Raw genomic sequence first — 57,671 nt, 5'->3', positions numbered from 1 at the left:
TACACTCCCTCCGTATAAAGCAGCTACAGTTATACTCGGAAACACTTCTTGTAATCTCGGCGCTAATTCCAGTACAACGTCCGTCCTTGGCGTTGCGATACAAACTCTTTCTCCTTTTTGAAGCGCCTCTTCTATACCGTAAAATAACATTTCTGTTTTTCCAGCCCCGCACACAGCCCAAATAAAAAAAGATTTTTTCTGCTTAATCGCTTCTATAACTCCTTGCGCCGCCAACTCCTGACCAGTAGATAAAGTCCCTTTCCAATGTAACCGTTTTTTATGACACTCTCCTGTTCTTTCAGCAATCCCGCGAACAAGTACAGTACATTCACTAACTCTCCCCATCGTGATACACTTCCGGCAATACGCGCATGCTTTACCGCACCTTTTACATAAAAATGATGCAAATAGCCGCTGCTCTATATTTCCGCAGCGCTGACATATATATTTAGAAGCCTTCTTCGTTATACCTTGTACACATACAACCTCTCCCTTCTTTTTCAAATCACTTAATTCTCTCCGTAAATCTGAAGAGAGTTCTTCTAATAGCAACTGTTTTCCAACAAGCATTAGCACTCACCTCCAGCATTACTATAAACCTTTCTTATAATCTCGTAAAAACGCAAAAAAGCCGATAACCTACTTATAAAATAGTAAGCTATCGACTTTATACACATGTTTTATTCGATTATAAATCCTAGAATCTACCGTATCCTAAGAAATGTTTTTGGTTGTAGCTACTGCTTAAGCTAGAGTAAGCAATCCCTTTGTCACCAGCATGAATCATTTGGCCATTGCCAACGTAAATACCAATGTGAGATGGACCATTTTTATAAGTATTTTGGAAGAATACTAAGTCCCCTGGCTGTGGGCTACTTACTTTAGAAACTGAATTCCAGTAACCATTAACATCTTGACGACCTACACCGAATACGTAAGAAATGAATCCACTACAGTCAAAACCACCGTTTGATGGAGATGCACTTCCCCAAACATATGGTAAGCCTAAGTATTGTTGCGCTTTACCAATTACGCCAGGAGCTGGAGCTGGGCCTGGTGTCGGTTCTGGTTTTTTATCTTCTTTTTTAGGTGCTTCTTTTTTAGGCTCTTCCTTTTTAGGTTCTTCTTTTTGAGCTTGTCCACCGTTGTTTGCTGGTGCAGCTGGTGCAGCTTGCTCTACTGGTGCTTGTGCTTTTTGAGCTTGCGCATCTTTAGCAGCTTGCTCTGCTTGTTTTTGAGCAGCAGCTTCTTGTGCAGCTTTTGCTTGTGCTTCTTCTTCTGCAATGCGTTGTAATTGTAATGCTTGTTTTTCAAGCTCTTTCAATTGACTTTCCGTACTTGTCATTGAAGTTACAACTGTATCCATTTTACCGCTTAAATCGTTTACTGCTGCTGCTTTTTTCGCTTTTTCAGCGTCAAGTTCTTTTTTAGCAGTTTCAATTTGAGCTTGTGCTTCTTTTAATTCTTTTTGCTTTGTTTTTACCGTTTCAACATCTTTTTTCACGTTCGCTTGATCTTCTTGTTGTGTTTTCATGATATCTTCGTCAGACTCAAGAATTTTAGAAACAGAAGTTAAACGATCAACTAAATCTGCAACGTTTTTAGAGTTTACAAGAACTTCTGTTACAACGTTTGTGTTTGGTTGCTCTTGAAGTGCAACTAAACGTTTTCTTAATAACTCTTCACGTTTTGCAATTTTCGTTTGTAATTCTGCAATATCTTTATTTTTCTTTTCGATTAATTGCTCAGTGTCCGCAACTTTTTTCGTTGTTTCATCAAGCTTTGCAGCATTCTCTTGAACAGACTTATCTAAACCTTGAATTGTTTTGTTTAAGTCATTCATTTGTTTTTGTAATTCATCACGTTCTTGTTTTTGTTTATGTAAAGTGTCATTTTGTGTATTAATTTGTGATTTCACGTCAGAAATTTTATCTTCTGCAAATACATTTGGTGTTAGTCCTGAAAACATTAACCCTGCCACTAATGCGCAAGATGCCATTTTTAGCTTTTTCATTTTATTTTTTACACCGCTTTCTTTTTTCTTTTTTCCGTATATAACCTATAAAATTTATACCATAATTCGGGATTTTTTTTGCTAATGTTACGCTTTTGTAAAACAAATGTAATATTATATGTAACTCTATCGCAAAATATGCATATTTTTGTATATACGTGTAGAGTTTTAAAAGTTTTTTTAAGCAAAGAAAAAAACGCAAGGTTTCCCTTACGTTTTATTAAATATACTAATATGGATGAAATCAAAACGTTATTTCATCCATTTCTCAGCCCAATTTTGGACTTCATCCATAACACTTTCTAACGCTTTTCCCTTGTCCGTTAAGCCATACTCGATTCGAACTGGTACTTCTGGATAAACATTACGAACTACAATGCCTTCGCTTTCCAATTCCTTTAAACGCTCTGATAACATACGATCGCTCATATTCGGTATAATATCTGCGATTTCTCTAAAACGTTTTGACTCTTCCAGCAAAGATTTAATAATTAAGCCAGTCCACTTCTTACTAAGCAAAGTAAAAGCTGACTCAAACTTTGGACATAAACAAGAATTATGCTCCATATGTTTCACCTCTCTTCTATTATAATATAGTTTCTTGTAAAAAGTAAGTTATAAAACTTTCCTCATTATTTTATTTTACGTACATTTTACCATTTCCAAATATTAACTTGTCAACTTCACGTAAAATATCCGTAAAAAAACCCTCTTCCGAAAGAGAGCTTTTTATATCTTTATTACTTCGTATACCATCCAAGGCCTAATGCACCTTCACCTAAATGCGTTCCAATTACAGCACCGAAATAACCTGTGCGGATTGTAACATGAGGATATTTTGCTTCTAATTCTGCCTTCCATTCATTCGCTTCCTCTTCACGTTGTGCATGAATGATAACTGCTTCCATAGGTACACCTTTACTTGCTTGCTCATCAAAAATTTCAATGATACGTTTTAGCGCTTTTTTACGCGTACGAATCTTTTCAAACGGGATAATGATTTTGTCTCTAAAATATAAAACCGGCTTTACTTGTAACAGACTACCGATGAAAGCTTGCGCACTATTTAATCGGCCTCCACGTTGTAAATGGTGTAAATCATCTACTACAAAATAAGCGTCCATCGTTTTCTTCATTTCATCAAAACGGGCGATAATCTCTTTCGGATCCTTCCCTTCGCTTGCTAGCTTTGCACCTTCACGCACGTAGAATCCTTGTACTTCACAACTAATTTCAGAGTCGTACGTATATACATCAATACCCTCTACCATTTGACCAGCTGTCGTTGACGTTTGATATGTACCACTAATCCCACTTGAAAGATGAATGCTAATAACTGCATCATAATCCTTAGATAATTCTTCATATAGCTCAACAAACTTTCCGATTGCTGGTTGAGAAGTTTTCGGAAGCTCTTCTTGCTCACGTACTTTTACATAAAAATCATCTGCTGAAATTTCAGCTTCTTCTTGATAAGATTCCGTTCCAAACACAACGTTTAATGGAATCATATATATATTGAGTTCATCACGAATATGCTTCGGTATATATGCTGTACTATCAGTAACAATAGCTGTTTTCATTTTCGTACCTGCCTTATAAAAAAGTTTTTATTTCCTAATTTTACACGAAAACTAAAAATGGTGCATCCATACATGAAAATGCGGGTTTGAAATTATACTTATCATCTCGACAAATTACAACAAAAAGGTAAAATACTCATCAAAAATTTCAGCTTATTTATAAAAAAATGTTTGAATATAAAAACGCCCGCTTTTAAAATGTAAAGTACTAGTCATTTTGATGGATAGGGGCGTATACAAGTGTTATTACAATATTTAACAATAAAAGACTACGGTGAACACGAAATTGTTATTCAAAAATCAAGATTCATCTGTTATGTTAGTCGTGCTACAACCGAAGAAGAAGCTCAAGAATTCATACAAAAAATCAAAAAACAAAACTGGAATGCAACACATAATTGTTCTGCGTATTTAATTGGCGAACAAGATCAAATCCAAAAAGCAAATGATGATGGTGAACCTAGTGGTACAGCTGGCGTACCTATGTTAGAGGTACTAAAAAAACGCGGTTTAAAAGATACCGTCGTTGTCGTTACCCGCTATTTTGGTGGCATCAAACTGGGCGCTGGTGGATTAATTCGCGCATATGGAAAATGTACAAGCGAAGGCATTAATCATGTCGGTGTTGTCGAGCGAAAGCTAATGCGTATTATGCAGACCGAAATTGATTACACATTACTTGGCAAAATTGAAAATGAATTACGTAATTCAAAATATGCCATTAAAGATATACATTACCTCGAAAATGTCACATTTGATACGTATGTAGAAGAAGATGGAAAACAAGCATTCACGGATTGGATGATTGAATTAACAAATGGGAAATGTACAATTACAGAAGGAGATATGTTGTACTTAGAGCAAGATGTTATCTAAGAATAACTACTGTATCGCCTTTAAAGATTAATGTAGTGAATTACTTTCCTACAAATGAACTAAGGAGATTATATATGGAAGAACGTTATTATCATCTCCAAAATAGCAGAATAAAAAAGAAACGAAGAAGAAAGTTTTTCTACTTCCTTATTTTCTTATTTTTATTTGGTAGTGTAGGACTTTATATATTAAATTCCTACTCTTCTCTCATGGGGATGTATAGTGGTTTTACTCGTGAAAAATCGGATTTGAGAACCGAAGATGTAGAAATTACAAAGGAGCCTTTTACACTCCTTATTATGGGTATAGAAGATTATGCAACAGACGGTCAAAACGGTCGTACAGATTCATTAATGTTTGCGACAGTCAATCCGAAAACGCAAAAGATTTCGCTTATGAGTATCCCTCGTGATAGTCGCGTTCCAATTGTCGGAAAGAATAAAGAGGACAAAATTAACGCTGCGCATGCTTACGGCGGAGAAGAAATGGCAATCAAAACTGTCGAAGGTTTCCTAAAAGTACCTGTAGACCATTATGTTAAAATTGATTTCCAAGGCTTTAAAGGTATTGTTGATGCTGTTGGCGGTGTTACTGTTGATGTTCCCTTCGATTTTTGGGAGCGTTCAGACGTAGATTACTACAAAAAAATCCAATTTAAGCAAGGACAGCAAGAATTAAATGGTGAAGAAGCACTCGCTTACGTTCGTATGCGAAAGCAAGATCCAAATGGTGACTATGGTCGGGCCGCTAGACAAAGACAATTACTAGCTGCTGTTGCTCAAAAACTAAATTCCACCTCTACCGTATTTAAAATTAAAGATTTAACAGCGGTCGTTGGAAAATATATAAAAACTGACATTCCTATTTCTGATGGCCTTGCTCTTTACAAGAAACTTTCTGGGTTTGATCCTTCTACAATACAAACACTCAAACTTGAAGGAGAAGACAAAAAAATAGGTGGTATTTATTACTTCCTTCCAGATCCAAACGGTGTTGAGGCAGTACGTAACGAAATTAAAAAAGAACTAGGAGAAAAGGTAACCACGCAAGAAAATTCAACAACAAAAACGGAATCCACTCCTTCTTCAAATTCTAACTCTAACGAAAAAGCGAAGAAAGAAACGAATCAGAATCAGAACAAAACACCAACTGATCCCCCTCCTTCTACGAATGCTCATGCAGAGTGGATTATGAGAAATCAGCAATAAAAAAGCCAAATCGCATGCGATTTGGCTTTTTTTTATTTATTAAAGTGTTTTAAAATTGCTTCTACAATACGCTCTGATGCACGGCCATCACCGTACGGATTAGACGCTTTTGACATCTTATCATGAGCTTCTTTGTCTGATAACAACTCATCAGCAAGGATAAAGATTGTCTCTTCGTCTGTTCCCGCTAATTTCAACGTACCTGCTTCAATACCTTCTGGACGCTCTGTTGTATCACGAAGAACAAGAACTGGCACACCGAGTGATGGTGCTTCCTCTTGTACCCCGCCAGAGTCAGTTAACATTAAGTATGAACGAGCTGCAACATTGTGGAAATCAATTACATCTAGCGGCTCAATTAAATGAATGCGGCCATGATCGCCTAAAATATCATTTGCAGTTTCACGAACAACAGGGTTCATATGAACAGGATACACAACTTGTACGTCTTCATGCTTATCAACAAGACGCTTAATTGCACGGAACATATTACGCATTGGCTCTCCTAGGTTTTCACGACGGTGAGCTGTCATAAGTACAAGACGATCACTTCCAAGTTTCTCTAGTACAGGATGACTATATGTTTCTTTTACAGTCGTTTTTAGCGCGTCAATCGCTGTATTTCCTGTTATGAAAATGCGTGATTCATCTTTATTTTCTTTCTGTAAGTTCGTTGCTGATTTTGCTGTAGGTGAGAAATGAAGATCTGCCATTACGCCTGTTAATTGGCGATTCATCTCTTCTGGGTATGGAGAATACTTATCCCATGTACGAAGTCCTGCTTCGACATGACCTACTGGAATTTGATTGTAGAAAGCAGCTAAACTTGCAATAAACGTTGTCGTCGTATCACCATGTACAAGTACGATATCAGGCTTTGCTTCTTTCATTACTTTATCCAAACCTTCTAAACCACGCGTTGTAATATCGATTAAAGTTTGGCGATCCTTCATAATATTCAAATCGAAATCTGGTGTAATTCCAAAGATACTTAATACTTGGTCTAACATTTGACGATGTTGTGCTGTTACAGTCACAATCGATTCAATTTTCTCAGGATGCTTTTGCAACTCTAATACAAGAGGTGCCATTTTAATTGCTTCTGGACGTGTCCCGAAAATTGTCATTACTTTTAAACGTTCAGTCATTTCATTGCCTCTTTTCTTTCACTAGTTACAAATCCTATTATGACATATAAGAATATACATGAATACATACCTTTTTAACGAATAACAGAAAAATCCCTCTTATGAATACTTTCTCTTCCAACGGAATAATAATCTATTCCTTGTTTCTTGACATCCTCATTAGTATAACAATTTCTTCCATCAAATAAAATAGGCTCTCTCATAAGTTGTGCGTACTTTTCTAACGGATAAGCTCTGATTGCTTCCCATTCTGTCACGATAAAAGCCGCACTCGCTCCTCTAATCGATTCATCTATACATTCGCTATATTGTATAGTCTCCCCAAAGATATTTTTCATATTGTGAATTGCCTTTGGATCATATAGAACTACATCCGCACCCATATGAATTAATTCTTGTATCATAATAAGGGACGGTGCGTCTCTTATATCATCCGTATTCGGTTTAAATGCCGCTCCCAGCACTGCAATCCGCTTCTTGTTCATATTTATTACTTTCTTCGCTTTCTCAATCAATAACAACTGTTGTTTATTATTCACTTCAATGACGGCTTTTAACAAACGAAAATCATGCGCCACATTCCCTGCAATTTGCACAAGCGCTTTCGTATCTTTCGGAAAACACGATCCCCCGTAACCAATGCCCGCATTTAAAAAAGACGCCCCAATTCTCTTATCCATTCCCATTCCTTTTGCAACATCTAATACATTAGCTCCTACCTTCTCACATATATTTGAAATTTCATTGATAAAACTAATTTTTGTCGCTAAAAAGGCATTCGATGCGTATTTAATCATCTCTGCACTTTTTATATCTGTAACATACGTTTGCAAATGTAATTTACTATATAAATTCTCAACTTTTCGCGCCGCTTCCTCATTATCAGCTCCAATTACAATACGATCTCCCTGAAAAAAATCGTAAATCCCTGAACCCTCCCGTAAAAATTCGGGATTCGATACAATATGTAATTCATGCCTATTTTGTAATTTCTCCTCAATCCATCCCCTCATAGCACCATTCGTCCCTACAGGAACAGTACTTTTTGTAACAACAATAATGTCTTTAGTCGCATATGCTCCAATATCAAAACATGCATTTTGAATATATGTTAAATCTGCTGTCCCATCTAATAACGATGGCGTTCCAACTGCAATAAATATAAATTCTGCATCATGAAATGCTTCTTCTTTACTTGCTGTAAAAGTTAAACGATTATTCTCACACGCATCATGTATTAATTCATATAAGCCAGCTTCATAAATAGGCAGATCCCCTTGTTTTATCCGTTCAATTTTCTCATCATCTATATCAAAACATGTAACCGAATGTCCCAATACTGCCAATCCTACTCCTGTAATCAACCCAACGTATCCGGTACCTATTATCGTAATTTTCATTTCCTTTTCGCACAGGAATATACAATAGAAAATATACGAATACATAGAATTTACCCTGTGCTTCCCCCTCTCACATTAAAAATGAGAAAACTCTTTTACTTCTTTATTATATGAATTGCTTTCTTCATTCTTTTTTAAGTTTTTGTAAAATTAAATATTGTCCATAAAACCAATAGAAATTTTACCGAGATTAAAGCTGCACGTTCAGGCTTGAAAAATTCCCACATTTTAACACGGAACTTACTCATTTCTACGTGTAACACTTATAATATTGAAATAAAATTATTCGCTATTAAAGAGAAAGAAAAAATGTCATATTCCAAAGCCCAATACGATTAACCTTCTCAAATGATTCAACATTCTGTATACCATTGTCATATATTCTATCTGCTTCCATTTACCATAAAACGAAAAAAAGATTGAATTCTAATCTTTTTGTGATACCATATGTTATGAGCCTGTAAATAAACATCATAATTTTCAGATAAATATATTAAAAAAAATTACGTTAGACTATAAAAGGGTGGGGTATTAATGGACTCACAAGTGATTTATGCCATTTTGGCATCTTTCATCACTGTACTCATCGTTACTCCTTTAGTTATTAAGTTAGCTTTTAAAATAGGAGCAACAGATAAGCCAAACGCGCGTAAAGTGCACCAAAAGATTATGCCTCGTCTTGGCGGGTTAGCAATATTTATTGGTGTGGCTGTTGGATTTGTTGTCGGTGGCTTATACGAACAAAGAATGTTATCGATAACGCTAGGTGCGATTATCATTGTAATCATCGGTATTTTAGATGATATGTACGAGTTATCTGCGAAGGTAAAATTCGGTGGACAACTATTAGTTGCCATTATGATTGTAAAAAGTGGATTATTAGTGCAAGTATTATATATTCCAATCCTCGGGGATACTGAACTTGGATGGCTTGCTTACCCAATTACAGTATTTTGGATTGTAGGTATTACAAATGCCATCAACTTAATTGACGGCTTAGATGGATTATCCGCTGGTATTTCATCTATCGTACTGGCAACGCTAGCATATATGGCCTTCACTAGCCCATGGGGTACTGGAGCTGCTATTATCTTACCACTAGCATTAATTACATTAGCAAGTACAATTGGATTCTTATTCTACAACTTCCATCCAGCAAAAATTTTCATGGGAGATACAGGAGCACTATTTTTAGGATACTGTATTTCTGTTATATCGTTACTTGGATTATACAAAAGTGTAACGCTATTCAGCTTTATCGTTCCAGTTATCATTTTAGGCGTGCCTGTATTTGATACGACATTTGCAATTATCCGTCGTATCGTAAATAAAAAACCTATTTCAGCACCAGATAAGTCGCATTTACATCACCGTTTACTTGCAATGGGCTTCTCTCATCGTAAAACGGTACTAATTATATACGCATTCGGTATTTTCTTTAGTGTAAATGCAATCATTTTCTCTAGTGCGACATTATGGTTATCCATTATTCTTCTTTTCGTTTTAATCTTCTTTACAGAGATTATTGCTGAAGTAATTGGACTTGTACATGAACGTTACAAACCACTTATTTCCTTTTATAAAAAAGTGAAAAAACGCGAAGACTAATTGTAGTATAGCCTTTACTATTATGAAATATTCAAATAGCATCCTCTTTCTTATAAGAGGATGCTATTTTTTATTCGTTATTTTATATTTCCAAAATATAGTTTGTTTGAGAGTTCCACTATTGGAGAAAGATATACATAATAAGAAAAGGATTATATTTTCTTTTTTACATCTTGATTGTCAAACTGAGGGTGAATGTTATGATCAAGCGAGTATTTCAATACATTATTTTATTTTTAACGATTACTATGTACGCGTCATCTCATGCAGGAGCGACTACAATTCCCCCTGCTGAACATCATCCAAATACCGAAACTTCCTCTTCTACAAAAAAAATCGCGTACTTAACATTTGATGACGGACCAAACAAATATACTACGCAAATTTTAAACATCTTAAAAGAAAAGAACGGAAAAGCAACTTTCTTTGTTATTGGTGGAAAAGTACCACATTATAAAAAGACAATGCAACGATTAATTAAAGAGGGACATTATATCGGACTTCACAGTATGTCCCATGATGTAAAGCGCCTTTACACTGGTGATCCATCCGCTTTAATTACAGAAATGGAACAAACACAAAACATTGTCCAACAAGTTACAAAATTAAATACACATCTCGTTCGTGTCCCATATGGTAGCATGCCTTACTTAAAAAAGAATTACCGTGATGCACTTGTATCAGCCCAGTATAAAATGTGGGATTGGACAATTGATACATACGACTGGAAAAGCTATGACAATCCCTCTGCCATACTAGAAAGGGTACGTAATCAGAGCGATGAACAAGTCGAAGTAATTTTAATGCATGATTCGAGTGTAACCGTACAAATACTGCCACAAGTAATTGATTACTTACAGTCACAAGGATACCAGCTTCTTCCCTATAATCCATCTTCTCATCTCGAAGTAAACTTTTGGAAAGACACAAGATTGTAACAGCTTTAGTGCTATGTGCTAAAGCTGTTTTATTTTTCTCTTCCCACCCTTCCCATTTTTGTGTAAAATTTTAAATAGTGATGAAGTTTCGAGGTGAATAGAAATGAAACGAATAGATCTCATTTTTAACGCAATACAAAAAGGCAATTATACAGAAGGTGTAACTGCATCAGAACTCGCTACCCTGTTGCAGCTAGATCGAGCCAATGTAAGTAGCGACTTAAACAAACTCGTAAAAGATAAACGTTTATTAAAAACAAATACGCGTCCTGTTCGTTTTTATATAGAAACGAACACTTCGTTGGAAGCGCATTCAAAAGAAGTAACTTCATTAGATACATTTGCAGTTGAAAATACGAGCCTTAAAATCGCAATCGAAAAAGCGAAAGCTTCTATTCTCTATCCTCCAAACGGTATGCATACTTTACTGCTCGGAGAAACAGGCGTCGGAAAATCCATGTTTGCTTCTTTAATGCACGAATATGCAATTGAAGTTGAACAGCTTCCTAAAAATGCACCATTTATCGTCTTTAACTGTGCTGATTATGCAAATAACCCACAGCTACTACTCGGGCAATTATTTGGGATTAAAAAAGGAGCGTATACAGGGGCAAGTGATCAAAAAGGGTTAATTGAAAAAGCACATGAAGGGATCCTTTTCTTAGATGAAGTACATCGCCTTCCTCCAGAGGGACAAGAAATGCTTTTCACCTTTATTGACCGCGGAGTATATCGTCGCCTTGGAGAAACAGAAAACGAACGTAAAGCACAAGTATTGATCATTACTGCAACAACAGAAGAACCAAATTCATTTTTATTAAAAACATTTACAAGACGTATACCAATGACTGTCACGCTGCCACCACTTCGTGAGCGTACACATAAAGAACGTTTTGCTTTACTGCAACTATTTTTCACAAATGAAGCAATTCGCTTGCGAAAAGAAATTCACGTTAGTCCGAATGCAATGCGTGCTTTCGTCTTTTACAATTGTCCCAATAACATCGGCCAATTAAAAACAAATGTACAAATTGCCTGTGCGAAAGCCTATTCTGACTTCGTGACAAAGAAACGTGATTCTGTCTATGTTTCAAGTACAGACTTACCTTGGTATATGAAGGAAGGGCTCTTCATTGAAAGAAAAAGCCGTCATCTATACCAAATACCGAATGAAACATTTATATTTACAGGCGATGAAGGTTGGAGTAATCATAAAGCAGAAAACGAAAAACAGTCTTCTATTTACGATTATATTGACTATAAATATGAAGAACTTCAAGCTCGTGGTATTGAAGAGGAAGAATTAGAATTACTAATAGAAAATGATATTCAAAGCTTTTTCGTACAATATTTTAACCAAATGTCAAAAAAAACAAGTCATGAAAATGTTTTTAAAATTGTAGATCGTAATATCGTTTCCGTTTGTGAAAAAATTGCTGAACTTGCTGAAAAACATTTATCCAAGACATTCGATGAAAAAGTATTTCTCGCTTTAAGCTTACATGTACAGACAACTCTACAACGTTTACAAGCTGGAAAACAAATTCATCACCCACAATTAAATCAAATTCGTACGAAATATAAAGAAGCTTTTTCCGTAGCTATGCAATGCATTCAACTACTGGAAGACGAATTACAAATAACAATGCCTATCGATGAAGCAGGCTTTTTAACAATGTTCTTCGTTGTTGATCCAATTCCTGCCTCACAAACAGAAGTAAAAGTATTAATATTAGCGCACGGCAACGGCATAGCAACAGAAATGGCAAACGTCGCAAACGAACTGCTCGGCATTGAGGAAGTAACCGGTATCGATATGCCGTTACATGAATCGCCGAAAGATTTCTTAGAGCGTGTGAAAGTGTATATGAAAACACTCCAAAATGTAAACGGGCTTCTCTTACTCGTTGATATGGGATCTCTCGCTTATATTGGTGATATATTAGAAACTGAGTTCAAAATTCCGGTACGTGTTCTTTCCATGACGAGCACTCCACATGCACTAGAAGCTGCTCGAAAAGCTCAGCTTGGCTACTCGTTAGATGCATTATATGAAACAGTAAAGAACTTAACACCGTTTTACTTAAACGTACAAGAAGAAAAGAAAAAGCCACTATCACCAATGAAATCTGTTATTTTAACAGCTTGTTTAACTGGGGAAGGCAGTGCTTTAGCTATTCAAAAAATGTTGGAGAACTATTTGCGATTTGACAAAGACTTAATTGAAATCATTCCGATTAGTATTGTCCATGAAAAAGATTTAACGAAAATGATTGAGAACATAAAAAAAGAGCGGAATATCATTTGTATCGTCACAAATTTCGATGTGCAGGTGCCATGCTTAACTTATCATTTCCAAGATATTGTAAACTACACAGCGATTCAGCCAATTCAAGAATTAATTACGTATGAAGAAACATATGCAAAAATGGCTGATATTCTTGAACAACAAATGCAGCGTAACGACGGAGCACTACTTATTAAAACGATCCGTTACGCATTAAATACAATTCAAGAATTAATTTCCTTACAGCTAACTCCTGACAGTTTAATGGGTGTTATTCTTCATATGAGCTGTATGGTTGACCGTCTTCAAAAAGGAGAAAGCCTCCTCCCTCATCCAGATAAAGAGAAACGAAGACAAGATGAATACTGGATGTATATGAAAGTAAAAAAAGCATTGCAGCCAATTGAAAATACATTTGAAATACAAATACCTGATGACGAAGTATTTTATGTTATGGACTTCTTCATTAAAAATCAGCCTGTAAAAAATTAATCGAGGCTGTTTTGTAGTATATCGACCGCAACTCGAGTTTTATCAGCGATTTTTCTAATATATCGATTTACCGTCAATAATCGCTAAAATTCGCACCTTATAACAGAAAAGGCTGTTCAATATGAACAGCCTTTTTTCTACTTCTTTACTTTCCTAATTCTCCCCCTGATTTCGCCTTTCTTATTAGACTTCGTATAAACATTTACATATACATTCGCCTGAATGATTTCTTGCAGTAAGCTATCAAACGCTCGCCCTTGTAAAGGCCCTTCAAAATCCCCCACATTAACTACACCAGTGACGACTCCTTCATTAACACTAATACCTTGCTTTAATGGACCAAATAAACTTAAAACAATTGGACCAATTTGATCTGTTTTCCCTAAATGAATTTGGCATGATGTAACTTTTTCGATGTTTTTCAATATGACCCGATATTGCAACTTCTTTAAATCCTCACTAAATATAAACTCTGCTACGCCATAAGCTTCTGTATTTACAGGAGGTATTTCCCTCTTACCTGTTAACCTCGCAAAGAAATGTGTTGTCATACGGGCATTCTCCTTATATAAATTTCCCAGCACTACTTCTACTACTTTATGGTTTATACATAATCATTTATGACTTTTTCAAACTTTAATTACGAAGAAAAGATTCACACAATCTTTACATTAGAATCGTTCCTTTTGCTTTACTACCTCTTGTATAATGCACATAGAAAAACATTCTAGGAGGTTATTTTGGAAAATAACAAATATACTATTCACAAATTATTAGAGATTTTTCTCGTTTCATTTAAATTAGGACTTACTTCATTTGGTGGCCCCGTCGCCCATCTCGGCTATTTCCACCACGAATATGTACAAAAAAGAAAATGGATGGATGAACGAAGCTATGGAGATTTAGTAGCACTATGTCAATTCCTCCCTGGTCCTGCTAGCAGCCAAGTTGGTATGGGCGTTGGATTATTAAGAGGCGGGGTATTCGGAGCTATTATTTCATGGATCGGATTCACTTTGCCGTCTGTGATTGGTTTAGTTTTCTTCGCCTCATTCCTTAATCAGTTCAATCTTGGAAGTACTGGCTGGATTCATGGACTAAAACTTGTAGCAGTCGCTATTGTCGCTCATGCCATATGGGGAATGGCGCAAAAATTAACGCCAGACCGAAATCGTGCGACGATTGCAATTGCAACTGCCTCAATCGCCCTATTATGGCCAAGTAGCTGGACACAAGTCACTCTCATTATCATATGTGGCTGTATCGGCTGGCTTTTATATCGCAACCAACCAATTAGCCAATCTCAAAGTATAAAAGTACCTATTTCAAAAAAGATAGCAGTTTCTTGTCTCGTCTTATTCTTCGGACTATTACTACTGCTACCAATATTAAGACCGTTCTCTTATTACATCGCTTTATTTGATAGTTTCTATCGCTCTGGTGCACTTGTATTTGGAGGCGGACACGTCGTGCTGCCCCTTCTTGAAGGTGAGTTCGTACAAAACGGAATGATGACGAAAGAACAATTTCTAGCTGGATACGGATTAACACAAGCAATGCCAGGACCACTATTTACATTCGCCTCTTATATAGGAGCAGTGTTAAACGGGACGCTTGGAGCAATACTTGCAACAATTGCTATTTTTCTTCCTGCTTTCTTTCTCGTTATTGGTGTTTTACCATTTTGGAACAGTGTGAGAAAAATATCTTTCATACAAGGCGCACTACTTGGAGTCAATGCCGCTGTTGTTGGTATTTTAATTGCTGCTTTTTATGATCCTATTTGGACAAGCACAATTATGAACGCTGTAGATTTTGTTTTTGCGTCTCTTCTCTTTTGCTTGCTTGCTTTTTGGAAAACACCACCTTGGGTTATCGTTATACTCGGAGCCTTTGGCGGATATATTCTATCCATTTTATAAATATAAAAAACGACGGCATGATATAGCCGTCGTTTTTCTATTAAAACTTCACAAGCTCTATTCCTTCAGGCAACTCGCTCTCTGTTAAAATACGCAATTCTTTCACGCGATCCATTACGTAAGAAGAACGCTTCACAAGCTCTGGATCAATATACGCTGGATGAACCATAATTTCCACCGTTTGTTCACCTTGTACTCTTTCTTTTAACTTCACAAAGTAATCTTCCGTCACACCATCCGCATAAAAGTCACTGTAAAATACGTCAGAAAACGGGCGTACTGCTCGCTCTTCCTCACAACGACGAATTGGAACATTATATGTAGCCGCTAATCTCTCAAGAACATCGTGTAAAATCGATAATCCATGCACGTGATGATGACTATCTAAATGAGTTGGCGTTAATCCGTAAGATAAGAATTTCTCAATTTGAGCAGTCCATTCTCGCTCGACTTCCTCTGGATTTATCTTCCCTTCCCATACGACGCTTTATTTATGAAACAATCCATCGCTACTTACAAGTGATGGTACGTCTCCAAGAAGCGGTTTCCCCGCCGTTAATACGAGATGTACGCCTACTCCTAATGTGTTATGTTCTTTCGCTAAACGTACCGCATGCTCTGTTCCTGGCATATTCATCATCATCGTCGTTGAATTTACAAGTCCATTTATATGCCCATCAATAATACCGTAATTTGTACCTTCTGTAAGACCGTAATCATCTGCGTTTACAATTAACTTAATCATCGTAATACCTCCTAATAAAGTGAAACTTTAATCAGTGGGGGGTTTTTTTCACCCCCCACTGATTATTAATTGAACCAATCGGACTTTTATGGACAGTTGATCCCCCACCTAATTTCTTTGCTTTCGCTGAATTTTGAGGTAGGGGTCTTACTGCCCATTAAAGTGGGATAGAATAAAAAAAAGCGGGCTAAATAGCGCCGCTTTATTTCTCTACCTTTTTGAAGAACTGCGGAAGATGTTCTTTATGTGCTTCCAACATTTCATCTAAAATTTGTTTTGCCACTTTATCTGATGGTACAAGTGGATTAATTGTCATAGCAAGCAGCGCTTTATGATAATCCCCTGTAACAGCAGCTTCAATTGTTGTGCGCTCGAATGATTTAATTTGTTGTACTAAACCGCGAACTGGTACTGGAAGATCTCCAACTGCAATTGGTTTTGGACCTTCTTTCGTAATAATACAGTTCACTTCAACAGCCGAATCATGTGGCAAGCTTGCAATTGTTCCGTTGTTTCGTGTATTAACAGGCTGGATATCACCTTTATTATTATAAATAGACGTAATTAAGCTACATGCTGCGTCACTATAATAAGCGCCTCCACGTTTTTCTAATTGTGGTGGTTTAATATCTAAATTCGGGTCTTTATATAACTCGAATAAATCATCTTCTAATTGTTTTACTACTTCTGCACGTGTACCTTTTTCAACCGAAGCTTCTTTCTCTTCTTCTAGCATTTCACGTGTTTTGTAGTAGTAACGATGGTATGGACATGGAATTGCACGAAGGCCACGAATAAAGTCAGGCTCCCAGTTAAGCGCAGCGATATTTTCCATCGTAATTTGCTTTTCTGGATCTGTTACAAGTTCTAACACACGATCCATTACACTTACGCCATCTAAATATACGTCTAGTCCGTATACCATATGGTTTAAACCTGCGAAGTCCACATGTACACGACTTGCATCTACTTCAAGTAATTTTGCAAGACCCATACGGATTCCGATTGGAACGTTACATAGACCAACTACTCTTTGAATATTTGTATAACGAAGAACAGCTTCTGTTACCATACCAGCTGGGTTTGCAAAGTTAATTAACCATGCATTCGGACAAAGCTCCTCCATGTCCTTACAAATATCTAAAATAACAGGAATCGTTCTCAATGCTTTGAATAAACCACCAGGACCATTCGTTTCCTGACCGATTACATCATATTTTAACGGGATTGCTTCATCTTTTGCGCGAGCTTCTAATAAACCTACGCGAAGCTGCGTCGTTACGAAGTCAGCATCTTTTAATGCTTCGCGACGATCAAGCGTTAAATGTACCTCAATTGGTAAACCAGATTTTTTCACCATACGTTTCGCTAAGTTACCAACGATTTCTAACTTTTCTTTTCCTGCCTCAATATCTACTAACCAAATTTCACGAACAGGAAGCTCATCATAACGCTTAATAAATCCTTCAATTAACTCTGGTGTATAACTAGATCCACCGCCGATTGTAGCAATTTTAATTCCAGTCATGCTTTATTCCCCTTTCGCTTCTAACTTTTTATAAAGGTCAATAAACTCTGCTGCTAATTCTTTTACTGTAATCGCATTCATTAAATGATCTTGTGCATGAATTAAAAGAACACTAATCTCTGTTTTTTCTCCTCTTGCTTCTGATTGTATGAGCTCCGTTTGAAAATGATGCGCTTCATTAATCGCTTCTTTCGCCTTTGCCATCGCTTCATCAGCTTCTGCCATTTTCCCCTGTTTGGCAAATTGAAGTGCCTCCATCGCAAAGCTTCGTGCATTACCACTATTTAAAATTAATTGGAATGGAATTTGTTCTGCTGTAGTCATCATAATTACCGCCCTCTCTATTATCGTTCAACCGATTGAAATACCCCTTCAGTTTGAACATTTCTATTAAAATATTAATTTATGAATGATAGTTTGGTGTTCTTGTAGATGGTTCTCATCTTTTTGAACATGATATAAAGGTAATTATTCTGACGAGCTATAGAAACTCGTCAGAATAATATTTTTTAAAGTGATACTGAATTGTCGCTTCCTTTTGTTTCAGCTTTTGCAGCTTGTACATACGTACGGTCACACATTAATACGAATGGATAGTAAATCAATACTGCAATTGCAAAGTTTACTACTTGTAATGCTGCACCAGCGATACTTCCGCCTGCTACAAGATAACCACTAAAGATTGGTGGCATTGTCCATGGAACTAAAGCAACTGTTTTTGGTACCCATCCTAAAGAGATTGCTGTATAAGAAGTAATAACTAATACAACTGGTGTCAGTACGAATGGGATAATTAATGCTGGATTTAATACAATTGGTGTACCGAAAATAACTGGTTCGTTAATATTGAAGAAACCAGGACCGATAGATACACGGCCTACACCGCGAAGCTGTGCACTTTTCGCAACAAGCATTACTGCAACTAAGAATGCTAACGTTGCACCAGATCCACCGATATATACATATACATCAAAGAATGGTTTTGTGAAGATGTGCGGTACATCATATGCAGACATACCATCGTTAAATAATTTAATATTCTTTTCTAATGCTGGTAAATAAATTGGGTCAATAATACCACCAACGATATTAGGACCATGTAATCCGAAGAACCATAATACGTGAATAAGTAATGCTACAATAATTGCACTTGGTAATGTACCTGCTAAACCTTGTAATGGTACTTGAATTGTTTCAAATACGATTTTATGAATGCTTGTTCCTGCTAATTTCACTGCTAATTGAATACTTGCTGTTACGATTAAAATAACGAATGCTGGAACTAATGCTGCGAATGATTTCATTACTACTGGTGGAACACCATCTGGCATTTTAATTGTAATATCTCTTTGAACAAAGAATCTAAATGCCTCTGTTACAAGAAGAGCTACAATTATAGAAACGAATAAACCTTGTGATCCAGTCCATGCTAAATCAATACCGCCTTCTTTTGGCGTTGTCGGAGAAATAATAATTAATGCACCGAATGTAATGATTGCTGCTGACAACGCGTCAACGCCGTAAGATTTCGCTAAATTATAACTTATCCCTACTGCGACTATGAGGGCGAGTATAGCGAAGGAACCTGCCCACATACCGCCGCCGATATCTTTCCAAACTTCCCCGAATGCACCTTTCATAAATTTTTGGAATGCATCCACTGGTAAGTTATTAATAAGTATTGCAAATGATCCAACTAAAATAAGAGGCATAACTGCGATAAATCCATCACGGATCGCAACTAAGTGGCGCTGCGATCCAATTCTACCTGCGATTGGGACTAAATATTTCTCCATAAATGCAATAAACTTTTGCATTTTGCTTCCCCCCTAATTATTTTTTTAGTGTTAATGCGTGATCTAAAACTGCTTCTCCATTCATCATGCCGTAGTGCATTGGATTGATAACGTCGATTCCAACGTTCTTCTCATCAGCAAGCGTTTTCATTGAAGAAAGCATGTAACGAACTTGTGGTCCTAATAATAATACATCCGCTTGATCGATATTTGTTTTTACTGCATCCCCAGATACAGCCCAAATCTTTCCTTCTAAACCTCGAGCTTTTGCAGCCGCTTCCATTTTTGTAACTAGTAAACTTGTAGACATCCCTGCTGAGCAACATAATAAAATATTCATTTGAAAATCCCCCTTGTGTAGTATAAAAAATTTATATTTTGTTTATTTTTCTTTACGCTATTTATTAATGCAATTAGCGTGCCAACTTTTTAAAACCACTAAAATCAGCACTTTTTCGACCATTTCCTTTGTGTGTTAACGCTTTCAATTAGTGTGTCGAACAAAAAACACACAGTGTGTTATAAAACAACACGCTTTTAACACATAACTGTATGAAAATAGATTAGTGTTTAGTTGTCTAGTTGTATTTAAAACAAAAAAACACTAAAAAAATTTTTTAGTGTTTTTTTCCCCATGCCCGTCAAGCTAAGATTTTAAAATAAACCCAAAACGAAAAAATGAGATTTTTTTATCATAATGTCAGAAAACCATCATTATAATTCGTATATTAAGTGAATAGAGAATGGAGCAAAGAGTGGTGATAGGAATGCGAGAAGTAGAAATAGTAGAAGGGTTGCGAAAGAAAGATATGAAAGCATTACATGCAGCAATTGATCAATATGGAGATTTAATTTATAAAGTTGTTCACGGTGTATTAGATACATCCCATAGTAAAGTGTTAGTAGATGAGTGTGTTGATGATATTTTGTTAATCATTTGGTACAACATTGATAGTTATGATGAGAAACGCGGAAAATTTAGAAATTGGCTTATATCTATCGCGAAGTTTAAAGCGATAGATTTTAAGAGAAAGAGTAATCAAGTATATAGATTACAGGAATTTCAGCAGGATATATATGAAGAGAGAACGGTCACAAATCAAACAAAAGAAGAGGAGGAAGAAAACTTTTATCTTTTAATTAGGTCGCTAAACAATGAAGATAAAAAAATTTTTATAAAAAGGTATCTGGATGAATATAGTGTGCAAGAGATTGCTTCTGAATTAGGGCTGGCAACAGATACTGTGTATAGCAGGCTTTCAAGAGGACGAAAAAAAATAAAAAAGATAATAGGAGGGGAAACTGATGCGCAAAGAGGAACTGTTGCAGGGTTTAAATAATTTACAATATAGTGATGAAGATGTAGCAGAATATAATGTTGAAACAAAAGTAGATGAAAAGAAAATAGGACGTGCAAAAATGGTAGTAACAAAAAGTATTTTGATGCAGCGTTGTTATCATCAGGTGCAAGGTAATTTACAGCAGGGTGAAGAGATTTTATATAGCATGGCTGCGTCCAATCCGCGTGTAAAGGGTTGGCAAACAGGGACAGCTATAACATTAGGAATCGGTTTTCTTTCTATGAATTTTGGTATTAATAACGTCCTCGTTGTTACAAATAAAAAACTGTATGTGTTCTTTGTAAATCAATATTATAACGATGTTGATTTGAAAATATATCAGTTAGATGAAATTGTCTCTATGAAAACAGTATTAGATCGTAAAAGCGGCAGTGAATTTTTATATATAAAATATACAAACGGGAAAGAGTACGTACTTTTAGGGATTAATGAGGAGTATCGTGAATTGTTTGAAGTAGTATGTAACGTGCCAAAAGGAAGTAAAATAAAGCTGTCGCTACAGGATAGAAAATTAAAATGGATATTAAGGGGGAAAAGAAGTCTCTTTTATATCTTAAGCTGTTCAATTGTATTCTATTTGTTCTATAAGGCGTACGTTAACTTTATGCCACTTTAAAGGGCAGTAATATCCCATGGCCATCAAGCTAAAAAAATGAAATAAAAAACCTTGCATACGCAAGGTTCATTCAGTTACCGACATCTTCTTATATAATTCTACAAATTCACTCGCTAATTCCTTCACCGTAATTGCATTCATTAAATGATCTTGCGCGTGCACCATCAGAAGGGTGACTTCGGTCTTTTCACCACCAGCTTCTTTCTGTATGAGATCCGTTTGTACACGGTGCGCCTCTTTTAATTCTTCTAACGCTTCTTGTAATTTCGCTTCTGCTTCTGTAAATTCTCCACGCTTTGCACAATCAATTGCTTCCATTGAACAACTTCTCGCATTTCCCCCATGCAAGATTAAGTGAAAGGCCTTCGTTTCTATCGTATCCATTTTAGTTCTCTACTCCCCCTTTTCTTCCGCTATTTTTTGTTTATCCCATATTTTTAAGAACGGTAAATATATGACGAACGCTAGTGCAAAGTTAACGAGTTGCAAAATCACACCTGAAATTTTGCCACCCGAGCCTAAATATCCACTAAATAGAATTGGTGTCGTCCATGTTACAGCAGCACCACTCGGGCGAGCTACCAATCCCCATTCCATTGCGAAATAAGAAACAATTGTTAATACAACAGGAACTACTATAAATGGAATAAGTAAAAGTGGATTCATGACAATTGGCATACCGAAAGTTACCATTTCATTAATGTTAAAGATACCAGGTGCAATTGACAATCGTCCTAAACTTTTTAATTGCTGACTTCGTGCAAACAATAACATTCCGACAACTAAGGCTAATGTTGCACCAGAACCGCCCATATAAATCCATAAATCAAAAAACTGTGCAGTAATCGTGTTCGGTACATCTTGGCCCGCTTGAAAAGCAATCCGGTTCTGATCCATTAACGATAACCAAATCGGGCTCATTACACCGCCCACAATTGTAGCTCCATGAATTCCACACGCCCAAAGGACATGAACGAGAATAACCGCTATAACTGCTCCCCAAAGACTAGCACCAAGTATACTCAGCGGTTCTTGCAGTAGCTTCCCTACAACATTATGAATGCTTCCGAAAGTTGTGTGTTCAAAAATCAATCTAATGATCCAAACAACTGTCACAACAATAAACCCAGGAATAAGCGCTGCAAATGAACGCGTTACTGCCGGTGGAACTGTCTCAGGCATTTTTATAATCATCTTTTTTTGTACAAGAAATCGGTATATTTCAGTAGATATAATTGCAATAATCATCGCTACAAATAAACCTTGGCTTCCCATTAATGCCGCTGGAATTACTCCATCTACCAGTATACTTTCTTTCGTACCCGGCATGATATATGCAACTTGAAATGGAGTTGCAAGTAAAAATGTCACAAGCGACAATGCCCCGGATGCTAAAGCGTCCACTTTATAATATTCCCCAATCCTGTAAGCGATTCCAAAAACAGCTATTAAAGCCATTATATTAAAAGTTGCACTAACTGGATACCCTAATGCTACGTTCCAGTTTTTCCCGAACAAACTCGCCATGAATTCACTATACCCAGGGATTGGTAATGTACTAATAATAAGAAAAATTGATCCTATAATTAAGAACGGCATCGTCAATACAAGTCCATCACGAATTGCTAGCAAATGCCTCTGCTCTGCAACCTTTCCTGCCACTGGCATTACATATTTCTCTAAAAACCGTATCATCTATCCCACTCTCCTCATGGTTTCATTGACAAAGCTGCTTGCAAGATAGCTTCTCCATTACAAAGCCCGTAATGGACGGATTGAATGACATCAACAGGTACTCCTTTCTCCTTACATAATTCTTTCATTTTCGGTAATAAATAACGTACTTGCGGTCCAAGTAAAAGTACATCGGCTTTATCAATATGGCTATTTACTTCAGAACCTGATACAGCCCAAATCTTTACCTCTATCCCTTTTGCCTCTGCTGCTTTCTCCATTTTTGTAACAATCAAACTGGAAGACATTCCCGCTGCACAGCAAAGTAAAATATTCATCCCTTTTCCCTCCCCCTTTTTCCAAACCTAAGTTACGGCGCATCCCTTACCACAACTAGGTTACAAATATATATGTCTAGATTTCCTGCTGTATGCCGAGCTTAAAAACAAAAATTTCTCGGTTTTCACGCTATTCCATCTATCCGTATTCTCCTAGTAAAGAGGGCTCTAACTCGCTATAATAATTCAGTATGATTTTTTATAATTGATAGGAGGATATATTTATGAAGGCATATCGCTTTCCACTTATTTTATTATCTTCTATCCTAATTGGTGGTTTCATTGGTTATTTCATGGGTGCCGATGCAGTTGCTTTAAAGCCGCTTGGTGACATTTTCTTAAACTTAATGTTTACGATTGTTGTACCTCTAGTGTTCTTTAGCATCGCGTCATCTATTGCTAATATGGATGGATTAAAACGTTTCGGTAAAATTATGTCTAGTATGGCTGGGACTTTCTTATTTACAAGTATTTTAGCTGCTATTTTTATGATTATTGTCGTGAAAGTATTCCCGCCAGCACAAGGTGTTGTATTAGAACTAACACAACCTGACAAAGCTGAAAAAGCAGTTAGTGTTGCAGATCAAATCGTCGGTATTCTAACAGTATCTGACTTCTCGAAGTTACTATCTCGTGAAAATATGTTAGCTCTTATTTTCTTCTCTATCTTAATGGGAGTTGCAACTTCAGCAGTTGGTGAAAAAGGAAAACCATTCGCTACATTCTTACAAGCTGGTGCAGAAATTTCAATGAAAGTCGTATCTTTCATTATGTACTACGCTCCAATCGGACTTGCTGCTTACTTCGCAGCATTAGTTGGTGAATTCGGACCACAGCTTCTTGGAACTTACTTCCGAGCAGCAATGGTATACTATCCAGCGTCTCTTATTTACTTCTTTGTATTCTTTACGTTCTATGCATACCTTGCAGGTCGCAAGCAAGGTGTACAAGTATTTTGGAAGAACATGGTCTCTCCTACTGTTACATCTCTTGCAACTTGTAGTAGTGCCGCAAGTATTCCAGCGAACTTAGAAGCAACGAAGAAAATGGGTATCTCTTCTGACGTTCGTGAAACAGTTGTCCTTCTTGGATCTACACTTCATAAAGACGGCTCTGTTTTAGGCGGCGTATTAAAAATTGCTTTCTTATTCGGTATTTTCAACATGGAATTCGAAGGACCAAAAACATTAGCAATCGCACTTGTTGTTTCTTTATTAGTAGGAACAGTAATGGGCGCTATTCCAGGCGGCGGTATGATTGGTGAAATGTTAATCGTTTCTCTATACGGCTTCCCGCCAGAAGCATTGCCAATTATCGCAGCGATTAGTACAATCATCGATCCTCCTGCAACGATGTTAAACGTAACAGCAGATAATGCTTGTGCCGTAATGACAGCTCGCCTTGTAGAAGGTAAGAATTGGATCAAAAACAAATTTGCTTAATAAATAGAAAGAGGATGCTCGTTTTGAGCATCCTCTTTTTGTCATTATTTGTTGATAAGTCGATATTCCTTGTCGAAACGTCGATATAATCTATTCCGCCACAAATTTGTTAAAACCTTCACAAATATTCCACATCCATTATTCATTCTCCGTACTATAATCATATATGGAAAAGGAGATGGACATTATGACTCAAAGCGCACCTGAATTTAAAGTTTTGCAAAGCATTGCATTCCTTGCGGTCGTTTTGCAAAGTTCCTTATTATATACAATGAATCAAGGAAATGTCTTACTTGAGCAATCCCTCATTATGGGCATGCTATTTAACCTTGCAAAATTTTCAGCACCTGCATTCATATTTATCGTCGGCTTCCACTTAATTCGTCACTATACAAAGCAATTAGTATACAAAGAATATATTTCTGAAAAAGCCGCACATTTACTCATTCCTTATCTCTTCTGGTCTATTCTTTACTTATTAACAACAAACGATATGATCACATTACAAAGCGGAATAAAAAGTTTATTACTCGGAACAGCCGCACCCCATCTTTGGTATGTGATTATGATGTTTCAAATTCACCTACTGTTCCCTTTACTGTGCACACTATTTTATTGGTTTCAAAAACGAACAAAAAATAAAAAAGACATATATAAATATATGACCGTCTTTGCTTGCCTATATTTCCTCTTAATGTGGTATTCTTCGCACTACATTTTTAATGGCGAGAAATTGACTAGCTCAACCATTTTACATTATACAGACCGTTCCTTCTTCTTCTACTCATTCTATTTCGTCATGGGAGGAATCGCTGCTGTCGCACTAAAAGCGTGGCGTACATTTGTCATAAAACATATTCCGCTTATTACAATCTTATTTTTCGTCTTATTTTTATTCATCAATTATGAGTTATTTAGTTTTTACGGAGCAAACTCTATTCATTTAACCGTTTCGACTTATTTAAAACCGTCTATGTTTTTATATATCGTATGCGAAATTATCATACTTTACGTGCTATCTATTACAATCGTACAGCGACGCGGTTTCTTATATAAAGCTTTACGATTTATCGGGAATTACACGTATGGTGCTTATTTAGCTCACTTTTTCTTCTTGCAACTATGTACAAAGTTTCTTTCTTTATTCACACTGCAAGAAAACACAATATTATATAGCTTATTATTATTTACAATAACAGCCACAATCTCGATTTCAACAATGGTCATATGCAGTACACTACCATTTCATACATGGATTACAGGACCTTCTCCTAGGGCAAATATGAAATGGGCTAAGATTGCACTTCGGAAAAATCACGAAAAGGTATTCAAACCATATCTTTGATATAATAGAATTCCATAAAAGAAAAGAAAGTAGGACACACCTATGATTAATCAAATTGGACAAATTATGCTATATGTAAATAATCAAGATGAAGCAGTACAATTTTGGACTGAGACAGTAGGATTCCAAATTATTGCGGAAGAAAATAACGGACAAGGTTTTCGCTGGATTGAAATTGCGCCGTCAAAAGAAGCAGGCACAAGTATCGTCCTTCACGATAAAGAGTTAATTGCAAAAATGCAACCTGAATTAAACTTACATACACCTTCACTTATGTTCTTCTCTAACAACTTAGATCAACTGTATAAAGATCTTTCTGAGAAAAATGTTACTGTTGGACAAGTTGTAGATTTACCTACTGGCAGAGCTTTTAACTTCGCTGATAACGAAAACAATTACTTTGCGGTAATGGAACGCAAATAATAGGCCAAAAAATGGTTCTCCTTTCATACATATACATTGAAAGGAGAACCATTTTATATTTTCTCTATAGTTTTACGCTTCTTTCTTCTATATAAAGCAATTAGAAATGCACCTACAATGATAGCACCTGCTCCTATCATTCGTTTATCTACTCCAACAACTTCCTTAATCTTTTCTTTTTCCTTTTCATCATACGGAACACGGTGTCCTCGAACGAGTAACCTATGCGTGTTTACACCATATGGCGTACATGTAATTAGTGTCACATAATCCTGACTTTCAGCTACTGTTAAATCATCCGTTTCTTCTGGGAGCACTACTTTAATTTGATCTACTTTATATGCTAATACTTTATCTAAAGAATGAATATAAAAAACATCCGCCTCTTTTAATTTATCCAAATCTGTAAATAATACAGCAGATGGCAACCCCCTATGTCCAGTCAAAATAGAATGTGTTCCTTCTCCGCCAACTGGCAAAGAGGAATTCTCTATATGACCTACCCCTCTACTTAAAACATCCTCAGACGTTCCATGATATATAGGAAGCTTCACATTAATTTTAGGAATTTCTACATAGCCCATTACTTCTCCTACATTCAACATATCTACGTAAGAACTGGAATTTCCACTCTTATCGGAACGAAATGGATCTGTAACGGTCTGTCTCTCCCGTTGTAGTTTCTCATTGTACTCTTTCGCTTCTTTTTCTTTACGTTTAATCTCTTCCCTTTGCAGCTCTTTCACCTTTTTGTCATATGTACTTACTTCAGAATAATGCGCTCTTGTCGCTAACCAATTACTCACCGTCGGGTATAAAAAAATACTAAGTCCTACTAAAAAGATGCATCCAAAAATAATATTACGTTTCATAATATACCCCTTTATTATGCATATGTAGTTCCATTTATCTCGCTATTTACCTAGCAGTAAATAACGAAAAGAGGAAGATGTTCTTTCTCCCTCTTTTCTCCCTATACTCGTACGCTTATTAAGCTTTTCTTCTTAAGAACATAAACGCTGCGCCCATTAATACAAGGCCAACTACTGTGAAGAGAATTGTCCCAATTCCACCTGTTGCAGGAAGGATCCAGCCACTCTTATTATTTTCTACAGTTAATTTCACCGTTTGGTTATCCTTATCAATCTTAACTTTAATTGGCTCTCTTAATTTTTGATAAGATTTCACTTCACCTTTATCTGTATACTTCGGTGCTTCAATTTCAACGATTTCGTATTCACCGTAAGGAATGTTGTTCCAATTAATTATCCCATCTTTATCAGATACGCCGACAACGTCAACACCTTTTACTTTTACAACTTTACCATCTTTTCGTAATTCAAATTTCGCACCTTCTAAAGCATCTTTAGTTGCACCGTCAATTTTTTTCAATGAAATTTTGCCATCAGTTACGATAACCTTTACAGGAGGTGTTGTTGTTTCATCGTCTGGTGGTGTTACTTTATCACCAGTTTCATAATCGATTTTTGCTATATTTTCTATTACTGTTCCACCGTTAATATCTCCATTTACTTTCGCCTTGATTTGCAAATGTAGTTCTTTTTTATCTTTTAACGCTGCAAAATTCTCTACAGTCACTGTCACTAATTGACCTGCAGCAGTCTTTTCACCTAACGTCACTTTTACAACATCAGAAGATACTTTTTCACCATCAATTGTAACAACTGGTGTATCGATAATTGTTAATCTTGGATCCACGTTATCTGTTATTACGTATTTCTTGTACAGATGAATATCACCTGGTAGTTTCGTTTTAATGTCGTATGTGAATTCTTCATCTACGTTAATTGGTAAATCATCAGGCTTACCATTAATTTGCTTACCAATTGTTGGCTTTTCATAGTTTATAATTGGCTTTAATTTTACGATTTCTCCATAACCCGCTTGACCATCTTTCGGGAATGCACCTGATTTTTCAATTTTAAATTCACGGTGTTTAGGGTCTAACACATATCCTGGTAACGCTTTTGACTCTTTGAAATAGTATTCACCATGCAATAAACCGTCAACGCGGATTTTACCATCCTTATCTGTCTTTAGATTCTTTAATTCTTTTCCTGCTTTATCTACTACTACTTTATCAGTCCCTTTATGATATAGCGTGAACTCTACATCTTTTAATGGTTTGCCTGCATCGTCTACTTTCGTTAATTCTACTGCTCCACGCTTGATTTCATTTTTCGGGTAAATATGAACATCATAGTTTAACTTTTCACCTTCTTTATCAGTCATTGGAATATCAATTGTATACGTTTTTTCTGTATCTATATTAACCTCATCTGGGCCACTAACTTCTTTTACTTCATAACGACCGATTGGAAGATCCTCAAATTTCACAGTACCATCCGCACCTGTTTTCTTACTAATAGGTTCTTCATTCTCAACTTTCTCAACAGCTTCTTTTACAATTTCTCCATTTCTTTCAATCACTTTAAAATTTGCAACTTTTACAACTTTATACTCTACTCCTTCTATCGGTGTTGCCCCTTCAGGAACTTTCTGACCAGGTTCACCAGTTCCTTCTTCACCTTTTTGTCCATCTTTTTCATGCGCATACTTATGAATTGTTAAAGATCCTGTTTTCGGAACCTCATTTGCTGCAAATGCACTTGGCAGCGTTGAAAGCATTAATATAAATGCTAAAACCATACTAAATACCTTTTTCATACTCGTATTGCCCCCTTTATATTTTATAAATTACTGTCCCCTTTTCGGAAATAGAGAAATAGCGTTAACACAATGAGTAATGTGCTAAATAAGTAAATGAGATTTGTTCCAAACCCTCCTGTATTCGGAATGACCCATTCACTCTTGTTGTTCTCTACTTTCAACTTTTGCAAAGGTGATGTAAGTTCTACATGAATTGATTCCTTCAAGATCATGTAACCTGTCGGTGCTTTTATTTCTTTAATTTCATATTTACCGAATACTAGCGGTTCAGAAATTGCTTTTCCACTTTCATCGGTTACTAATTTTCCGACTACATTTCCATCTTTATCGATAATTTGAAACTCTGCATTTTTCAGTTTCAACGTATGATCCTTTGCATCTACTTTTTCAATTTCAATTTTCCCTGACGGAGGAGGTTCCACTGCTATTTCTACTGATGGTTTTTGTGGAGAAATATTATCTCCTTTTACCGTACCTACGTTCAGTATTTTTTTATCTTCATAACCATCTTTTATCTTCACTTGAAATACGATTGTATGCCATTCGGTATCTTGAATGTCTCCTAGTTTCCCTATTACTTTTCCAGCCTTATAATGACCACTGTCAGTATCCTCGGCATCCGTTACTATATTGCCATCCACCCGAATTGATCCTGGTACATATTCCACACCTTCTGGCAATTGGTCTTCTACTAAAGAATTTCTTATGATGCTATCTTTGACTGTATTACGAACCTTAATCGTATATTCAATCGTATCTTTTACTTCATACTTCTTACCTTGTTGTAAGTTCTTTACTTCTTTCACTGATTCCACTTTCGGATTCTTATAATCTACTTTTACTAGTTTTTCAGGTTCCTGCGGTGTAATGTTCCCTCCCGTTACCTTCGCTTTATTTACTATTTCTTTCCCTGCTTGATTCGTTTTCACTTTCACATGGAACACTACTGTATGCCACTCTGTATCTCGAATATCTCCAAACTTCCCGGTTATTTTTCCAGTCTTATAATGGCCACTATCCCCATCTTCAGCATCTGTGACAACCTTCCCATCTATCCGAATCGTCCCTGGCACATATTCCACACCTTCTGGTAATGGATCCTCAATAATAGCATTGTTTATCACGCTACTCGCTACGTTATTACGCATTTTCACTGTATATTCAATCGTATCTCCGACTTCATATATGCTCTTACCTTGCTGTAAGTTCTTTGCTTCTTTTACCGTTTCTAGCTTTGGATCTTTCGGTTCTATTACAATAGATTTCTCTGGTTCTTGCGGTGTAATATTCTCACCTGTTATTTTTCCTATGTTACGAATCGTTTTATCTAACTGATCCAATTTTACTTTCGCTTGGAAGGTAACTGTATGCCATCCTGTATCTGTAATATCACCTAAATTCCCAATCACTTTACCTATCGTATAGTGGCCGCTATCTTGATCTACAGCGTCCGTCACCGCTTTTCCATCTACCTTAATGGTCCCTGGTACATAATCTACCCCGTTTGGTAATGAATCTTCTATTACAATCTTTTTCGCGATGCTATTCTCAATTTTGTTACGCATTTTAACTGTGTATTCAATTGTATCTCCGACCTCGTACCTACTCTTACCTTGTACATTTTTCACTTCTTTAACCGACTCTATTTCAGGGTTTCTTGCAATAACCTCGTTTACAACTTCATTGGAGTTTGTATATTCCTTTGAGCCCTTCAACAAGTTGCCATAATCTATTCTTGCCTTATTTGTAACTTGCTTTCCAATATAACTTGGTAAAGCCCTTACTTTAAATTGAACTGTAATTCCATTTGGATCCTCTTCTGTATTTTGTACATCGCCTAATTTAACAGTGACTTTTTTGTCTTTATAAAAGCCTGCATCATTATCTTCTGCATCTGTTATAGCTTTTTCGGTTCCATCAGCTTTTAGTTTTATGGAGCCCGGTACATATTCTGTTCCATCTGGAATCATGTCAGTGAACATTGCTTCACCAGCAACATCTCCGCCGTGGTTTTTAACGTTCACTGTATACGTCAACTCATCTCCCGCATACACTTTTCCTTCTGGACTTACAGATTTTGTTGCCGTAACACAAGGTTCTGTTCCTAGGAAAATATCATCTAGGAAATTTCCTACTGATAAGACATTTCCGTATGTTTTTACAGCCTCAAAACCAAATCGAGTTAACGTTTGACCTGCTGGAACTGTATAAGTCCCGCTATAGCGACCCCACGCTTTATTATCATCTTCCATCGTTTGAATAGTAGGTAAGGAAGTAATATTCGCACTTGCTGATCCGATACGAACGCGCATCGTATCTTTCCCATCTCTTCCCCTATGAGCTAATCTCCAATAAATTGTTTGCCCTGGAGTCGTTTTCACATCTTGATATAACATTCCAGGTTCCCTTGCATTTAGTTCGGCAAATTGCTCTCCTTCTGCTGGAAGTGGTGAAGGCAATGGTATTCTATCTCTCGTTCTCCAAATTTCGATTACTTTATAGCGATCTGTCGTTCTCCAGCCCTCTACATTATCTTGATCAATAAAGAAGTCTTTCGTTATCCTTGGCTTTTCAAATCCACCATTTTTAAGTACAACTCTATTTTGCTGAACGCACGTGTTACCTACTAAACTTGCTGGTGCAATATCTTTTATCCAGGAAGACGTCCCAATCCGTTCCTCTCCAACCTCTACAGGAATATCCTTTGCTACATTCTGCTCATAAGGTGGACCTGGATCAAAATCTTTCACAGCTTCTGGATTTGGCTGCTCTTTTACAGAACCTATCTCTATATCTTTCGGTTGTTCTGTTATAGAATCTGTCTCCGCATGCATCGTCATGTTGTCAATAAAACTGATAGGTATATCCGCGAACACTAATAAAAGCATCAACAGTACTAAAAAGGTTTTTTGTCTTCTTAGCTTCTTTTTTCGCCTCCATATGTTCATATACGATATCCCACTCCTCCCCAGACTTCTTGACTTATTACTACGGCATTTGCATTGTACTTTCCATGTCAAACAGGAAAATTAATTTACATCATTAAGAGTGAGGATCGGTAATTTCCAAAGGAACGGTTCATCATTATACGTAGAAGAAAATTTACTGAATGATTATCCAGTAAAAAGTCCAAACAAACCAACATATAAAGTGAAACTTTAATCAGCCCTCACCAATCGGGCTTTTATGAGCATCAGCCCGCCCCCCACCTAACTTCTTTGCTTTCGCTGAATTTTGAGATGGGGGTCTTACTGCCCATTAAAGTGGGATAAACTATGTATGCCTCCTCTTCCTTTCTTAAAAACATTTGAATACCTTTCCTATCATGTAAAATAATGCTAATATTTAATTTGTACATTCATTATATTTATTTCAAAAAAACTTTTCCATAATATTCTAACAATTGGTATAGTCCAATTTTAGAATATTCAAAATACTTAAAGCGCATATATATAGAAAAACAAATTAAATACTCTCACTATGCACCCCTTCTCTTATATAGGAACTGGTGTATAAAAAAAATAATGCAATACTCTTTTTGCTACAAGCAAAATAAAAAGAAGTCATCCCCAAAAAATCGGATAACTTCTTTTTATTTTAAGAAACTTGTTCGGCATTCGTTTCCCTATGTTGTATATGGCTCGTAATCCAAGCAATTCCACCAGCAACAACGAGATAGCATAACAATATTAAAATTTGCATTTGTAATTGCGACCAATCTCCTAAAGAAATCACATCTTGCAATCCTCTAAGAGAATGGGACATTGGGAGAAATTGTCCAATCTTGCTAAGAACAGCTATATTTAATTCTCCTGGGAAAGTACCACCGCTCGTCGCTAATTGCAAGACGAGAAGCGTTACCGCTAAGAACTTTCCAACAAGACCAAACACCGTTACTAACATAAGAATAAACGTCATGAACGTAAAGGAAATCACGATACTTGATAATACAAAGAGCGGCACACTTGCAACTTCTAATTTCATAACTCCTAGCACAACCACATCCACAAGTAATGCTTGAATAAGTCCAATTACATATACCAATCCTAGTTTATTAATAAAATGTACCGTTCCGCTTACCTTCATATTTTGTCTACGGCCAAGCGGTAAAATATTTGATGCCATAATTCCGCCAACATAAAATGCAAGCGATAAGAAATATGGTGCAATACCCGAACCGTAATTAGGCACGTCAGAAACTGTTGACTTCACTAATTGAACCGGCTCTGAGAACATCGTATTGCGTGCATCATCATTGCGAACATCCGCTATCTTCTCTGCGCCCTCTCCCAATTTCGTCGAAAGTTCTTTCGCACCATCGTCAAGTTTAACAAGTCCGTTCGTTAACTGATCAGCACCATGATTCAGCTCTGTTCCCCCGCTCGCAAGTTGATTGACACCTTCTTGTAATGATGTAAATCCAGTTCCCCATTTCGTAAATCCACTAGCTAAATTTGTAGCACCATCTGCTATCTTTTTCGTTCCAGCAGTAGCTTCATTTAACTTAACTCCGAATGTATTCATACCTTCTTCAACCTTATGCTGACCATCTGCAAGCTTCTGTGCACCTTGTGTCAATTGTTTCTGACTATTATTTAAAGTGTTTGTTGCTTGAGCTAATCCATTAGAAGTAGCGATAATCTTTTGAAAAGCAGGATCTTGCTGCACCTCTGGATGAATTTTCACGTACTCTTCTAATTGTTGTTTTACACTATTTGCTGCATTGTCCGCTTTCGCTTGTCCTTCAGCCAGTTTCTCACTTCCGTTCACCCATTCATTTGTACCAGCACTTAATTCACTAATCCCTGATTGTAAGTGTTTTTCACCTTGCGTCAATAACTCCATACCGCTATGAAGTGAGGTTGCTCCTTGACTTAGCTCATTCGCTCCATCAGTTAAGGCTGATTTGCTAGAAGCAAGTTTTTCACTTCCCTCTTTCACTTTTGATGTCCCGTCACTTAAACGATGAATACCATCTGCAAGCTGATTTGCCCCATTTCTTGCATCTGTCGTTCCTTCATGTAACTTCCCAGCACCATTACTTGCATCACTCAACCCTTGTGCTAAGTCTTGAAACTTTGAAAAGACACCTTCTGTATAAGATTTCGTAATACTATTTGAAATTTTTGTTTTCATATTTTCAACAGCTGTCGTTCCAATTTGCGCTGCTACAAAGTTTTTACCCGGATTTACTTTGTACTGCAATTGTGCTGGTTCTGGTTTCTCATCCATAAGTGTACTTACCTTTTTAGAGAAATCTGCTGGAATCGTAACAACCATATAGTACTTATCTTCTTTTAGCCCTTCCTCAGCATTTTTTTCTGATACGAAATGAAAAGCCAGTTCCTTATTCTCTTTTAAATTTTTTACAAAATCGTCTCCTGCACGAATTATTTTCTCATCCATTGCAGCACCTTTATCTAAATTTACAATCGCAACAGGTAATTTATCTAATTTTCCGTATGGATCCCAATATCCAGCTAAAAAAAATCCTGAATAAATTAAAGGAACGATTAACAAAAAAATTAAAGCGATACGCCCATGTTTATGGTACCACATCGCTTTCCAATCTTTAAATACAAGTTGAATTCCTTTCATGAAACATACTCCTTCTCCGAATTTCACACCATTAGAATGGTTTAACAGATTTACTATACACGTCCATTTTCATACTGTATAATACATCTTTAATTATCAATCCATTCCTTTTGGTCTATAGAAAGGAGGCTTAAAATGGAACTTCTTCAACTAAAATACTTTCAAACAGTTGCACGATTAGAGCATATGACAAAAGCCGCTGAAGAATTGCATATCGCACAGCCTTCGCTCAGCAAAACAATCGCTAGACTAGAAAAAGACTTAGGCGTCCCGTTATTTGATCGCCAAGGTCGACAAATTACATTAAACTCTTTCGGGAAAGTATTTTTAAAACGAGTAGAGCGCATTTTTCATGAATTAAGTGAAGGCGAACGAGAAATTAAAGATTTAGCTAACTTACAACAAAGCTCTATTACGCTGGCTGTTTCTATTCCAAGAATATTACCAGAACTACTCGGTTCTTTTTTACTACAACATCCTAACGTTCGATTCCAACAGTTTCTCGCATCTACTCCTTCTATGAAACGACAACTAGATAATATAGAAATTGACTTTTGCATTTCTTCTGTGCCAATTGAAGGCGAAGAGATTATTTGGGAACCACTTATTACAGAAGAAATTTTCTTAGTCGTCCCTTCAGGGCACCGTTTATCAGAACGTGAAAGTGTATATCTGCATGAAGTAAAGGACGAACCGTTTATTAGTATGAACACTGGTTATGGATTTCGGCACTTAACAGATGAATTTTGTAAAGAAGCTGGCTTCACTCCACATATCGCTTTTGAAGTAGATGAACCAACCGTGATTAGCGACCTGATTAAGCAAGGCCTCGGCATCGCTTTCGTCCCAAGTTTAACTTTATTAAAGAACTCTACTCTAGCATTAAATAAGTTACGTATTATTGAACCAAATTGTGAGCGAACGATTGGCTTAAGCTGGTCAAAAAAACGTTACTTATCGAAAACTGCCCAGCAATTCCGTGAATTCGTGATTGATTACTTCTCCAATATTAGGACTTAAAATGATATCAAACAATAAAAGATGCCATCCCCTAGGGTGGCACCTTTTATTGTTCACTCTTCTCTAATTCTATTTCAGCTAAAAGCGGCAAAACATTATCAAAAATATGCGTATTTTTATTTTCTCCTGTTACATATCCACCGTAATATCTACTAAATACGTTGTCATTTCGGAATGTGGCCATATGATCATATAATTCCTTTGCAAACTTTGTATCACCTGTTTGTAGTACATACAAAATCGTTAATCCGTAAGCCGCAGGCGATTCATAATTCACAGTTTGTTTTCCCGTTTCTAAATTGTAACGACCGTATAGCTTTCCATCCTCCTGGAATTTCTTCTTTATAAATTCCAAATAAGCATCGGATGAAAGACCACCTAAACTACGATGATATGCAACGTATGATTGGTCAATAAGATTCACTTCTTTGTCGTACGTAAATGTGCCATCTGCTTTATACTCTTTCGGGAATGCCCATCCATGCCTTGGATAATCTGCTAAAAATTGAACGACTTCCTCATATTGCTGAGCAGAAACTTTTCCATACTTTTTCATATAGGAGAATGCGCGCGGATTTATATATGACGTTGTTGCAAAATCATTTTGTTTCCTTGCATCTGCATCATAATAATCAACATAATAATTACCTTTCTTATTATAACGAATTACAGCATCACTCAATTGATCCGCTAAGTTTTTATAGCGCTCTTCCTTGTACATTTCATAAGCGCGATATAACTGTTCTATAATACGAAGATCATCAATAAGTGCATTTGTAGCTGACTGCATTTCTCCCTTTTCAGAGATTTTCCATAAAACAATTTGGTTCTTATGTACAAAGTTATTTTGAATAACTTTAACTTGTTCATCGAATAACGCTTGATCGTCTTTATCGAGTGTATATTGCAGCCATAGCCCTGCTGATTCCGATAAAGCTTCACGGCCTTTCGCTTCACCGGTACCTGCTTTTGTATCTTCTAAACGATATGTAGCAAGCGTCCCATTTTCATTCACCATATGTCTTAAAATAAAATGTTCCGTACGGTTTCCTTGCAAAGCTGACCAAAATACAATTCCACCTAAAGCGATTAAAAGAATAACGCCAATCACTATATATATACGTTTCCGCAAACTTTTCACCTCTCTAGTAAGGCTATCCTTAATTTTACCAGAACATACGTAAATGTAAAAAAGACAATCTATTAGATTGTCTCCCGTTCCTCTATCCCTCACAAGCCTCTTTAGAAGGTCTATATAGCGATTCTACGAGTCGATCATACTCACTACGCGTAATCTCTTTATTATACAGCTTCAATAATAAATCTCTATGCTCTTTTGAAAATGCCATCTTTTTAATGACTTCAGGATACATAAAACATCCTCTCCATTTCACATAAACTTCTTCACTTCGAAAAACAGAACTTATGTTCGCATAAAAGATTATAAAATATTCCTTACTAAAAAACAAACAAAACATTATTAAACATTAAATTCTTTCTATTTATAATATTCAAACATAATATTATCATATCCACTTTTTAAATACATATATATTTTTGGAAGTTTTTTTGAATAAATCTTCCAATTCAATCAGAAAATAATGGCAAAAAAGAAGAGGAGTTTACATATGGATACGGTAACATTAGCAAGAGCATTTTTTGGTTCTTCACTAGCATTCCACATTATCTTCGCAACACTTGGTGTCGGACTTTCATTAATGATTTTTATAAGTGAAATACTCTACCACTGGAAGAAAGATTCCGACTACGCCATTATGGCGAAAAGATGGACAAAGGCCTTTGCCATCCTTCTTGGTGTAGCAATTCCAACGGGAACAATCGTTGGTGTGCAAATCTCACTGCTTTGGCCTGGTTTTGCCAAAATTGTTGGGCAGGTTATTTCTGTGCCCTTTCAAATTGAGATTTTCGCCTTCTTTTTAGAGGCTTTGTTCATGTCGATTTATGTATATGCAGCTGACAAACTACCTCCATTCATGAGATTAATCTCGCTATTCTTCGTCATGATTGGTGCCACGGCATCTGCCGTGCTTATTACATCGGCAAATACATGGATGAATACACCCGCGGGCTTTTCAATGGGGCCAGATGGATCCGTTTTTAACGTTGATCCGTGGAAAGCTTTCTTTAATCCGAGTTTTGGCACGAGCGCATTCCACGTTGTGATTACAGCCTACGCAACTGGAGCTGCCGTCATTGCCTCTATCGCCGGATTTAAATTATTAAAGAAGAATGTAAGTGAACGTGAAGTGGCATATCATAAAAAAGGACTACTGTTAGGACTCGTCGTGACATTTATTACAGGCGCTACGATGTGGCTTTCGGGACACGAATCGGCAATTGCTTTACATAAGCATTCCCCTGAAAAACTGGCATCTGCTGAAGCTTTATTTGAAACGACATCACATGCACCGTTATCAATTGGCGGCGTTGTAGATCCTAACACACTTGAACTAAACTACGCACTAGAAATTCCGAACATGCTTAGCCTACTAGTAGGACTAGACCCTAGCACTGTCGTAAAAGGACTAAAGGAATTTCCACAAGAAACATGGCCACCATTTTACACGCATACACTGTTCAATTTAATGGTTGGCACTGCTGCCTTTACCTTTGCAGTTGCAGCAATTGCCCTCTTATATTGGTACTTTGTTTACCGAAAAAAAGGAACAGAGCTACCGAAGTGGCTTCTTTGGGGAGCTGCCGCATGTGGACCAGTTATGATGCTCGGCATTGAATTTGGGTGGATTTTCAGCTGTAGCGGTCGTCAGCCATGGACCATTTACGGTATGCAACGTACAGTCGACGCTTCTACACGCGCTGATTTTGTCGGTCCTTTATTTATTCTATTCATCATTTTATATATTGGACTCGGTATTTTAACAGTTTTCGTATTACGGACATTCTTTAAGAAACATCCGCTTACAAATGATTTACATCACGAAGGAGGCGATTCTCGTGCATGAGGAAAGTATTGCAATCATCATCTTATGGGCTCTTATTTTCGTATACAGTATATTAGGGTCCATCGATTTTGGAGCAGGTTTTTGGGGCATGGTATACGCAAAACATCCAACGCTCGCTGCCAAGCTTGCCAACCGATACTTATCACCGACTTGGGAAGTAACAAATACATTTCTCGTCTTTGTCGTTGTCGCTTTTCTCGGTTTCTTTCCGAAAGCCGCTTTCACCCTTGCGACAGTCATGTTCGTACCAGTTATGTTAATTTTAATACTCATTGCAATTCGCAGTACATTCATGGTATTTGCTTACTCTGTGCCAAAATATCAGTACCTCCTTCGGGTTATTTCAGGTATTACTGGGCTCTTAATTCCAGCCTTATTAATTACCGTTTTACCTGTTACAGAGGGGGCTTATATTACAATGTCTGAAGGAAAAGAAGTACTCCTGTATGGAAAACTTCTTTCTAGCCCGGTGATCTACTGTTATATGCTCTTTGGGCTAACTTCGGAATTATTTCTTTCCTCCCTCTTTCTTGCTGATTTTGCGAGAGAGCAAGGTTCAGAAGATTCGTATAGAATTTATAGAAGAAACGCCATCATCCTTGGTCCTGCAACACTCGTTACGGCGATTATCGCCCTCGTTGTAATGGATCCGGAAACACACTGGCTTATGCAAGGGCTCATAAAGCAATTCCCGTGGTTTACAGTTTCTATCGTTTTATTCGTTATCGGGTACTCTTCTCTTTGGTGGACAAACAAGAAGTATGGCACACTAGGATACCCTCGCATTGCCGTTTTAGCAGTCGTCGCTCAATATGCATTTGCAAGTTATGCTTACGGCGTTGCGCATTTACCGTATATTATTTATCCTGATGTAACTGTATTTACAAGCTTTACAACGGTCGAAACATTCTATGCATTGCTTATTCTATATGCAATTGGGATTGCAATTTTATTACCAGGATTTATTTTCTTCTGGAATTTATTCTTGAAGGATCGAACTTTTTTGAAGGAGAAATAATTATTGTAGGGCCTGTTCCAAAAGGTATTTTGGGATGGGCTCCTTTTGTCATGTTTTGTCGATAAGTCGATATAATTTAAAAATCGCTGATATATTTTGAGTTGCGCCGATATATTTCAATAATCGCTGATATATTTTGAGTTGCGCTGATATATTTCAATAATCGCTGATATATCTCCATAATCACCTATGTAAATTTTATTTACTATCTTACTGCCCCATTAATTTCTAGACTCCTCTCACAATAGTTATTTCACTAAGAGAGATACTTGTCCCATAACTTGAAAAACACATATTCATTGCACTCCGTTATACGTCTAGTTCTTCTTATTTTTTGCTGAATATACTACCAATACAAACCTTAAGACAAGCTACATTGCTTTGAGGAAAAGTAGAAAGGTAGGTAAAATATGAGCATTGAAATATGGATTACTATTATTGTATTCTTCTTAACGATGATTGTTATCTTTTGGCGACCTCGTGGTTTAAATGAGGCGTGGCCGGCAGCAATTGGCGCTGGCATTATCCTGATTACTGGACTTGTATCAAAACCAGACGTCATGGACATTATTAGTAAAATTGGCGGTGCCTCCATAACAATATTAGCGACCATCGTTATGGCGGTTATATTAGAAAGCTTCGGCTTCTTCCACTGGTCCGCAGCGAAACTTGCAAACTTAGCAAAAGGCTCCGGACGCCGCTTATACTGGTATATTCAATTATTATGTTTTCTTATGACTCTTTTATTTAATAACGACGGTAGTATTTTAATTACAACGCCAATTTTAATTCTTCTCCTAAAAAACCTTCAATTAAAACCGCATCAACAAATCCCTTATTTATTAAGCGGTGCTTTAATCGCTACTGCATCTAGTGCACCAATTGGTGTAAGTAATATCGTAAACTTAATCGCATTAAATATCGTGAATATGACTCTTTATATGCATACTGCTATGATGTTTGTACCTGCAACATTAGGACTATTGTTTATGTCATGGCTTATGTATATGGTTTTGAAGAAAAAACTTCCGAAAAAATTGCCTGTTTCTTCATATGATATTGAAGAAATATTCTTCACGAAAAACTTTCATCCGTTAAAAGGAAAAAATTCAGTTGATACGAAGCAAAAACGGACAAGGTTCATGCTAAAAGTATTAGGCTTCGTCTTCCTTATGCGCTGTCTTCTATTCGTTGCATCCTTCTTATCCATCCCAATCGAGATTGTTGCCGTACTCGGTTCACTCGTTCTTCTCATCTGGAGATGGTACTACTTACGAACGAACCCTGTCGATATTTTGAAAAAGACACCTTGGCACATTTTAATTTTTGCTTTCTCTATGTATGTCATTATTTACGGACTTCACAACGCAGGATTAACAGCAGCACTTGTCCAATGGCTTGAACCAGTTGTAAATCAGCATCTACTTTATGCTAGCTTTACAATGGGCGGACTCGTTTCCCTCCTCTCCAACGTCTTCAATAATCACCCTGCACTTATGATTGGTACAATCACATTAACAGAAATGGGACTAGACCCAATCACTTTAAAAACGATTTACCTCGCAAACATTATTGGTAGTGACATCGGTTCACTACTATTACCAATCGGTACGCTAGCTTCCCTCATTTGGATGTATATCCTGAAACAAAACAAAATTAAAGTAAAATGGAAAGACTATTTAAGTGTATCCCTTATTGTTATCCCGCTCACAACAGTCGTCACATTATTCCTCTTATTCTATTGGGTACATCTCTTCTTCGCCTTATAAAGTGAAACTTTAATCAGTGAGGGGTCTCACTGCCCGCAAATAGCAGGATAAACAACAGAAGCCCGCTTTGCTACCGTCTTAGCAAAGCGGGCTTCTTCTATATTTAAGTTAGGTACTACAGTGTGATCAATCAAGTAAAGAGGTGTAACGTGTTATTGGTATAAATGACTACCCGTTTCTTTAAATTCTTTCGCTTTCTCTTTCATTCCTTTTTCAATTGCTTCTGTCGTTTCTAAATCATTTTCTTTTGCATATTCACGAATATCATGTGAAATTCTCATACTACAAAACTTCGGTCCACACATGGAACAGAAATGAGCCGTTTTCGCACCTTCTGCTGGCAATGTTTCATCGTGATACTCCATTGCACGTTCAGGGTCTAAAGATAAATTAAATTGATCGCGCCAACGGAATTCAAAACGAGCTTTTGAAAGTGCATCATCACGCTGATGAGCCGTTTTGTGCCCTTTCGCCAGATCAGCTGCATGCGCAGCGATTTTGTACGTAATAACACCTTCGCGTACATCATCTTTATTCGGTAAACCTAAATGTTCTTTCGGCGTTACATAACAAAGCATCGCTGTTCCAAACCAGCCAATCATCGCAGCTCCAATTGCGGATGTAATATGGTCATAACCTGGTGCAATATCTGTCGTTAACGGCCCAAGTGTATAGAATGGCGCCCCCTGACAAATATCAAGCTCTTTCTCCATATTTTCTTTAATTAAATGCATCGGTACATGCCCAGGCCCTTCAATCATAACTTGCACATCATGTTTCCAAGCAATCTTCGTTAATTCACCAAGTGTTTCAAGCTCAGAGAACTGCGCTTCGTCATTTGCATCTGCAATCGAACCTGGACGTAATCCATCTCCAAGAGAGAACGAAACATCATACTGCTTCATAATTTCACAAATCTCTTCAAAATGAGTGTATAGGAAGTTTTCTTTATGATGGAATAAACACCACTGCGCCATAATTGAACCACCACGCGAAACGATACCTGTCGTACGCTTTGCAGTAATGGGAATGTAACGAAGTAATACACCAGCGTGAATCGTAAAGTAATCTACGCCTTGCTCCGCTTGCTCAATTAACGTATCACGATACACTTCCCACGTTAAATCTTCTGCAATTCCGTTTACTTTTTCAAGCGCTTGATAGATTGGTACAGTTCCAACTGGTACAGGCGCGTTACGAATAATCCACTCGCGCGTCGTATGAATGTTTTTACCTGTAGATAAATCCATAATCGTATCTGCACCCCAGCGAGTAGCCCACGTCATCTTCTCTACTTCTTCTGCAATAGAAGAAGATACAGCAGAGTTTCCGATATTTGCATTAACCTTCACGTGGAAATTACGTCCGATAATCATCGGCTCTGCTTCAGGATGGTTAATATTCGCTGGTAAAATAGCGCGACCTTCCGCAATTTCCTTACGAACAAACTCAGGCTCTACCCCTTCACGAATCGCCACATATTCCATCTCAGACGTAATGATCCCATTACGTGCATAATGCATTTGCGTAACATTTGCACCTTGCTTCGCTCTAAGCGGTTTGCGATCCATCTGCGGGAAAACAGGTGTATGTTTTGAAGCCACCTTCACACCGTCATCCTCTGGTTTCACTTCGCGCCCTTCGTATGCTTCTACATCTCCGCGCTCTAGAATCCAAGAGTGGCGCGGCGCCTGCAACCCCTTTTCTAACTCCACTTTATACTCTGGATCCGTATAAGGACCGCTCGTATCATACACACGAATTGGCGGATTCGGAACGCCGTTTGTATCGCTTTGTTCAATCTCACGCATCGGCACCTTCATACCTTCGCGTGGTCCATCCACATACACTTTCTTACTTCCTGGTAAACTCGACTTCAATTCAATTTGCTCAGCCGAAACAGACTGTTTCATAACCTTTGTTGCCCCCCTGTACGTGACAAGGACGAGATATGGCCAGCGTATGCCAAAATAAAAAGAGCCAGGTCCATAAAAAAATAAGGACCTGGCTCATAAAAGACATCATTATGTAAAGCCGTTAACTTCCCTACGCTGGTACGAGCCAGATCAGGTCCAAAGGGTTAAGAAGTTCACGCGCTTCTCTCTCAGCCTACGCATACGTTAGGCACCCCTAGTTTATCACTGATTTAATTTTCAATACTTTCTCATCATACACGATAATCTGAAAAATGCAAAGTTTATTTCTGTCGCTCTTTACGGAATCATCCAAGTTAAATAATAAGCCTGAACATAAGTCATAATCCCCACAATTATTACGAAGAACAAACTATGCTTTACTGTAAACCGGAATAAATCTGATTCTTTCCCAGCAAGTCCAACTGCTGCACAAGCAATGGCAATCGATTGTGGAGAAATCATTTTACCTGTTACACCGCCCGTTGTATTTGCTGCAACGAGAAGTACTTCAGATACACCGACTTGCTGCGCTGTAATTGCTTGTAAATTTGAGAATAATGCATTCGCTGACGTATCAGACCCTGTTAAGAATACGCCAATCCATCCTAAGAATGGTGAGAAGAACGGGAATAGTCCGCCAGTTCCTGCTAGTGCTAACGCTAGTGTAGAAGATAGCCCAGAATAGTTTGCGATAAATGCAAATCCTAATACAAATCCAATAGATAAAATTGGCATTTTAAGTTCACTTAAAGTTTCTTTAAATGTTACCACTGCATCTTTTACACTCATTTTCAAAATCAGCATGGAAATGATACAAGCAATTAAAATTGCTGTTCCCGTTGCTGATAATACATCAAACTTCAAAATTGCCTCGTAAGGAGTCGCTTTATTTACAATAGGCTCTGCTTTCATTACTAAATTGTGCAAGCCTGGAATTTTAAACTTAAATACAAGACTTTCTAACGCGCCTCCTGGAGCAAATAATGCTTTAAAGAAACTTTGACTCCAAATGACTACCATAACCGTTAATACGATAAATGGAGACCATGCCTTTACTACTTTTCCCAATGTTAATTTTGGCATCGATGCCGCTGTTGTTGCAGCTGCTTCTCTATTTGCTTGCCCAGATTGATAAATTTCTTTCGGTTGCCATACTTTTAAGAACAGCGCTAAACTAACTAAACTTACAAGTGCCGACGTAATATCCGGAAGTTCTGGTCCTAAGAATGTCGCTGTTATGAACTGCGTAATTGCAAATGAGCTACCTGCTACAAGTAAAGCAGGCCACGTTTGTCTTACCCCTTTCACCCCGTCCATTAAAAATACGATAAAGAATGGAACAAATAATGATAAGAACGGTAATTGATGTCCAGCCATTTGTCCAATTTTATGTGGATCAATACCTGTTACTTGTCCAGCAACTGTAATCGGAATACCCATCGCTCCGAACGCTACTGGTGCTGTGTTTGCAATTAAACAAAGACCTGCTGCATATAAAGGATTTAGCCCAAGGCCTGCAAGAAGCGCTGCTGTAATCGCTACTGGTGCACCGAATCCCGCTGCCCCTTCTAAAAATGCTCCGAATGAAAAACCGATTAAAATAACGAGTAAACGATGGTCATTCGTAATAGATAGTACAGATGCACGAATCACATCGAATTGGCCTGTTTTCACAGATATTTTATATAAAAATACCGACATAATGATAATCCAAGCAATTGGCCATAATCCATATAAGAAACCATATCCAGTCGCTGCCATCGCCATTGTGAACGGCATCTTATAAGCGAATAATGCCACTAAAATTGTAAGTACAACTGTAATAAATCCTGCCACATACCCCTTCATGCGGAAAACTGCTAAAGCTAAGAAAAAAAAGATAATCGGAATAAGTGCTACCGCTGCCGAAATCCAAATGTTTCCGAACGGATCATAAACTTGTGTCCATGTATTCATTGTTCTCTCCCCCTAAAGAATCCCCTTTTAAGTAGAATAACCTCATCAATAGACTATCAGGTCATCATACCTTTAAACCTAAAAATAAAAAAACGTTTAAGAAAACGTTTTCAACAACTTTCTTTTATACTGTACCATAACAATTTCTATTTAAAAAGATTTTTTTGAAAATTTTATCCGACTTTAATGGGCAGTAAGATCCCACCTCAAAATTCAGCAAAAGCAAAGAGTTTTGGTGAGGGATCAACTGCCCATTAAAGTCCGATTGGTGAGGGCTGATAATCAGTGGGGGATGAAAAGCCCCCACTGATTAAAGTTTCACTTTATTATTTAACGAAAAAATCTTACAAAATCGTCATGTTCTTGTCATGTTCATCGATAGAAGGCTCGCTACCTTTCCTGCATAATAAAGGTATAACAACGGATATTATCTATGAGGTGATATATATGAACGGAAACAAAATATTAGCAGCTTTATCATACTTTAGTGTATTATTTGCCCCTATCTTATTCCCGATTATTGTGTGGATTGTGGGCGATGCTGAAACGAAACCACATGCAAAACGTGCTCTATGGACACACATTATTCCAAGTATTGCTACATTTATTGGCATGATTATTTTAGGAGTTATGGGTCTTGGATCTGATCAACCGGATGTAACATTGGGCATCGGTACAATGATTGTCTTATGTATTTGCGGCATCATTAGCTTATACTACTTCATTTGGAACATCGTGAAAGGTATGAAAGTACTGAAAGCTTAATTTTAAACAAACGTTTGATTAATAAGAAAAAACCGTCCCAAAATACTTTTTGGGACGGTTTTTTTATCTTCTGCGTTTCTTCTTTTTTCTCATCATTTTCTTGCGTCGCGTATTCACTTTATCCGCTATAATGTGAAGCGTGCTTGCTACAACAATTCCCATTACGAACGTTACAATTTCAACCTCATGTTCCTTCGCCATTTCTATTAAATTCCCGTCGAGCGCGATTACATTTAATAGGAATAAAAACGGAGAAAACACAATTAACATGTATGCAATACGAATCACATCACCAAGTATAATTGTGTGTGTAAAGAAGGAGCGATGCGGCATTACCTTCTTATACGGATACCAAAATATACGCAGGAATCCCCATTTATTATACGCATTACTATACGTATCTAAATCCGGTGTTAAAAATGTAGTACCTACTAAAAAGCCAATTGCAAAAGTTAATAAAAAATCAAAATTTGTTAGTCCATACGAAAAGAGAAGAAACAAAACAACCGGAAGGGATATTAAGTTTATTTTCGTATGCGTTCTTCCTGATGGCATAATGCACTTCCTCGCTTACGTTCGCCCTGTCACCATGTGACAGTTCTTACCTATTGATCTAATTTCTGATCGATAAAGGATGTGTCTATATCCGAACCAAACCATTCTGCCAACTTCATTCGTGCCTTATCTTTTACATCATCATCGACGTATAGCGACGCTTGTAATAGCGCAGCCATTAACGCCCCTAAATCATCCGTATAACCAATTCCAGCAACGAAATCTGGAATCGCATCAATCGGTGCAATAAAATAAGCAAGTGCTCCAATTACAATAATTTTCACTCGTTTTGGAACATCTGGTTTCTGCAAAACGTAAAACAACAATAAACTTGCATAAATGACTGACTGTCCTGCCTGCTTTGCGACATGTTTTACCTTCTTCCAAAATGCTTCAACTGAAAATTTTTGCTCCATGTAAAAGCCTCCCTATTTTTTAAAAGAAATAAGCTACAATATGTTTTCAGTAAAAGTTCATCAAAATTACACATAATCTATCAATGAACTTTCATTGTAACAAACAAACCCAAAAAGAACAAGTGTTCGTTAATTTTTACATACTTCCCTTCATATAATAGGTTTCTAGATAACCACTTACCCATTATCATTTCTTATTTCTCAACAAGAAATTTTTCACTTTCACTTAACATTCTGCTCTACCTTTGTTATATTTTCTAGTTGACGGACATATAAACGAATGTTAAAGTTTTCTCTGGTAGTGACAAATCTCATACAAAAAATGTAAAATGTTATAGTGTTTCTCAGAAATGAATTTTGTTGTATAATACAGAAATGACGTTATGCTTATGAGTAACACAAGAAACTAAAAGGGTATGCATAGTTATAGTCGTATATGGGTGAATATAGAACCTCTAATTATGGCCAAGAAAACTATGTATTTTTTATTTTAGCATTTTTCGCTCCAAAATCGACCAAGCCTGATAGAGAAAGGGTGGAAATGAATGAAAGAAACCTTGAAATCACAATTTCAAAATGTGCGTTTCACTGCATTCGTAGCTTTAGCCTTATGGTTGAAGACATATCTTATTACACGCACAAGCTTTGATTTAAAACTTGAATCTTTCATGCAAGAATTCATTTTATTCCTGAGCCCATTAGCAGCATCATTACTGCTTGTTGGTCTTGCATTATTTGCAAAAGGGAAAAAACGTAACTATATAGCACTTGGAATTAATTTTGTCTTAACAATCGTTCTTGTTGGTAACGTAATGTTCTACGGATTCTACAATGACTTCGTTACTTTACCAGTACTAGGACAAACATCTAACTTCGGAAGTTTAGGTTCTAGTGTAAAAGAATTGTTTAACTACAAAATTATCCTTGCATTTGCTGATATTATCGTATTCTTCATTTTATTGAAGAAGATGAAGAATTTTGCACCGACAGAACGTGTAGCACGCCCAATGCGTTCCCTATACTTCGTGTCAACAATTGCTATTTTCTTCGCAAACTTAGGATTGGCAGAAGCTGAGCGTCCAGAACTATTAACACGTTCATTCGACCGCGTTATGCTTGTTAAAAACTTAGGTTTATATGTACACCAAGTATATGATCTTGGCTTACAAGCAAAATCAAGTTCACAAAAAGCATTTGCTGACGGCAGTAAGTTACAGGAAACAGAGAACTACGTAAAAACAACGCAAAGCAAACCAGATCCAAATATGTTTGGTACTGCAAAAGGGAAGAACGTAATCGTTGTCTCTCTTGAGTCATTACAAACATTCTTAATCGGTGCAACAGTTAACGGACAAGAAGTTACACCATTCTTAAACCAATTTACGAAAGAAAGTTATTACTTTGATAACTTCTTCCATCAAACTGGGCAAGGAAAAACATCTGATGCTGAATTCTTAGTAGATACTTCAATGTATCCACTAGACCGTGGTGCTGTATTCTTCACACACGGTAACAACGAATATACAGCAACTCCAGAAATTTTACGTCAGCAAGGATACTACACTGCAGTATTCCACGCAAACAACGCAACATTCTGGAACCGTAACATTATGTATCCGGCACTTGGTTATGATCGTTACTACAACGAGCTTGACTATAAGATTACGCCAGAAACGAAATTAAACTGGGGATTAAAAGATATCGAGTACTTTGATCAATCTATCGATATGTTAAAACAAGTGAAGCAACCGTTCTATACTCGCTTCCTTACTTTAACAAACCATTACCCATTCACTTATGATGACAATACAAAATTAATTGATGAATACAATTCTGGTGATGGCGTATTTGACCGTTACATGGTAACAGCTCGCTACTTAGACGAAGCAATGAAACACTTTATTGAGCGTCTAAAAGCAGAAGGTATTTACGACAACTCAGTTATCGTATTCTACGGTGACCACTACGGTATTTCTGAAAACCATAACCGTGCAATGGCACAGTTCTTAGGAAAAGAAGAAATTACTGCATTTGACCATATGAACTTACAAAAAACACCGATGTTTATTCACGTTCCAGGTCAAAAAGAAGGTAAAACAATTTCAAAACCAACTGGTGAAATTGACATTAAACCAACTATTCTAAACCTACTTGGTGTAGACTCTACGAATGACGTTCGATTCGGTCATGACGTATTCTCACCTGACAATAAAGGGTTCGTTGTTCTTCGTGATGGTAGCTTCGTTACAGATAAGTACATGTACACGAACAGTACATTCTACGACCGTGCTACTGGCGAAGTTGTACAACTACCAAAAGAAGAATCTCAACCACTTATTGATCGTGCCCAAAATGAATTGAACATGTCTGACAAAATCATTGAGGGTGACTTACTTCGCTTCTCTGAAAGCAACAAGATCAAAACTGGTGAAGTAAAGACAGCTATTAAAGAAGAAAAGAAGAGCGCTGAGTAATCTCAGCCTCTTTTTTTTATATTCCTCCATACAATTACTTATATTCATTAACTTTAACATTACATAACCTTTACCAAATATTCACATAGAATTAATGAAGTATCTCTATAATAAAATATGTAAACGAGGTTCTATATATTTCTTATCTCTCATCTGTAATAAGATCCCTTAAAGAAATATGTGAATCGTTTATTTCTACTTTCTTATAATTGTCTTTCAATATGTTTTGTTTCCATACACAAAACATTCAATAAGACGATGTCCCTATGAAAGATAGCTACCCTCCTTGTGCAGCATTCCATAAGAATGTTGCTTTTTTTTATTTAAAAGCAGGATTCTTATTTCTTATTTTCGAATTTGTATATACGAAATGCTGTAAATCACTACCACTTCTCTACCATTTACAAATACATATACGTCATATGTAAAGAATTACTCACATAAAAATTACTGTAGTGATTTTTATTCCAAATGAATGAAAGCTTCACTTTACTTATGCACTTACGAAAGGATGGGACGAAAATTGGCATATGAAAGATTTGTACTTTGGAATGATGCAGTTATTGATACAACGAAACAAAAAACGTACATAGACCTTGAGGAAAGAGGCTTGCAGTTTGGAGATGGAGTCTACGAGGTTATTCGTCTATATAAAGGGAACTTTCACTTATTAGATCCGCATATCACAAGATTATATCGCTCCATGGAAGAAATAGAATTAACACTCCCTTTCTCAAAAGCGGAACTGATTACCCTACTTTATAAACTAATCGAAAATAATAATTTCCACGAAGATGGAACGATTTATTTGCAAGTATCTCGTGGTGTACAAGCTCGTACCCATACGTTCTCATATGACGTCCCTCCAACAATCTATGCCTATATTACAAAGAAAGAAAGACCAGCGTTATGGATTGAATATGGTGTACGTGCCATATCAGAACCGGATACGCGCTGGCTACGCTGTGATATTAAATCATTAAATTTATTACCGAATATATTAGCTACTACGAAAGCGGAACGAAAAGGTTGTAAAGAGGCCCTTTTCGTACGAAATGGTACTGTAACCGAGGGAAGCCACTCTAACTTCTTTCTAATTAAAAACGGAACTCTTTACACACATCCAGCTAATCACCTTATTTTAAATGGCATTATTCGTCAATATGTTCTTTCTTTAGCGAAAACCCTTCGTATTCCAGTACAAGAAGAGCTTTTCAGCGTTCGTGATGTTTATCAAGCGGATGAATGCTTTTTTACAGGAACGACGATTGAAATTTTGCCGATGACTCATCTTGATGGAACCGCCATCCAAGATGGTCAAGTTGGCCCTATCACTAAAATGCTGCAACGATCATTTTCTCAGAGTTTGTTACAATCCAATATGTCATCTTCTTAAACACGAATAATTTCTATCCTTTCTACATTCAATATATGTATTTAAATGGAAATCAAGGTATAGATTTATGCCTTGATTTTTTCTTGTAATCTTTTTGTCATATTCAGATTCCCGCATAAGTCTTGACAGTAATCGACATGCTCTTTAGAATTTTTAACAGTTGGTAAATATTTCTTCACTACATTACAGACAGAAAGGAATCGACAAATTATGAAAAAATACCTTGCCGGTCTTGCGGCAGTGTCTGTAGCAGGAGGAGCAGCACCTACACTTGATAGTGTTCAAGCTGCCCCTGAACAAAATACACAAAAAGCTGCTACAACTGTCCAAGCTTCTGCATCAAACAGCTCATCTTATACGGTAAACGCTAGCGTATTACATGTTCGTGCAGGATCAAGTACTTCTCACGACATCATCTCGTGCGTTTATAACGGTCAATCACTAAACGTGATTGGCGAAGAAAATGGTTGGTACAAAATTAACATGAATGGACAAACAGGCTTTGTTAGTGGCGAATTTGTATCAAAAAATGGTGCAAGTAATTCCAATGTAAGTACAACAGGTGGAAAAAACAAAGTTACTGCCGATGTATTACGTGTACGTACTGCTCCTAACACTTCTAGTTCTGTTTCAGGACGTGTATATGAAGGACAAACATTAAACGTAATTGGCCAAGAAAATGGTTGGGTGAAAATCAACCATAATGGACAAGTTGGCTATGTAAGTGGCGAATTCGTATCTGGTGTTTCTGCTAATGCAGGTTCTTCAAACAACAATACGAATAATAACAACCAAGAATCTGTAAAACCAGCAAGCGGAAACTATACAGTAAATGTATCTTCCCTTCGTGTTCGTACAGGTCCTAGCACTTCTCACACAACTGTAGGCTCTGTTACGAAAGGACAAGTCGTACAAGTTGTTGGCGAAGTTCAAGATTGGTTCAAAATCAATTATGCAGGCCAAACAGCTTACGTAAGTAAAGACTACGTAACAAAAGGCGGTTCTAGCGATAACGTTACACAAGGAAACAACCAAGATAACAAACAAGAACAAAATAATAATGTAACTGTTCAAACTGGCGGTACTTACGTTGTTAACGCAACATCTCTACGCGTACGTACAGGTCCTGCTACTTACCATAGCGTAATTGGTGGCGTATTAAATGGTACGACATTAAACGTAATTGGCTCTGAAGGTAGCTGGTTTAAAGTTAACTATCAAGGAAAAACAGGCTACGTTAGTAGCGAATTCGTGAAATTTGTTAAAGGTGGCACTACTACTCCTGAGCAACCAAAACAACCTGAACAACCTAATCAAGGTGCAATTGGTGACTACTACATTAATGCTTCTGCCTTAAATGTACGTAGTGGTGAAGGTACAAATTATAGAATCATAGGCGCACTTCCACAAGGACAGAAGGTTCAAGTAATCTCTGAAAACTCTGGATGGAGCAAAATTAACTACAACGGCCAAACTGGTTATATCGGCACACGTTACCTTTCTAAAACACCAGTTGGTGGCGCAGTAGATAATAAGCCTAACAACAACCAAAATAACAATCAAAACAACAATAATAACAATACAAGCAATAATAGCGGTGACAGTTCTTCCGTACTTGCATATGCAAAATCAATGCAAGGTGTACCATACGTTTGGGGCGGAACTTCTGCTACTGGTGTTGACTGCAGTGGTTACATCTACCACGTATTTAAGAAATTTGGTCATAACATTAGCCGTCAAAGTGTTGCAGGATATTGGGGTAGCCTACCACAAACTTCAAATCCACAACCAGGTGACTTAATTTATTTCCAAAACACTTATAAATCAGGTCCTTCTCATATGGGTATTTACCTTGGGGGCGGATCATTTATCCAAGCTGGAGATAAAGGTGTAGCAATCGCTTCATTAAGCAATTCTTATTGGAGTAAGCACTTCTTAGGTTATACGAAAGCACCTTAAGTTATATTTTTAGAGCCTTCTAGATTACTAGAAGGCTCTTTTTAATGTGTATAACCTATTTACTTAAAAAAACAATGTATCTATTTCCCTATTTCATACACTATATTCTACAATAATAATCCATAACGTTATCATAATGTATATTTTCACATAAAAAACATAACCTATTTCATGTCTAATCATTTTATATGTGTTTTTTTGAAGAATTTTCTTTTTATTTAAACTTTTCGTTAGACGTTTGACCTCTGATGTCCATTATGATAAGTTACTTAAGATGTTATATTTGCAGAAGTATAGACAACTGTTTTATACATTTTTTTACTATGAGGAAGGAGCATACACTGCATGAATCTTTTATGGGGAATTGGCGGCGTGATTGGAGTATTAGCAATCGCTTTCTTACTATCTTCCAACCGCAAAGCTATTAATTGGCGCACGATTTTAATCGCGCTAGCATTACAAATGTCATTTTCATTTATCGTATTACGATGGGATGCCGGAAAAGCAGGTTTAAAACACGCTGCAGATGGCGTTCAAGGATTAATTAATTTTTCTTACGAGGGAATTAAGTTCGTTGCTGGGGATTTAGTCAACGCAAAAGGCCCTTGGGGATTTATCTTCGTTATTCAAGCACTACTTCCAATCGTATTTATTAGTTCATTAGTAGCAATCTTATATCATTTCGGTATTATGCAAAGATTTGTTAGTATCGTTGGTGGCGCATTAAGTAAACTTCTTGGAACTTCTAAAGCAGAAAGTTTAAACTCAGTAACAACTGTATTTTTAGGACAAACTGAAGCTCCAATCTTAATCAAACCTTACTTAGCACGTTTAACAAATAGTGAATTCTTCGCTATTATGGTAAGCGGTATGACAGCTGTTGCTGGATCAGTTCTTGTCGGCTATGCAGCAATGGGTATTCCGTTAGAACACTTATTAGCAGCAGCAATTATGGCAGCTCCATCAAGTTTATTAATTGCGAAACTTATTATGCCAGAAACAGAAAAAGTAGATAATAACGTTGAACTTTCTACAGAGCGTGAAGATGCAAACGTTATTGACGCAGCAGCACGTGGTGCATCAGAAGGTATGCAACTTGTTATTAACGTAGCAGCAATGTTAATGGCTTTCATCGCATTAATCGCTTTATTAAATGGCCTATTAGGATGGGTTGGCTCTTGGTTCGATATTAAACTTAGCCTTGATTTAATCTTTGGTTACTTACTATCACCATTTGCAATTTTAATCGGGGTTTCTCCTGGTGAAGCTGTACAAGCAGCAAGCTTTATCGGTCAAAAACTTGCAATCAACGAATTCGTTGCATACGCAAACTTAGGACCACATATGGCAGAGTTCTCTGCAAAAACAAATCTAATTTTAACATTCGCAATCTGTGGATTCGCAAACTTCTCTTCTATCGCAATTCAATTAGGTGTAACAGGGACATTAGCTCCTACTCGCCGTAAACAAATTGCACAATTAGGGATTAAAGCAGTTATCGCTGGTACACTAGCTAACTTCTTAAACGCAGCAGTTGCAGGTATGATGTTCCTATAAATTAATAAAAAGTCCCTTCTTTCTAAAGAGGGGACTTTTTATTTTCTCAGTATATATTAAATACTTTATGCCGAAATATAAAAACATTATGATACAATAATTATCAAGTCTGTTTATTTTTTCTTACAAAAGAGGGATACTACTTGTTGTTGCCTCTCAAAAAGAATGTAGTCATCCGATCTATTTCTTAATAATTGTGCATACTACAAGTATCCTTGTATGAATTATCTTTAAGGAGGAAAGTTTTGTGAAAGATAACTTCTATAAAGTCCTCTCTATGTGGATTTTACAAATTTTATTTTATTTTACAACTGTACATGTAACGCAATATGAGCATGCTCTCATTTTTACAATTATATATGTAATTGTTAATGTACTATTTCTATTTTTGCCTGATAAAACTGCATTTGTTTTCTTCATATTAGGAACCATTACTTCGGTATTCTACCTGTTCTACCAAGCATGGCTTTACTTATGGAGTACATCAGAACAATGGGAATACATTATTACTCACTTCCTAATGGCAGCAAATTTCTTCATTGTATATATCTCCACTCATCTATTAAAGAAGGTTATTCATGAAAATAAAGAATTAACCGAACGTGTGAGAACGTTAGAACAATACATTGGAGAATCGAAATTATTAACAAGACAAGAATTCGAGAGACGACAAGCATTATTAATCAATGCAATGAATCGTCGTAATGAAACAGGCGTTATGATTTATTTTGACTTCACTTCCTTTAGTAAATATACAAAGGAAAGTGTTATGGACCGTGTAGCTTCATTATTAGTTGAAACGGTAAGAGCTGACTTTGACCTTGTTGCTGAGTATGATAAAAACACATTAGTCATTTTATTACAAAATACAAATGAAGCTGGTGCCGATATTGTAATGAATCGTCTACAGCCTAAAATGGAAAAATGGCTTGCAGATGAGGCCATTCAAGATATTAAGATGAAACGAGAACAAATCGCTACAAAAGGACCGAAGTTATTATGATGACACTCGTTATACTTCTTTTATTCCTTCTATTTTGCGTACTCGTTTTTTGGATCAGCATCACATTTTCAATTAAGTATGTACTTATTTTTACAGCCTTTCTATTCTCTGGCTTACTCGTTTACTATTCTTTCTTAACACTCGCAGGTTTAGTTCACCGAAGTAGAAAACAAAAAGATCGTACGCTAGAACATTACCCAAGCGTCGATATTTTAATACCAGCTCACAATGAAGGCGTCGTGATTAAGGATACTTTAGAGGCGATGGCAAAGATTGAATATCCAGGCAAACTAACTGTTTATTTATTAAACGATAACTCGCAAGATGAGACACCTGAAATTGGTGACGATTTTGACAAAGCTTATGCTCATATTCGTCACATTCGCGTTCCACCTGGTGAACCAAAAGGAAAATCACGTGTATTAAACTTATGGCCTTAGTATTTCAGATGGTGAATACTTCTGTGTTTATGATGCAGATAACCAGCCTGAACCACATGCACTGCGAATGCTTGTAGAACACGCTGAAACAACCGAGGATGCTGTTGGAGCTGTTGGACATGTTCGTACTGTAAATGAAAAAAGAAACTGGCTAACACGAATGATTTCGTTAGAATTTCAAATCTTCCAGCTCCTTATGCAATCCGGACGCTGGTTACTATTCCAAACAGGTTCACTAACAGGAACAAACATGCTTCTTCGTCGCGCTGCATTAGAAGAGCTTGGCGGCTATGACCCTTATGCAATTGCAGAAGACGCTGAATTAACATTACGAATTACACAAAAAGGCTATCTCCTGCCAATCGTTCCAGAGTCAATTACATGGGAACAAGAACCTGAGCATTTAAAAATTCTTATTAAGCAGCGTACACGTTGGCTTCAAGGGAACTTGTACATTTTAGAAAAAATGTTTTCTTCATTAAGTTTCTTTAAAGGAAAACTGCTCGTCCATTCTTTACAACAAGTTTTAGTGTATGTTGTATTTTGGTTATTCTTAATCATTTCGAACGTTTGGTTTGTAATTGGGTTACTCGGGATATTCCAAATTCAATATAGCATCCCACTACTATTTATGTGGTATGTCGCATATGTTACATATGTTTCTCAATTATTTAGTGCCCAGAGTGTGGAACGAACCTTTACACCAACTAATATTTTTATTAGTGTTATCATGTACTTTACGTACGCACAGCTCTTTACGTACTTATTCATTCGTAGCTTAATTTTATACTTACGTGCAAAGAGTAAGAAACAAGTCATTGGCTGGGATAAAACTGTTCGATTCAAAAAAGACAAATAAAAATAAGCACAGAGCGCCGTATACTCTGTGCTTATTTTTTGCCGTATAAATTATATATCAGACAATACCCCTTAGCTGAAAGTAATTTCACGTCCATCCCCCAACGAACGATCGACCTTCATTTATATACGAAAAAGTGATTGCTATTTTTGTAGAACCAATTGCTTCTCTTGCTGCTCTTTGCGCGTTTCAGTCCTAGGTTCCGTGCTTTCTTGGACACTACGATGTGCCACACGTTTCAAACAAATATGCTTCCACTTTCTTTCGTAACGTTTCATTATTCTAGATGTCCCCCTTGAATGCGCTTTAAAACTATTTGAAATCGCTTACAGGAAATAATATAGCACATATATATAAACGTGACAACACATTTCCGACAATTTTTTGTCAAAAATATGAATAGAATCTGCAAGATATCGAACATTGTCGAAATGTATCGATTTTTCTCCATATAAAAGGCATACTACTAATATATTGACACTCCCACGGCTAAAGCCGCAAGCTGACTAACGTCAGTGGGATTCTTGCTACCAAAGGCGACGTCTATTTCT

At 36.9% G+C, this 57,671-nt stretch carries 45 protein-coding genes, 2 pseudogenes and 1 riboswitch (1 of these 48 running past the window's edge); of the genes and pseudogenes, 22 read left to right on the top strand and 25 right to left on the bottom strand.

Annotated features, from left to right (window positions below; all coding sequences use genetic code 11):
* The 4 genes from comFA to PDQ68_RS19725 all read right to left on the bottom strand — a co-directional run.
* On the bottom strand, window positions 1-570 hold the 5' portion of the coding sequence (gene comFA, locus PDQ68_RS19740) for an ATP-dependent helicase ComFA (RefSeq protein WP_061184243.1). 780 nt of this gene lie to the left of the window's left edge; only the first 570 of its 1,350 coding nucleotides appear in the window; it begins with the start codon at window positions 568-570; its stop codon lies off the left edge, out of view.
* Between the two features lie 127 nt (window positions 571-697).
* Window positions 698-2,014, bottom strand: coding sequence for a C40 family peptidase (locus tag PDQ68_RS19735; protein ID WP_061184242.1), 1,317 nt, complete (start codon window positions 2,012-2,014; stop codon window positions 698-700).
* Between the two features lie 252 nt (window positions 2,015-2,266).
* Window positions 2,267-2,581: a winged helix-turn-helix transcriptional regulator gene (locus PDQ68_RS19730; RefSeq protein ID WP_000400857.1), complete on the bottom strand. Its 315-nt coding sequence runs from the start codon at window positions 2,579-2,581 to the stop codon at window positions 2,267-2,269.
* Between the two features lie 173 nt (window positions 2,582-2,754).
* Window positions 2,755-3,597, bottom strand: coding sequence for a DegV family protein (locus PDQ68_RS19725; RefSeq protein ID WP_000844764.1), 843 nt, complete (start codon window positions 3,595-3,597; stop codon window positions 2,755-2,757).
* A 240-nt stretch (window positions 3,598-3,837) separates the two neighbouring features.
* Here PDQ68_RS19725 and PDQ68_RS19720 point away from each other — a divergent pair, with 240 nt between their 5' ends.
* Window positions 3,838-4,473, top strand: a complete 636-nt coding sequence (locus PDQ68_RS19720; protein WP_016718930.1) for a YigZ family protein — start codon at window positions 3,838-3,840, stop codon at window positions 4,471-4,473.
* Between the two features lie 74 nt (window positions 4,474-4,547).
* Window positions 4,548-5,681 (top strand): LCP family protein, encoded by a 1,134-nt coding sequence (locus PDQ68_RS19715; protein ID WP_061184241.1) that lies wholly within the window; start codon window positions 4,548-4,550, stop codon window positions 5,679-5,681.
* Between the two features lie 32 nt (window positions 5,682-5,713).
* On the opposite strand, the gene wecB is transcribed toward PDQ68_RS19715, so the two are convergent.
* Window positions 5,714-6,829 (bottom strand): non-hydrolyzing UDP-N-acetylglucosamine 2-epimerase, encoded by a 1,116-nt coding sequence (gene wecB, locus PDQ68_RS19710; RefSeq protein ID WP_061184240.1) that lies wholly within the window; start codon window positions 6,827-6,829, stop codon window positions 5,714-5,716.
* 74 nt (window positions 6,830-6,903) lie between these two features.
* Window positions 6,904-8,274 carry a UDP-glucose dehydrogenase family protein gene (locus tag PDQ68_RS19705; protein ID WP_061184239.1) on the bottom strand — a complete coding sequence of 457 codons (1,371 nt, stop codon included), beginning with the start codon at window positions 8,272-8,274 and terminating at the stop codon, window positions 6,904-6,906.
* A gap of 489 nt (window positions 8,275-8,763) precedes the next feature.
* Between PDQ68_RS19705 and PDQ68_RS19700 the strand changes: the two genes are divergently transcribed.
* From PDQ68_RS19700 to PDQ68_RS19690, 3 genes are all read left to right on the top strand, one after another.
* On the top strand, window positions 8,764-9,837 hold the full coding sequence (locus tag PDQ68_RS19700) for a glycosyltransferase family 4 protein (RefSeq protein WP_061184238.1): 1,074 nt from the start codon (window positions 8,764-8,766) through the stop codon (window positions 9,835-9,837).
* Window positions 9,838-10,037: 200 nt separating this feature from the next.
* Window positions 10,038-10,775 (top strand): polysaccharide deacetylase family protein, encoded by a 738-nt coding sequence (locus tag PDQ68_RS19695; RefSeq protein WP_061184237.1) that lies wholly within the window; start codon window positions 10,038-10,040, stop codon window positions 10,773-10,775.
* 103 nt (window positions 10,776-10,878) lie between these two features.
* Window positions 10,879-13,554 carry a sigma-54-dependent transcriptional regulator gene (locus tag PDQ68_RS19690; RefSeq protein ID WP_270786919.1) on the top strand — a complete coding sequence of 892 codons (2,676 nt, stop codon included), beginning with the start codon at window positions 10,879-10,881 and terminating at the stop codon, window positions 13,552-13,554.
* A gap of 137 nt (window positions 13,555-13,691) precedes the next feature.
* Here PDQ68_RS19690 and exsM read toward each other — a convergent pair whose 3' ends face one another.
* Entirely contained in the window at window positions 13,692-14,105 is a 414-nt protein-coding gene (gene exsM / locus PDQ68_RS19685; protein WP_000207032.1) for an exosporium regulatory protein ExsM, read from the bottom strand.
* 189 nt (window positions 14,106-14,294) lie between these two features.
* Here exsM and PDQ68_RS19680 point away from each other — a divergent pair, with 189 nt between their 5' ends.
* Window positions 14,295-15,476 (top strand): chromate transporter, encoded by a 1,182-nt coding sequence (locus PDQ68_RS19680; RefSeq protein WP_061184235.1) that lies wholly within the window; start codon window positions 14,295-14,297, stop codon window positions 15,474-15,476.
* A gap of 40 nt (window positions 15,477-15,516) precedes the next feature.
* Here PDQ68_RS19680 and chbG read toward each other — a convergent pair.
* The 5 genes and pseudogenes from chbG to PDQ68_RS19655 all read right to left on the bottom strand — a co-directional run bounded on the left by chbG (window position 15,517) and on the right by PDQ68_RS19655 (window position 19,885).
* Window positions 15,517-16,221 (bottom strand): annotated as a pseudogene (gene chbG / locus PDQ68_RS19675) (chitin disaccharide deacetylase).
* Window positions 16,222-16,423: 202 nt separating this feature from the next.
* Window positions 16,424-17,749 carry a 6-phospho-beta-glucosidase gene (gene celF, locus PDQ68_RS19670; protein ID WP_000145748.1) on the bottom strand — a complete coding sequence of 442 codons (1,326 nt, stop codon included), beginning with the start codon at window positions 17,747-17,749 and terminating at the stop codon, window positions 16,424-16,426.
* A 3-nt stretch (window positions 17,750-17,752) separates the two neighbouring features.
* Entirely contained in the window at window positions 17,753-18,076 is a 324-nt protein-coding gene (locus tag PDQ68_RS19665) for a PTS lactose/cellobiose transporter subunit IIA (protein WP_000989047.1), read from the bottom strand.
* A 182-nt stretch (window positions 18,077-18,258) separates the two neighbouring features.
* Window positions 18,259-19,566 (bottom strand): PTS cellobiose transporter subunit IIC, encoded by a 1,308-nt coding sequence (celB, locus tag PDQ68_RS19660; RefSeq protein ID WP_061184234.1) that lies wholly within the window; start codon window positions 19,564-19,566, stop codon window positions 18,259-18,261.
* Window positions 19,567-19,582: 16 nt separating this feature from the next.
* Window positions 19,583-19,885: a PTS sugar transporter subunit IIB gene (locus PDQ68_RS19655; RefSeq protein ID WP_001023567.1), complete on the bottom strand. Its 303-nt coding sequence runs from the start codon at window positions 19,883-19,885 to the stop codon at window positions 19,583-19,585.
* 427 nt (window positions 19,886-20,312) lie between these two features.
* Between PDQ68_RS19655 and PDQ68_RS19650 the strand changes: the two genes are divergently transcribed.
* Together PDQ68_RS19650 and PDQ68_RS19645 are read left to right on the top strand one after the other, a co-directional pair.
* Window positions 20,313-20,885, top strand: coding sequence for a sigma-70 family RNA polymerase sigma factor (locus PDQ68_RS19650; RefSeq protein WP_061184261.1), 573 nt, complete (start codon window positions 20,313-20,315; stop codon window positions 20,883-20,885).
* Window positions 20,851-21,522 carry a hypothetical protein gene (locus PDQ68_RS19645; protein ID WP_016718939.1) on the top strand — a complete coding sequence of 224 codons (672 nt, stop codon included), beginning with the start codon at window positions 20,851-20,853 and terminating at the stop codon, window positions 21,520-21,522. Before PDQ68_RS19650 ends, PDQ68_RS19645 begins: the two co-directional genes overlap by 35 nt.
* Before the next feature lie 66 nt (window positions 21,523-21,588).
* Here the strand turns inward: PDQ68_RS19645 and PDQ68_RS19640 are convergent, their stop codons facing one another.
* The 3 genes from PDQ68_RS19640 to PDQ68_RS19630 are packed head-to-tail and all read right to left on the bottom strand — an operon-like array spanning window position 21,589 to window position 23,534.
* Window positions 21,589-21,906 (bottom strand): PTS sugar transporter subunit IIA, encoded by a 318-nt coding sequence (locus tag PDQ68_RS19640; protein WP_000379635.1) that lies wholly within the window; start codon window positions 21,904-21,906, stop codon window positions 21,589-21,591.
* A gap of 9 nt (window positions 21,907-21,915) precedes the next feature.
* On the bottom strand, window positions 21,916-23,217 hold the full coding sequence (gene celB, locus PDQ68_RS19635) for a PTS cellobiose transporter subunit IIC (RefSeq protein ID WP_061184233.1): 1,302 nt from the start codon (window positions 23,215-23,217) through the stop codon (window positions 21,916-21,918).
* 14 nt (window positions 23,218-23,231) lie between these two features.
* Entirely contained in the window at window positions 23,232-23,534 is a 303-nt protein-coding gene (locus PDQ68_RS19630; protein ID WP_001023538.1) for a PTS sugar transporter subunit IIB, read from the bottom strand.
* Window positions 23,535-23,758: 224 nt separating this feature from the next.
* Here PDQ68_RS19630 and PDQ68_RS19625 point away from each other — a divergent pair, with 224 nt between their 5' ends.
* From PDQ68_RS19625 to PDQ68_RS19615, 3 genes are all read left to right on the top strand, one after another.
* Window positions 23,759-24,976 (top strand): dicarboxylate/amino acid:cation symporter, encoded by a 1,218-nt coding sequence (locus tag PDQ68_RS19625; RefSeq protein ID WP_000649373.1) that lies wholly within the window; start codon window positions 23,759-23,761, stop codon window positions 24,974-24,976.
* 187 nt (window positions 24,977-25,163) lie between these two features.
* On the top strand, window positions 25,164-26,321 hold the full coding sequence (locus tag PDQ68_RS19620) for an acyltransferase (RefSeq protein ID WP_061184232.1): 1,158 nt from the start codon (window positions 25,164-25,166) through the stop codon (window positions 26,319-26,321).
* A gap of 42 nt (window positions 26,322-26,363) precedes the next feature.
* Window positions 26,364-26,744, top strand: coding sequence for a VOC family protein (locus PDQ68_RS19615; RefSeq protein WP_000609844.1), 381 nt, complete (start codon window positions 26,364-26,366; stop codon window positions 26,742-26,744).
* A gap of 53 nt (window positions 26,745-26,797) precedes the next feature.
* Here the strand turns inward: PDQ68_RS19615 and PDQ68_RS19610 are convergent, their stop codons facing one another.
* The 4 genes from PDQ68_RS19610 to PDQ68_RS19595 form a co-directional block, all read right to left on the bottom strand.
* Complete coding sequence (locus tag PDQ68_RS19610; RefSeq protein ID WP_000827783.1) at window positions 26,798-27,616, bottom strand: class C sortase; 819 nt, start codon at window positions 27,614-27,616, stop codon at window positions 26,798-26,800.
* Window positions 27,617-27,734: 118 nt separating this feature from the next.
* Window positions 27,735-29,432 (bottom strand): SpaH/EbpB family LPXTG-anchored major pilin, encoded by a 1,698-nt coding sequence (locus PDQ68_RS19605; RefSeq protein ID WP_229136069.1) that lies wholly within the window; start codon window positions 29,430-29,432, stop codon window positions 27,735-27,737.
* Between the two features lie 23 nt (window positions 29,433-29,455).
* On the bottom strand, window positions 29,456-32,383 hold the full coding sequence (locus PDQ68_RS19600; RefSeq protein ID WP_061184230.1) for an isopeptide-forming domain-containing fimbrial protein: 2,928 nt from the start codon (window positions 32,381-32,383) through the stop codon (window positions 29,456-29,458).
* A gap of 649 nt (window positions 32,384-33,032) precedes the next feature.
* Window positions 33,033-35,033, bottom strand: coding sequence for a YhgE/Pip domain-containing protein (locus PDQ68_RS19595; protein ID WP_061184229.1), 2,001 nt, complete (start codon window positions 35,031-35,033; stop codon window positions 33,033-33,035).
* Between the two features lie 135 nt (window positions 35,034-35,168).
* Between PDQ68_RS19595 and PDQ68_RS19590 the strand changes: the two genes are divergently transcribed.
* A complete protein-coding gene (locus PDQ68_RS19590) occupies window positions 35,169-36,053 on the top strand; it encodes a LysR family transcriptional regulator (RefSeq protein ID WP_000421935.1) in 885 nt (294 codons plus the stop codon).
* A gap of 46 nt (window positions 36,054-36,099) precedes the next feature.
* Here PDQ68_RS19590 and PDQ68_RS19585 read toward each other — a convergent pair whose 3' ends face one another.
* The gene (locus tag PDQ68_RS19585) at window positions 36,100-37,185 is read right to left on the bottom strand and encodes a hypothetical protein (protein WP_001231580.1); all 1,086 of its coding nucleotides are present in this window, start codon (window positions 37,183-37,185) and stop codon (window positions 36,100-36,102) included.
* Window positions 37,186-37,276: 91 nt separating this feature from the next.
* Window positions 37,277-37,426, bottom strand: coding sequence for a hypothetical protein (locus tag PDQ68_RS19580; protein WP_000283184.1), 150 nt, complete (start codon window positions 37,424-37,426; stop codon window positions 37,277-37,279).
* A 255-nt stretch (window positions 37,427-37,681) separates the two neighbouring features.
* Between PDQ68_RS19580 and cydA the strand changes: the two genes are divergently transcribed.
* From cydA to PDQ68_RS19565, 3 genes are all read left to right on the top strand, one after another.
* A complete protein-coding gene (cydA, locus tag PDQ68_RS19575; protein WP_000381964.1) occupies window positions 37,682-39,037 on the top strand; it encodes a cytochrome ubiquinol oxidase subunit I in 1,356 nt (451 codons plus the stop codon).
* Window positions 39,030-40,055, top strand: a complete 1,026-nt coding sequence (locus PDQ68_RS19570) for a cytochrome d ubiquinol oxidase subunit II (protein ID WP_000544167.1) — start codon at window positions 39,030-39,032, stop codon at window positions 40,053-40,055. Before cydA ends, PDQ68_RS19570 begins: the two co-directional genes overlap by 8 nt.
* 410 nt (window positions 40,056-40,465) lie before the next feature.
* Window positions 40,466-41,824 carry an arsenic transporter gene (locus PDQ68_RS19565; protein WP_061184228.1) on the top strand — a complete coding sequence of 453 codons (1,359 nt, stop codon included), beginning with the start codon at window positions 40,466-40,468 and terminating at the stop codon, window positions 41,822-41,824.
* A gap of 152 nt (window positions 41,825-41,976) precedes the next feature.
* Here PDQ68_RS19565 and thiC read toward each other — a convergent pair whose 3' ends face one another.
* Together thiC and lldP are read right to left on the bottom strand one after the other, a co-directional pair.
* Entirely contained in the window at window positions 41,977-43,737 is a 1,761-nt protein-coding gene (thiC, locus tag PDQ68_RS19560) for a phosphomethylpyrimidine synthase ThiC (protein ID WP_000814474.1), read from the bottom strand.
* A gap of 113 nt (window positions 43,738-43,850) precedes the next feature.
* Window positions 43,851-43,966: riboswitch (TPP riboswitch) on the bottom strand.
* A gap of 71 nt (window positions 43,967-44,037) precedes the next feature.
* Window positions 44,038-45,696 (bottom strand): L-lactate permease, encoded by a 1,659-nt coding sequence (gene lldP / locus PDQ68_RS19555; protein ID WP_061184227.1) that lies wholly within the window; start codon window positions 45,694-45,696, stop codon window positions 44,038-44,040.
* A gap of 447 nt (window positions 45,697-46,143) precedes the next feature.
* Here lldP and PDQ68_RS19550 point away from each other — a divergent pair, with 447 nt between their 5' ends.
* Entirely contained in the window at window positions 46,144-46,461 is a 318-nt protein-coding gene (locus PDQ68_RS19550) for a magnetosome magnetite crystal formation protein family (RefSeq protein ID WP_061184226.1), read from the top strand.
* A gap of 63 nt (window positions 46,462-46,524) precedes the next feature.
* Here the strand turns inward: PDQ68_RS19550 and PDQ68_RS19545 are convergent, their stop codons facing one another.
* Window positions 46,525-47,016: a metal-binding protein gene (locus PDQ68_RS19545; RefSeq protein ID WP_001139074.1), complete on the bottom strand. Its 492-nt coding sequence runs from the start codon at window positions 47,014-47,016 to the stop codon at window positions 46,525-46,527.
* A gap of 50 nt (window positions 47,017-47,066) precedes the next feature.
* Window positions 47,067-47,432, bottom strand: a complete 366-nt coding sequence (locus PDQ68_RS19540; RefSeq protein ID WP_016718950.1) for a YkvA family protein — start codon at window positions 47,430-47,432, stop codon at window positions 47,067-47,069.
* 545 nt (window positions 47,433-47,977) lie between these two features.
* Between PDQ68_RS19540 and PDQ68_RS19535 the strand changes: the two genes are divergently transcribed.
* The 6 genes and pseudogenes from PDQ68_RS19535 to PDQ68_RS19510 all read left to right on the top strand — a co-directional run bounded on the left by PDQ68_RS19535 (window position 47,978) and on the right by PDQ68_RS19510 (window position 57,120).
* Window positions 47,978-49,906, top strand: coding sequence for an LTA synthase family protein (locus tag PDQ68_RS19535; protein WP_016718951.1), 1,929 nt, complete (start codon window positions 47,978-47,980; stop codon window positions 49,904-49,906).
* A 511-nt stretch (window positions 49,907-50,417) separates the two neighbouring features.
* Window positions 50,418-51,302 carry a D-amino-acid transaminase gene (locus tag PDQ68_RS19530; RefSeq protein WP_049112924.1) on the top strand — a complete coding sequence of 295 codons (885 nt, stop codon included), beginning with the start codon at window positions 50,418-50,420 and terminating at the stop codon, window positions 51,300-51,302.
* A 210-nt stretch (window positions 51,303-51,512) separates the two neighbouring features.
* On the top strand, window positions 51,513-53,261 hold the full coding sequence (locus tag PDQ68_RS19525) for a C40 family peptidase (RefSeq protein ID WP_061184225.1): 1,749 nt from the start codon (window positions 51,513-51,515) through the stop codon (window positions 53,259-53,261).
* A 345-nt stretch (window positions 53,262-53,606) separates the two neighbouring features.
* Window positions 53,607-54,818 carry a NupC/NupG family nucleoside CNT transporter gene (locus tag PDQ68_RS19520; RefSeq protein ID WP_001051013.1) on the top strand — a complete coding sequence of 404 codons (1,212 nt, stop codon included), beginning with the start codon at window positions 53,607-53,609 and terminating at the stop codon, window positions 54,816-54,818.
* 247 nt (window positions 54,819-55,065) lie between these two features.
* Window positions 55,066-55,821: a diguanylate cyclase domain-containing protein gene (locus tag PDQ68_RS19515; RefSeq protein WP_061184224.1), complete on the top strand. Its 756-nt coding sequence runs from the start codon at window positions 55,066-55,068 to the stop codon at window positions 55,819-55,821.
* A pseudogene (locus tag PDQ68_RS19510) lies at window positions 55,818-57,120 on the top strand (glycosyltransferase family 2 protein). The gene PDQ68_RS19515 and the pseudogene PDQ68_RS19510 overlap by 4 nt, the downstream one beginning before the upstream one ends.
* The last annotated feature ends 551 nt before the right edge of the window (window positions 57,121-57,671 follow it).

This window comes from Bacillus cereus group sp. Bc010, from assembly GCF_027716745.1.
Taxonomy (GTDB): Bacteria; Bacillota; Bacilli; order Bacillales; family Bacillaceae_G; genus Bacillus_A; species Bacillus_A pacificus.
The sequence above is the reverse complement of the archived record's forward strand: the minus strand, read 5'-3'. Positions and strand labels throughout refer to the sequence as shown.

What these genes read in the sequence shown, in the direction of transcription:
- wecB (WP_061184240.1), bottom strand. Translation starts at nt 6,829, where the DNA reads ATGACTGAACGTTTAAAAGTAATGACAATTTTCGGGACACGTCCAGAA.
- exsM (WP_000207032.1), bottom strand. Translation starts at nt 14,105, where the DNA reads ATGACAACACATTTCTTTGCGAGGTTAACAGGTAAGAGGGAAATACCT.
- PDQ68_RS19730 (WP_000400857.1), bottom strand. Translation starts at nt 2,581, where the DNA reads ATGGAGCATAATTCTTGTTTATGTCCAAAGTTTGAGTCAGCTTTTACT.
- PDQ68_RS19645 (WP_016718939.1), top strand. Translation starts at nt 20,851, where the DNA reads ATGCGCAAAGAGGAACTGTTGCAGGGTTTAAATAATTTACAATATAGT.
- PDQ68_RS19615 (WP_000609844.1), top strand. Translation starts at nt 26,364, where the DNA reads ATGATTAATCAAATTGGACAAATTATGCTATATGTAAATAATCAAGAT.
- PDQ68_RS19705 (WP_061184239.1), bottom strand. Translation starts at nt 8,274, where the DNA reads ATGTATTCGTATATTTTCTATTGTATATTCCTGTGCGAAAAGGAAATG.
- PDQ68_RS19565 (WP_061184228.1), top strand. Translation starts at nt 40,466, where the DNA reads ATGAGCATTGAAATATGGATTACTATTATTGTATTCTTCTTAACGATG.
- PDQ68_RS19590 (WP_000421935.1), top strand. Translation starts at nt 35,169, where the DNA reads ATGGAACTTCTTCAACTAAAATACTTTCAAACAGTTGCACGATTAGAG.
- PDQ68_RS19625 (WP_000649373.1), top strand. Translation starts at nt 23,759, where the DNA reads ATGAAGGCATATCGCTTTCCACTTATTTTATTATCTTCTATCCTAATT.
- PDQ68_RS19665 (WP_000989047.1), bottom strand. Translation starts at nt 18,076, where the DNA reads ATGATGACTACAGCAGAACAAATTCCATTCCAATTAATTTTAAATAGT.
- PDQ68_RS19520 (WP_001051013.1), top strand. Translation starts at nt 53,607, where the DNA reads ATGAATCTTTTATGGGGAATTGGCGGCGTGATTGGAGTATTAGCAATC.
- PDQ68_RS19690 (WP_270786919.1), top strand. Translation starts at nt 10,879, where the DNA reads ATGAAACGAATAGATCTCATTTTTAACGCAATACAAAAAGGCAATTAT.
- PDQ68_RS19550 (WP_061184226.1), top strand. Translation starts at nt 46,144, where the DNA reads ATGAACGGAAACAAAATATTAGCAGCTTTATCATACTTTAGTGTATTA.
- PDQ68_RS19530 (WP_049112924.1), top strand. Translation starts at nt 50,418, where the DNA reads ATGGGACGAAAATTGGCATATGAAAGATTTGTACTTTGGAATGATGCA.
- celB (WP_061184233.1), bottom strand. Translation starts at nt 23,217, where the DNA reads ATGATACGGTTTTTAGAGAAATATGTAATGCCAGTGGCAGGAAAGGTT.
- PDQ68_RS19725 (WP_000844764.1), bottom strand. Translation starts at nt 3,597, where the DNA reads ATGAAAACAGCTATTGTTACTGATAGTACAGCATATATACCGAAGCAT.
- PDQ68_RS19610 (WP_000827783.1), bottom strand. Translation starts at nt 27,616, where the DNA reads ATGAAACGTAATATTATTTTTGGATGCATCTTTTTAGTAGGACTTAGT.
- PDQ68_RS19715 (WP_061184241.1), top strand. Translation starts at nt 4,548, where the DNA reads ATGGAAGAACGTTATTATCATCTCCAAAATAGCAGAATAAAAAAGAAA.
- PDQ68_RS19545 (WP_001139074.1), bottom strand. Translation starts at nt 47,016, where the DNA reads ATGCCATCAGGAAGAACGCATACGAAAATAAACTTAATATCCCTTCCG.
- PDQ68_RS19540 (WP_016718950.1), bottom strand. Translation starts at nt 47,432, where the DNA reads ATGGAGCAAAAATTTTCAGTTGAAGCATTTTGGAAGAAGGTAAAACAT.
- PDQ68_RS19650 (WP_061184261.1), top strand. Translation starts at nt 20,313, where the DNA reads ATGCGAGAAGTAGAAATAGTAGAAGGGTTGCGAAAGAAAGATATGAAA.
- PDQ68_RS19655 (WP_001023567.1), bottom strand. Translation starts at nt 19,885, where the DNA reads ATGAATATTTTATTATGTTGCTCAGCAGGGATGTCTACAAGTTTACTA.
- PDQ68_RS19580 (WP_000283184.1), bottom strand. Translation starts at nt 37,426, where the DNA reads ATGTATCCTGAAGTCATTAAAAAGATGGCATTTTCAAAAGAGCATAGA.
- PDQ68_RS19595 (WP_061184229.1), bottom strand. Translation starts at nt 35,033, where the DNA reads ATGAAAGGAATTCAACTTGTATTTAAAGATTGGAAAGCGATGTGGTAC.
- PDQ68_RS19525 (WP_061184225.1), top strand. Translation starts at nt 51,513, where the DNA reads ATGAAAAAATACCTTGCCGGTCTTGCGGCAGTGTCTGTAGCAGGAGGA.
- PDQ68_RS19605 (WP_229136069.1), bottom strand. Translation starts at nt 29,432, where the DNA reads ATGAAAAAGGTATTTAGTATGGTTTTAGCATTTATATTAATGCTTTCA.
- PDQ68_RS19735 (WP_061184242.1), bottom strand. Translation starts at nt 2,014, where the DNA reads ATGAAAAAGCTAAAAATGGCATCTTGCGCATTAGTGGCAGGGTTAATG.
- lldP (WP_061184227.1), bottom strand. Translation starts at nt 45,696, where the DNA reads ATGAATACATGGACACAAGTTTATGATCCGTTCGGAAACATTTGGATT.
- PDQ68_RS19695 (WP_061184237.1), top strand. Translation starts at nt 10,038, where the DNA reads ATGATCAAGCGAGTATTTCAATACATTATTTTATTTTTAACGATTACT.
- PDQ68_RS19700 (WP_061184238.1), top strand. Translation starts at nt 8,764, where the DNA reads ATGGACTCACAAGTGATTTATGCCATTTTGGCATCTTTCATCACTGTA.
- thiC (WP_000814474.1), bottom strand. Translation starts at nt 43,737, where the DNA reads ATGAAACAGTCTGTTTCGGCTGAGCAAATTGAATTGAAGTCGAGTTTA.
- PDQ68_RS19630 (WP_001023538.1), bottom strand. Translation starts at nt 23,534, where the DNA reads ATGAATATTTTACTTTGCTGTGCAGCGGGAATGTCTTCCAGTTTGATT.
- PDQ68_RS19600 (WP_061184230.1), bottom strand. Translation starts at nt 32,383, where the DNA reads ATGAACATATGGAGGCGAAAAAAGAAGCTAAGAAGACAAAAAACCTTT.
- PDQ68_RS19640 (WP_000379635.1), bottom strand. Translation starts at nt 21,906, where the DNA reads ATGGATACGATAGAAACGAAGGCCTTTCACTTAATCTTGCATGGGGGA.
- celF (WP_000145748.1), bottom strand. Translation starts at nt 17,749, where the DNA reads ATGACTGGAATTAAAATTGCTACAATCGGCGGTGGATCTAGTTATACA.
- cydA (WP_000381964.1), top strand. Translation starts at nt 37,682, where the DNA reads ATGGATACGGTAACATTAGCAAGAGCATTTTTTGGTTCTTCACTAGCA.
- PDQ68_RS19535 (WP_016718951.1), top strand. Translation starts at nt 47,978, where the DNA reads ATGAAAGAAACCTTGAAATCACAATTTCAAAATGTGCGTTTCACTGCA.
- PDQ68_RS19620 (WP_061184232.1), top strand. Translation starts at nt 25,164, where the DNA reads ATGACTCAAAGCGCACCTGAATTTAAAGTTTTGCAAAGCATTGCATTC.
- celB (WP_061184234.1), bottom strand. Translation starts at nt 19,566, where the DNA reads ATGCAAAAGTTTATTGCATTTATGGAGAAATATTTAGTCCCAATCGCA.